53 protein-coding genes and 1 riboswitch (2 of these 54 cut by a window edge) are annotated in these 55,432 nt (G+C 67.9%); of the genes, 19 read left to right on the top strand and 34 right to left on the bottom strand.

Features of this window, described 5'->3' with window-relative positions; genetic code table 11:
* On the top strand, window positions 1–400 hold the 3' portion of the coding sequence (locus ACFVVK_RS01610; RefSeq protein WP_390262474.1) for a primary-amine oxidase. 1,547 nt of this gene lie to the left of the window's left edge; the window shows 400 of its 1,947 coding nt (coding positions 1,548–1,947); the start codon falls outside the window, past its left edge; it ends in the stop codon at window positions 398–400.
* A gap of 12 nt (window positions 401–412) precedes the next feature.
* Window positions 413–853: a hypothetical protein gene (locus ACFVVK_RS01605; RefSeq protein ID WP_390262471.1), complete on the top strand. Its 441-nt coding sequence runs from the start codon at window positions 413–415 to the stop codon at window positions 851–853.
* Between the two features lie 154 nt (window positions 854–1,007).
* Here the strand turns inward: ACFVVK_RS01605 and ACFVVK_RS01600 are convergent, their stop codons facing one another.
* Window positions 1,008–4,469, bottom strand: coding sequence for an SNF2-related protein (locus tag ACFVVK_RS01600; RefSeq protein ID WP_390262468.1), 3,462 nt, complete (start codon window positions 4,467–4,469; stop codon window positions 1,008–1,010).
* A 194-nt stretch (window positions 4,470–4,663) separates the two neighbouring features.
* Here ACFVVK_RS01600 and ACFVVK_RS01595 point away from each other — a divergent pair, with 194 nt between their 5' ends.
* Window positions 4,664–5,563, top strand: a complete 900-nt coding sequence (locus ACFVVK_RS01595) for a hypothetical protein (protein WP_390262465.1) — start codon at window positions 4,664–4,666, stop codon at window positions 5,561–5,563.
* Window positions 5,564–5,643: 80 nt separating this feature from the next.
* Here the strand turns inward: ACFVVK_RS01595 and ACFVVK_RS01590 are convergent, their stop codons facing one another.
* Window positions 5,644–6,201: a hypothetical protein gene (locus ACFVVK_RS01590; RefSeq protein ID WP_390262462.1), complete on the bottom strand. Its 558-nt coding sequence runs from the start codon at window positions 6,199–6,201 to the stop codon at window positions 5,644–5,646.
* Window positions 6,202–6,372: 171 nt separating this feature from the next.
* Between ACFVVK_RS01590 and ACFVVK_RS01585 the strand changes: the two genes are divergently transcribed.
* Both ACFVVK_RS01585 and ACFVVK_RS01580 read left to right on the top strand, forming a co-directional pair.
* On the top strand, window positions 6,373–6,876 hold the full coding sequence (locus ACFVVK_RS01585; protein WP_390262460.1) for a sigma-70 family RNA polymerase sigma factor: 504 nt from the start codon (window positions 6,373–6,375) through the stop codon (window positions 6,874–6,876).
* Entirely contained in the window at window positions 6,873–7,562 is a 690-nt protein-coding gene (locus tag ACFVVK_RS01580; RefSeq protein WP_390262458.1) for a zf-HC2 domain-containing protein, read from the top strand. The genes ACFVVK_RS01585 and ACFVVK_RS01580 overlap by 4 nt, the downstream gene beginning before the upstream one ends.
* 40 nt (window positions 7,563–7,602) lie before the next feature.
* Here the strand turns inward: ACFVVK_RS01580 and ACFVVK_RS01575 are convergent, their stop codons facing one another.
* The 4 genes from ACFVVK_RS01575 to ACFVVK_RS01560 form a co-directional block, all read right to left on the bottom strand.
* Window positions 7,603–8,409: a DUF1206 domain-containing protein gene (locus tag ACFVVK_RS01575; RefSeq protein WP_390262456.1), complete on the bottom strand. Its 807-nt coding sequence runs from the start codon at window positions 8,407–8,409 to the stop codon at window positions 7,603–7,605.
* 105 nt (window positions 8,410–8,514) lie between these two features.
* Complete coding sequence (gene trmB / locus ACFVVK_RS01570; protein ID WP_390262453.1) at window positions 8,515–9,471, bottom strand: tRNA (guanosine(46)-N7)-methyltransferase TrmB; 957 nt, start codon at window positions 9,469–9,471, stop codon at window positions 8,515–8,517.
* A gap of 148 nt (window positions 9,472–9,619) precedes the next feature.
* Complete coding sequence (locus ACFVVK_RS01565) at window positions 9,620–10,909, bottom strand: MFS transporter (protein WP_390262450.1); 1,290 nt, start codon at window positions 10,907–10,909, stop codon at window positions 9,620–9,622.
* Between the two features lie 23 nt (window positions 10,910–10,932).
* Window positions 10,933–12,198: a M20 family metallopeptidase gene (locus ACFVVK_RS01560; protein WP_390262447.1), complete on the bottom strand. Its 1,266-nt coding sequence runs from the start codon at window positions 12,196–12,198 to the stop codon at window positions 10,933–10,935.
* 182 nt (window positions 12,199–12,380) lie between these two features.
* Between ACFVVK_RS01560 and ACFVVK_RS01555 the strand changes: the two genes are divergently transcribed.
* Both ACFVVK_RS01555 and ACFVVK_RS01550 read left to right on the top strand, forming a co-directional pair.
* Window positions 12,381–13,412 (top strand): Lrp/AsnC family transcriptional regulator, encoded by a 1,032-nt coding sequence (locus ACFVVK_RS01555; protein ID WP_390262444.1) that lies wholly within the window; start codon window positions 12,381–12,383, stop codon window positions 13,410–13,412.
* 91 nt (window positions 13,413–13,503) lie between these two features.
* The gene (locus ACFVVK_RS01550) at window positions 13,504–15,045 is read left to right on the top strand and encodes an MFS transporter (protein ID WP_390262441.1); all 1,542 of its coding nucleotides are present in this window, start codon (window positions 13,504–13,506) and stop codon (window positions 15,043–15,045) included.
* Between the two features lie 87 nt (window positions 15,046–15,132).
* Here the strand turns inward: ACFVVK_RS01550 and ACFVVK_RS01545 are convergent, their stop codons facing one another.
* The 4 genes from ACFVVK_RS01545 to ACFVVK_RS01530 form a co-directional block, all read right to left on the bottom strand.
* A complete protein-coding gene (locus ACFVVK_RS01545; RefSeq protein ID WP_390262439.1) occupies window positions 15,133–16,638 on the bottom strand; it encodes an amino acid permease in 1,506 nt (501 codons plus the stop codon).
* Window positions 16,639–17,024: 386 nt separating this feature from the next.
* The gene (locus ACFVVK_RS01540; protein ID WP_390262436.1) at window positions 17,025–17,282 is read right to left on the bottom strand and encodes a hypothetical protein; all 258 of its coding nucleotides are present in this window, start codon (window positions 17,280–17,282) and stop codon (window positions 17,025–17,027) included.
* Between the two features lie 10 nt (window positions 17,283–17,292).
* The gene (locus ACFVVK_RS01535; protein WP_390262433.1) at window positions 17,293–17,997 is read right to left on the bottom strand and encodes an SAM-dependent methyltransferase; all 705 of its coding nucleotides are present in this window, start codon (window positions 17,995–17,997) and stop codon (window positions 17,293–17,295) included.
* On the bottom strand, window positions 17,994–19,016 hold the full coding sequence (locus ACFVVK_RS01530; protein WP_390262430.1) for a class I SAM-dependent methyltransferase: 1,023 nt from the start codon (window positions 19,014–19,016) through the stop codon (window positions 17,994–17,996). Before ACFVVK_RS01530 ends, ACFVVK_RS01535 begins: the two co-directional genes overlap by 4 nt.
* A 234-nt stretch (window positions 19,017–19,250) precedes the next feature.
* On the opposite strand from ACFVVK_RS01530, the gene ACFVVK_RS01525 reads away from it, so the two are divergent.
* Window positions 19,251–19,556, top strand: a complete 306-nt coding sequence (locus ACFVVK_RS01525) for a hypothetical protein (protein ID WP_390262427.1) — start codon at window positions 19,251–19,253, stop codon at window positions 19,554–19,556.
* Window positions 19,557–19,938: 382 nt separating this feature from the next.
* Entirely contained in the window at window positions 19,939–21,831 is a 1,893-nt protein-coding gene (locus ACFVVK_RS01520) for a DEAD/DEAH box helicase (protein WP_390262424.1), read from the top strand.
* Between the two features lie 115 nt (window positions 21,832–21,946).
* Here the strand turns inward: ACFVVK_RS01520 and ACFVVK_RS01515 are convergent, their stop codons facing one another.
* From ACFVVK_RS01515 to ACFVVK_RS01490, 6 genes are all read right to left on the bottom strand, one after another.
* A complete protein-coding gene (locus tag ACFVVK_RS01515; RefSeq protein WP_390262422.1) occupies window positions 21,947–22,597 on the bottom strand; it encodes an MBL fold metallo-hydrolase in 651 nt (216 codons plus the stop codon).
* Window positions 22,598–22,617: 20 nt separating this feature from the next.
* Window positions 22,618–23,640, bottom strand: coding sequence for an aldo/keto reductase (locus tag ACFVVK_RS01510; protein ID WP_390262419.1), 1,023 nt, complete (start codon window positions 23,638–23,640; stop codon window positions 22,618–22,620).
* 132 nt (window positions 23,641–23,772) lie between these two features.
* Window positions 23,773–24,168 carry a DMT family transporter gene (locus ACFVVK_RS01505; protein WP_390262779.1) on the bottom strand — a complete coding sequence of 132 codons (396 nt, stop codon included), beginning with the start codon at window positions 24,166–24,168 and terminating at the stop codon, window positions 23,773–23,775.
* 2 nt (window positions 24,169–24,170) lie between these two features.
* Complete coding sequence (locus tag ACFVVK_RS01500) at window positions 24,171–24,494, bottom strand: DMT family transporter (RefSeq protein ID WP_390262416.1); 324 nt, start codon at window positions 24,492–24,494, stop codon at window positions 24,171–24,173.
* A gap of 9 nt (window positions 24,495–24,503) precedes the next feature.
* A riboswitch (guanidine-III (ykkC-III) riboswitch) is annotated at window positions 24,504–24,570 on the bottom strand.
* Between the two features lie 36 nt (window positions 24,571–24,606).
* Entirely contained in the window at window positions 24,607–25,344 is a 738-nt protein-coding gene (locus ACFVVK_RS01495) for a cache domain-containing protein (protein WP_390262413.1), read from the bottom strand.
* A 51-nt stretch (window positions 25,345–25,395) separates the two neighbouring features.
* On the bottom strand, window positions 25,396–26,136 hold the full coding sequence (locus ACFVVK_RS01490) for a FadR/GntR family transcriptional regulator (RefSeq protein ID WP_390262410.1): 741 nt from the start codon (window positions 26,134–26,136) through the stop codon (window positions 25,396–25,398).
* Between the two features lie 185 nt (window positions 26,137–26,321).
* Between ACFVVK_RS01490 and ACFVVK_RS01485 the strand changes: the two genes are divergently transcribed.
* Genes ACFVVK_RS01485 through ACFVVK_RS01470 form a run of 4 tightly spaced genes read left to right on the top strand, consistent with a single transcriptional unit; the run spans window position 26,322 to window position 30,347 of the window.
* Window positions 26,322–27,395, top strand: coding sequence for an ABC transporter ATP-binding protein (locus tag ACFVVK_RS01485; protein ID WP_390262407.1), 1,074 nt, complete (start codon window positions 26,322–26,324; stop codon window positions 27,393–27,395).
* Window positions 27,396–27,434: 39 nt separating this feature from the next.
* Complete coding sequence (locus ACFVVK_RS01480) at window positions 27,435–28,622, top strand: ABC transporter substrate-binding protein (RefSeq protein WP_390262404.1); 1,188 nt, start codon at window positions 27,435–27,437, stop codon at window positions 28,620–28,622.
* The gene (locus ACFVVK_RS01475; protein WP_390262401.1) at window positions 28,622–29,506 is read left to right on the top strand and encodes an ABC transporter permease; all 885 of its coding nucleotides are present in this window, start codon (window positions 28,622–28,624) and stop codon (window positions 29,504–29,506) included. The genes ACFVVK_RS01480 and ACFVVK_RS01475 overlap by 1 nt, the downstream gene beginning before the upstream one ends.
* 13 nt (window positions 29,507–29,519) lie before the next feature.
* Window positions 29,520–30,347, top strand: a complete 828-nt coding sequence (locus ACFVVK_RS01470; RefSeq protein ID WP_390262399.1) for an ABC transporter permease — start codon at window positions 29,520–29,522, stop codon at window positions 30,345–30,347.
* Here ACFVVK_RS01470 and ACFVVK_RS01465 read toward each other — a convergent pair.
* Window positions 30,344–31,030 (bottom strand): HutD family protein, encoded by a 687-nt coding sequence (locus ACFVVK_RS01465; protein WP_390262396.1) that lies wholly within the window; start codon window positions 31,028–31,030, stop codon window positions 30,344–30,346. The genes ACFVVK_RS01470 and ACFVVK_RS01465 overlap by 4 nt on opposite strands.
* Before the next feature lie 122 nt (window positions 31,031–31,152).
* Between ACFVVK_RS01465 and ACFVVK_RS01460 the strand changes: the two genes are divergently transcribed.
* A complete protein-coding gene (locus tag ACFVVK_RS01460; RefSeq protein WP_390262394.1) occupies window positions 31,153–31,755 on the top strand; it encodes a phosphoribosylanthranilate isomerase in 603 nt (200 codons plus the stop codon).
* Between the two features lie 93 nt (window positions 31,756–31,848).
* Here the strand turns inward: ACFVVK_RS01460 and ACFVVK_RS01455 are convergent, their stop codons facing one another.
* The 8 genes from ACFVVK_RS01455 to ACFVVK_RS01420 all read right to left on the bottom strand — a co-directional run bounded on the left by ACFVVK_RS01455 (window position 31,849) and on the right by ACFVVK_RS01420 (window position 40,231).
* A complete protein-coding gene (locus tag ACFVVK_RS01455) occupies window positions 31,849–32,583 on the bottom strand; it encodes a hypothetical protein (protein WP_390262392.1) in 735 nt (244 codons plus the stop codon).
* A gap of 74 nt (window positions 32,584–32,657) precedes the next feature.
* Window positions 32,658–32,837 carry a hypothetical protein gene (locus ACFVVK_RS01450; RefSeq protein ID WP_390262389.1) on the bottom strand — a complete coding sequence of 60 codons (180 nt, stop codon included), beginning with the start codon at window positions 32,835–32,837 and terminating at the stop codon, window positions 32,658–32,660.
* Window positions 32,834–33,211, bottom strand: coding sequence for a hypothetical protein (locus tag ACFVVK_RS01445; protein ID WP_390262386.1), 378 nt, complete (start codon window positions 33,209–33,211; stop codon window positions 32,834–32,836). The genes ACFVVK_RS01450 and ACFVVK_RS01445 overlap by 4 nt, the downstream gene beginning before the upstream one ends.
* The gene (locus tag ACFVVK_RS01440) at window positions 33,201–35,066 is read right to left on the bottom strand and encodes a hypothetical protein (RefSeq protein WP_390262383.1); all 1,866 of its coding nucleotides are present in this window, start codon (window positions 35,064–35,066) and stop codon (window positions 33,201–33,203) included. Before ACFVVK_RS01440 ends, ACFVVK_RS01445 begins: the two co-directional genes overlap by 11 nt.
* Before the next feature lie 11 nt (window positions 35,067–35,077).
* Window positions 35,078–37,171: a glycosyltransferase gene (locus tag ACFVVK_RS01435; protein ID WP_390262380.1), complete on the bottom strand. Its 2,094-nt coding sequence runs from the start codon at window positions 37,169–37,171 to the stop codon at window positions 35,078–35,080.
* Window positions 37,172–37,182: 11 nt separating this feature from the next.
* On the bottom strand, window positions 37,183–38,283 hold the full coding sequence (locus ACFVVK_RS01430; protein ID WP_390262377.1) for a hypothetical protein: 1,101 nt from the start codon (window positions 38,281–38,283) through the stop codon (window positions 37,183–37,185).
* A 96-nt stretch (window positions 38,284–38,379) separates the two neighbouring features.
* The gene (locus ACFVVK_RS01425) at window positions 38,380–39,378 is read right to left on the bottom strand and encodes a glycosyltransferase family 2 protein (protein ID WP_390262374.1); all 999 of its coding nucleotides are present in this window, start codon (window positions 39,376–39,378) and stop codon (window positions 38,380–38,382) included.
* A 1-nt stretch (window position 39,379) separates the two neighbouring features.
* Complete coding sequence (locus tag ACFVVK_RS01420; protein WP_390262372.1) at window positions 39,380–40,231, bottom strand: glycosyltransferase family 2 protein; 852 nt, start codon at window positions 40,229–40,231, stop codon at window positions 39,380–39,382.
* A 377-nt stretch (window positions 40,232–40,608) separates the two neighbouring features.
* Here ACFVVK_RS01420 and ACFVVK_RS01415 point away from each other — a divergent pair, with 377 nt between their 5' ends.
* Window positions 40,609–41,556: a family 16 glycosylhydrolase gene (locus ACFVVK_RS01415; RefSeq protein ID WP_390262369.1), complete on the top strand. Its 948-nt coding sequence runs from the start codon at window positions 40,609–40,611 to the stop codon at window positions 41,554–41,556.
* A gap of 61 nt (window positions 41,557–41,617) precedes the next feature.
* Here the strand turns inward: ACFVVK_RS01415 and ACFVVK_RS01410 are convergent, their stop codons facing one another.
* Window positions 41,618–42,733, bottom strand: a complete 1,116-nt coding sequence (locus ACFVVK_RS01410) for a metallophosphoesterase (protein WP_390262366.1) — start codon at window positions 42,731–42,733, stop codon at window positions 41,618–41,620.
* 299 nt (window positions 42,734–43,032) lie between these two features.
* On the opposite strand from ACFVVK_RS01410, the gene ACFVVK_RS01405 reads away from it, so the two are divergent.
* From ACFVVK_RS01405 to ACFVVK_RS01395, 3 genes are all read left to right on the top strand, one after another.
* Window positions 43,033–43,584 carry a YceI family protein gene (locus ACFVVK_RS01405; protein WP_390262363.1) on the top strand — a complete coding sequence of 184 codons (552 nt, stop codon included), beginning with the start codon at window positions 43,033–43,035 and terminating at the stop codon, window positions 43,582–43,584.
* Between the two features lie 37 nt (window positions 43,585–43,621).
* Window positions 43,622–44,035 (top strand): YccF domain-containing protein, encoded by a 414-nt coding sequence (locus ACFVVK_RS01400; RefSeq protein ID WP_390262360.1) that lies wholly within the window; start codon window positions 43,622–43,624, stop codon window positions 44,033–44,035.
* A gap of 77 nt (window positions 44,036–44,112) precedes the next feature.
* On the top strand, window positions 44,113–44,586 hold the full coding sequence (locus ACFVVK_RS01395) for an SRPBCC domain-containing protein (RefSeq protein ID WP_390262357.1): 474 nt from the start codon (window positions 44,113–44,115) through the stop codon (window positions 44,584–44,586).
* 28 nt (window positions 44,587–44,614) lie between these two features.
* Here ACFVVK_RS01395 and ACFVVK_RS01390 read toward each other — a convergent pair whose 3' ends face one another.
* The 8 genes from ACFVVK_RS01390 to ACFVVK_RS01355 all read right to left on the bottom strand — a co-directional run bounded on the left by ACFVVK_RS01390 (window position 44,615) and on the right by ACFVVK_RS01355 (window position 53,513).
* Window positions 44,615–45,484 (bottom strand): DUF4031 domain-containing protein, encoded by an 870-nt coding sequence (locus tag ACFVVK_RS01390; RefSeq protein WP_390262354.1) that lies wholly within the window; start codon window positions 45,482–45,484, stop codon window positions 44,615–44,617.
* A gap of 95 nt (window positions 45,485–45,579) precedes the next feature.
* Complete coding sequence (locus tag ACFVVK_RS01385) at window positions 45,580–46,905, bottom strand: FAD-binding oxidoreductase (RefSeq protein ID WP_390262776.1); 1,326 nt, start codon at window positions 46,903–46,905, stop codon at window positions 45,580–45,582.
* A gap of 156 nt (window positions 46,906–47,061) precedes the next feature.
* Window positions 47,062–47,553: a carboxymuconolactone decarboxylase family protein gene (locus ACFVVK_RS01380; protein WP_390262351.1), complete on the bottom strand. Its 492-nt coding sequence runs from the start codon at window positions 47,551–47,553 to the stop codon at window positions 47,062–47,064.
* Window positions 47,554–48,023: 470 nt separating this feature from the next.
* Window positions 48,024–48,893: a glycerate kinase gene (locus ACFVVK_RS01375; protein WP_390262348.1), complete on the bottom strand. Its 870-nt coding sequence runs from the start codon at window positions 48,891–48,893 to the stop codon at window positions 48,024–48,026.
* A 173-nt stretch (window positions 48,894–49,066) separates the two neighbouring features.
* Window positions 49,067–49,999 (bottom strand): 3-keto-5-aminohexanoate cleavage protein, encoded by a 933-nt coding sequence (locus ACFVVK_RS01370; RefSeq protein WP_390262345.1) that lies wholly within the window; start codon window positions 49,997–49,999, stop codon window positions 49,067–49,069.
* Window positions 50,000–50,125: 126 nt separating this feature from the next.
* Entirely contained in the window at window positions 50,126–50,890 is a 765-nt protein-coding gene (locus ACFVVK_RS01365) for an SDR family oxidoreductase (RefSeq protein ID WP_390262342.1), read from the bottom strand.
* A gap of 83 nt (window positions 50,891–50,973) precedes the next feature.
* Window positions 50,974–52,293 (bottom strand): MFS transporter, encoded by a 1,320-nt coding sequence (locus ACFVVK_RS01360; RefSeq protein ID WP_390262339.1) that lies wholly within the window; start codon window positions 52,291–52,293, stop codon window positions 50,974–50,976.
* A 161-nt stretch (window positions 52,294–52,454) separates the two neighbouring features.
* Window positions 52,455–53,513, bottom strand: coding sequence for a LacI family DNA-binding transcriptional regulator (locus tag ACFVVK_RS01355; RefSeq protein ID WP_390262337.1), 1,059 nt, complete (start codon window positions 53,511–53,513; stop codon window positions 52,455–52,457).
* 506 nt (window positions 53,514–54,019) lie between these two features.
* Here ACFVVK_RS01355 and clpB point away from each other — a divergent pair.
* Window positions 54,020–55,432: the 5' portion of an ATP-dependent chaperone ClpB gene (gene clpB, locus ACFVVK_RS01350; protein WP_390262334.1), read on the top strand. 1,245 nt of this gene lie beyond the right edge of the window; 1,413 of the gene's 2,658 nt are visible here — the first part of the coding sequence; its start codon is at window positions 54,020–54,022; its stop codon lies beyond the right edge, outside the window.

Here is a 55,432-nt window from a genome sequence, read left to right as displayed (position 1 = left end):
CCACGCGCAGGGCCAGCCCACGCTGCTGGCAGACCCGGGTTCCTCCATCGCCCGGCGCGCCGCGTTTGCGGCGAAGGACCTGTGGGTGACCCGCTTCGCGGAAGACGAGCGCTACCCCACCGGAGACTTCGTGAACCAGCACGCCGGGGGAGCGGGTTTGCCGGCTTATGTGGCGCAGGACCGGGACCTGGACGGCCAGGACATCGTTCTCTGGCACACCTTCGGCCTGACCCACTTCCCGCGGCCCGAGGACTGGCCCCTTATGCCGGTGGACACGGTCGGGTTCAAGCTGCGGCCGGAGGGCTTCTTTGACCGCAGCCCTGTGCTCGACGTGCCCGCCAACCCGAACAGGCAGGCCGCTGCCTGCCACAGCGACGCCGGCTCCGGCTGCCACAGCTAGCCGGAAGCTGCCATGACGACTGGAATCGCGGGACGGGGCCTTTCACGCGGCCCCGTCCTGCACCCCCGGACCTGCGCCGCCGTGACGGCGGGGTCATGCCTCGCGCACCTCTGGCTCGTCGCCGGAAACCAGCACGGTACGTGGCTGAACATGCTCATGCTCGCCATGGTGGCGGTGTGCCTGCCGTGCGCGGTGCACATCTGGCGCCGGCCCCGGGCGCGGGCCCTCCGCCGGGTTATGGCCTCGGCGCTGGCCATGACCGGGGTGCATGCTGTCCTGCTGCTGGGGGTCTCTGGCGGCCACGGTCACCACGGTGCCGCAACCGTGGCGGCCGTGGCAGCGCCGTCGGATTCCGGCGCCTTGCTGGTGGTCATCGCCGTGGAATTGACGACGGCGCTGCTCGCCGCGACGCTGCTGGCCCGGCTGCGGGCGCAGTTCCGCTTGGCCGGGTGAGTGCCGGCGGCGGTCATGACGCTCCTGCCCACTTGCTTCCGGCCGCACCTCTGCGTACCCGCAGAATCCCGCGGTTCCCGGACGCGGAGGTGGGGGCAGGCGTCGAGTAACTGGGAGGGATCGTCGGCACCGGGGATCGTCGGCACCGGGAGCGTCACTCCGTGAACAGCCCGGCCAGGTCGTCTGCGGTCAGTGCGCCGCCCGTAAGCGCGTCGCCTTCCATGACGTCGGCGAAGAGCTGGGACTTCTTGGCTTTGAGCGCCATGACCTTCTCCTCAATGGTGTCCTTGGCCACAAGCCGGTAGACCATGACGTTGCGGGCCTGGCCGATCCGGTGGGTCCGGTCCACGGCCTGGGCCTCCGAGGCCGGGTTCCACCACGGGTCGAGCAGGAACACGTAGTCCGCCTCGGTCAGGTTCAGGCCGAAGCCGCCGGCCTTGAGGCTGATGAGGAACACCGGTGCCGCGCCGTTCTTGAACTCATTGACGACGTCGGAGCGGTTCCGTGTGCTGCCGTCCAGGTAGCAGAACTCAATGTTTTCCTGGACCAGCCGCTCGCGCACCTTGCCCAGGAACCCGGTGAACTGGCTGAAGATCAGCGCCCGGTGGCCTTCAGCCACCAGGTCCTCGAGCTGTTCGAACAGAACGTCGAGCTTGCTGGAGCGTACCGCCGAGAGCGAGGGATCGATCAGTGAGGGATCCAGGCTGAGCTGCCGGAGCAGGGTCAGTGACTGGAAAATAGTGAACCGGTTCTTGTTGACGTCGTCAATCAGGCCCAGGATCTTTTGGCGCTCCCGCTGCAGATGCGTCTGGTAGACCTTCTGGTGCCGCGGGTTCAGCACGACTTCCAGGATCTGCTCCTGCTTGGGCGGCAGGTCCCGGATGACCTGCTCCTTGGTGCGCCGCATCATGAGCGGCCGGACCCGGCGCCGGAGCTTGTCCAGCTGGGCCTTGTCGCCGTTCTTCTCCACCGGTTTCTGGTAGTACTCCGCGAACCGTTTGGGGCTGGAAAAGAGCCCGGGGGCCACAATCGAGGTCAGCGCCCAGAACTCCATCAGGTTGTTCTCCAGCGGCGTGCCGGTGATCACGAGCTTGAAGGCGGCCGGCAGTTTGCGGGCGCACTGGTAGGCCTTGGACTGGTGGTTCTTCACGAACTGGGCCTCGTCCAGCACCAGGCCGGCCCAGGCCCGGGAGGCGTAGGCCTCGTAATCGATCCGGAACAGGGCGTACGAGGTGATGATGATGTCCGCGCCGGACATCGCCTCGGCCGGGTCCGAGCCGCTCTTGGCGAAGGTTTCGCCGATGGCGCGCGCCGTCAGCCCCGGTGCGAACCGGGCCGCCTCGGCCTCCCAGTTGCCCACCACGCTGGTGGGGGCCACAACGAGGAAGGGGGCCGTTCCGGCGTCGGGCCCTCCGCCTGCGCGGAACCCGGCAGCCGCTTCAGGGGCGGCTCCGGCAGTGAGTCCGACAGCCGCTTCCTTCGCCGCGCACATCAAGGCCAGCGCCTGCACCGTTTTACCCAGCCCCATGTCGTCGGCCAGTACGCCGCCGAGCCCGTGACGGTACAGGAAGCTCAGCCAGTTGAAGCCCTCCAGCTGGTACGGGCGCAGCTCGGCGTTCAGGGTCCCCGGCAGGGGGAGGCCCTGGATGTCGCCTTCCAGGAGGCCGCCGACGGATGCGCGCCAGGCGGAGGCCTGCTCGTCGACGATGCCCAGGTGGGCCAGCTCATCCCACAGTCCCGCCTGGAAGCGGCTGATCTGCAGCGGCGCGTCCTTGTCGCCCGGGTTGTCCTGCAGCGAGCGGGCCTCGTCGATCAGGGACCGGAGCTGGTGCAGCTCCGGCAGGTCCAGCGAGAAGTACGCTCCGCTGGGCAGCAGCATGCGGGTCTGGCCGGCCGCGAGGGCGGAAAACAGCGCGGCGAAGGACACTGGCTGGCCCTCAAGGGTGATGACGATGCCGAGGTCGAACCAGTCGCGGCTGTCGGTGGCCTTCGTGGAGATCGCCACGACAGGGGCTTCTTCGGCTTCGCGGTAGTCCGCGATCTCACCGGAGGTGTCCACCGAGACGTCGGGGAGTTCGCGGAGCCGGGGAAGGACGTCCTCGGTGAAGGCCAGGGTGTCCAGTCCGGCGAGTTCCGCCGTGGCCGCGAGGCGCGGGGTTCCCCAGCCGCCGGTCGCGGATTCGCCCAGGGCCGGCACCGCGTTCCAGGGCTGGCCGACCGACTCCAGGATGCGGGACTCGGCGGGGTCGTCCCGGTAGCCGTGATCGCCCGGATGCCGCCACAGCGGCTGCGCCGTGACGAGATTTCCGGACGTGTAGTGCCATTCCCAATGCAGCCGGACCCGGTGGTCCGCCCCGTAGTTGGCCAGCAGGGACAGGGTGGGGACGGCCAGCGCCGGCAGCTCCACGGACTCGTCCGACGCCGTCACTCGGGCCGCCTGCTTGAGCTTGGGGTAGAAGCCGGTCAGGAAGCGGCCTTCGTCCCGGGCGGGGATGTGCAGTGTGGTCCCGGCGGTGACGAAGGCCAGCAGTTCCTCGCTGAGGCCGTTTTCCAGCGGCGCGAGGGTGATGACGGGGCCGGGCTGAGCCACTCCGGCCGGGCCGACTCCGGGCAGGGCGCCGCCGTCGGACGTCAGGAAGATCCCGTGCGCCGGGCGGCCGATGGTCCCGACCGACGCCGGCTCAACCACTTCGCCTTCGACCGTGATGGTCGGTGCCAGCGCCAGGCCGCCGTCGTCACCGCCGGTGCCGAACCGGGCCAGGTTCAGCCCGACGGCGGCCGGCTCCTCCGTGAGCCGCACCGGCTCCGTGCCCTGGCTGTGGACCAGGGCGAGGCCGATCTTCCGGGCCTGGGCCAGCAGGCTCCACAGGTTCTTGCCGGCGTAGGTGTTGAGCCCCAGCCACATCGCGGTGCCGGAGTGCTGGCGGTTCGCCACGGAGGTGTGCGAGGCGAGGAACTCCTGCATCCACTCCACATGCGCCTCATTGCATTCGCGCCGGTAGTTCAGGTAGCTCAGCGTGCTCCAGGAGACGTCGCCACGGATCCACTTGCCCTTGGCGCCCATGATCACCGGCCGTGCCTTGAGCTGGCGGACGCTGCGGAGCGGGTCGCGGCGGCCGGTGTAGGAAAAGTGCGGGGCGGCTTCCTCGACGTCGAACTGGAGCGCCAGCGGGGTGCCGCCGGTCGGCGGGGCACTGCCCGGGCGGGCGATGAGCGGGCTGAGTGCCTGCTCCCAGTCGGCCAGCTCAGGGGCCGCGCTCTGGCGGGACAACCGCGCGGACTCGGCGGGGGCCAGCAGCTGCAGCCGCGTGGCCGGGTTGTCCTCGGCGGCGAAGAGCAGGGCCGCGACGTGCTTGCAGTCCTTGCGCACCGGGCAGCTGCAGACGCCCACGGTGCAGCTCCAGCCGCCCGATTTCCGGACCAGCTTCGCCGTCGTGGAATAGGGCACGTCCGGGCCGCCACGCACTTTGCCCAGCAGCAGGCCGGTGGCGGCATCGAAGGAGATCCCCGAAACGCGGCTGCCCATGGCGTAGGCGAGCCCGGCCGCCAGGGAGCGGTCGTTGATCGCGGGAGTTTGGATTGCCAGTGCCGCACTCTCGTCCGGATGGGATGGCATGTGCGGGCTACTTTCGGCAGGTGGTCATCTGATCCATCTTACCGAGCCCGCAGGGGCCGGTGGACTTCGCGGGCCCGCCGGAACGTCCGCTCAAACTTCGCCTGCCGTTCAACTGGGGCTCGGTTGCCGGCCGGGAAGAGGGGCCACCGTGGAAGGGTCCGGAGTATCAGCAGCCCCAGCAGTAAGGATTCCGAATGACCAACGGTGCGCCCGCCACCCCGTCTGCCCACAGCTACCCGACCGTGCTGACCGCGGAAAGCCTCAAAGGCGGAAATGACGACGTCGTTGACGCCAACGTCGACGTCGTCAATGCCATGTTCGAGGAGCTGCTAAATGCGGACGAAATCTCACCGACCGCACTGCGCAGCTACTACGTGGATTTCTACCTGACGCAGGCGCTGGCCGGCGGCTTCGCGCAGTATGTGTTCACGGCCCCGGAACGCGAGGAAATCGATCCGTACGTCCGCGAAGGACTGGCAGGCATGGGAGCCGCCGCCCACCTGGACCTCTTCAACCGCACCGTGGCGTCCTTCAGCGCCCTGTCCGACACCGACGTCGACACCTACCTCGACGGCGGCAGCGGCTGGGACGGCGCTGCGGACGATGCGGACGGCGCGGAAGTCTCTGGCGCCGTGCTGCGTCTCGAAGAACTCGACGGCGAGTTCGAGTCGGTCCTCGAAACCGAGGACATCGTGGCGCTGAACGCGGCGTGGCTGCGCGGCCAGGAGGACCTGCTGGTCCTCGCGGACGACGACCTCGACGCCCACATCGCCGGACGGGTGGCCCGGATTCCCGACCTCGACGAGCGCCAGGCGGCCGCAGCGCAGGAAGCCCTGCTGGACGCACCCGAGTTCGAGCAGATCATCCGGGAGTTGTGCGACCTTGCCGGGCACAGCCTGGAACGGATCACCATGGGCGACCCCAATTATGAGCACAACGGCGAAACCACCCTGGCGTGGCACTTCACCACGGAGCACGGGGAGTTCCTCATGGTGGAGGACGGCGACGAGGCATTCATGCTGGACCCCCGGACCAGGGAAATCCTCGCGGCTGTTGAATTCGAGGAAGTTGATTCCGAGGAGATCGACGCTTAGGCGGCCCCGCCGCGCGGCAACGGCACCTCAGTGCGCTGTTGCCCCGCCGGCGGAGCCCGCCGCGACGCCGTGTCTGCGACCTAGTAGCCGCCGCTGCTGCTCGGTGCGGACTTGATCAACTCGCCGGCTGGTGACACGAGGTACCAGACCCCGCCGACGCCCTGGCCCAGGATGTCGCCCGCGGCCTGGTCCTTGGCGTAGTAATAGATCGGCATCCCGTTGATGGTCACCTGCATCTTTCCGTCGGCGGTGGGAATCGTGCCGACCTTGCCGGTGACGCCGCTAACGGTCGGGGTGGCCGTCGTCGAGGTGACCGCTGGCCACGTCGTCAGGCACGCGGCGGTACACGCGCTGGTCCCGGCGTCCTTGGTGTCCTTGGTCCATGCATAAACGCTCAGCCCTTTATCCCCGACCACGATCTCGCCGGCCGAGGATTGGGCCACCGACAACACCGCACCGGACATGGATGCCGACGCCGAAGCGGTCCCGCTGGCCGACTCCGCCGGTGTGGACGCGGCCGCAGAGGACGTGGCCGGCGCGGCCGCCGTCGTCGTCGTTGTGGTGGCGCCGCCGCCACAGCCGGATAGCAGCGCGGCGAGGGCGAAAGCGGACAAGCCAATGCTGAGGTGCTTCTTCATTGCTGCTCCTTGACTTGAGCCGGCCAACTCGGAGGTCCGGCGCTAACGAATATGACGCCACAGCCGGGCGAACGGTTCACTTCACCGGCGGGAAAAGTGCGGGACACTGAACTGTTGGACCAGCCTGTACGTCCTACAAGGTCAGAGCAACAATTCCGGGGAGGTGGCACCATGCCGCTGGACGAAGACGTCGTGGCCGCGATTTACCGCGACCACGGGGCGGCCCTGAAGCGCTTCGTCCTCAGCGCCTCCCGGGGGGACCCGCACCTCGCCGACGACGTCGTCCAGGAGACGGTCCTGCGGGTCTGGCAGCAGGCGCCGCAGATCACGGGCAGCCTGCGCAGCTACCTGTTCCGCACGGCGCGCAATGTCATGATCGACAACTACCGCAAAGCCCAGCGGCGCCCCCAGGAAGCCGGCGGACGTGACGTCCCGGACCAGGCGGACGCTGCAGGGCACATCGACGACCTGCTCAACAAGGTCTTGATGGAGGAGGCGCTGCTCCGACTCAGCGCGGAGCACCGCGAGGTCCTCGTGGCGCTCCACTACCGCCGCCACACCGTCCAGGAGGCATCAGCCCATTTGAAGATCCCCGCCGGCACAGTGAAGTCAAGGGCTTTCTACGCAGTGCGTGCCCTGCGGACAATCCTCGACGAGATGGGGGTGCAGCGGTGAACGGGACTGAACTGCATCAACTCCTGGGCGCGTATCTGCTCGGCGGTCTGGAGCCGGCCGAGGCGGTGGCCTTCGAGCAGCACCTGGCCGTGTGCGCGGACTGCAGCCGGGAGCTCGACGAGCTCGCCAGCATCCCCGCGCTGCTGGACGCGATCCCGGTGCCCGACGCCGTCGCGCTGACCGCGGCTGCAGCGGCCGTCCGGGAACGGGAGCTCGGTCCGCCGCAACCGGCCCCGGTCCCCGTCCCGCGCCGGCTCCTCGACGAGCTCGCCGCCCGGCGCCGGAGAGTGCGACGGCGGTGGACGGCGGCGGTGGGCGCCGCGGCCGCCGCGTGCCTGGGGCTGGGGATCCTGGCCGGACCATGGGTGTTCCAGCCGGCCAAACCGGACGCGAGCTACTCCGTGGCGGCGAGCAGCGGGCTGCAGGTCACCGTGGGCTTCGTGAAGAAAACCTGGGGCACCGAGCTGGCAGTGGACGGCCGGAGCCTGCCAGTCGAAGGGACCCTCTCGCTGTGGGTGAAGGACCGCGACGGCGGCGAGGACCGCGCCTGCGCGTGGTCGGCCACGCCCACGGGCAGGGTCCGGGTTACCGGGGCGACGCCGGTGCAACTGGCCAGGATCGCCAGCGTCGAGATGCGCAACGCGGAGCAGCACACCGTGGCGGTCATCGCCGTGCCGCAGGGTTAACGACTTTGGGGGCGGCACGGCGGCGGCCCCGGCGCCGAAGCTACATCTTCGCGAGCCGGGCCCGCACCACCATGTAAATGCCGTAACAGATCAGGCCGGCGCCCACGGCTGCCAGCAGGTATGGGCCCATGGGCTGCTCCCGCAGGGCCTTCAGGCTGCCGTCGAGCCCGGTTGATTCCTGGGGGTGTGCCGTCACCGTGGCAATGATGATGAGCAAGCCCACCAGCAGCAGGGCAAATCCCTTGGCGACGTACCCCACGACGCCGACGGCAGTCAGCGCGGTGCGCGCCTGCGGCCGGGAAGGCGTGCGGAGGTACTTGAGGAAGGATTTTTTGATCCCGCGGATCCCGTAGACGATCCCCGTGACGGCTATCGCGGCGCCAATGACCACCAGCAGGGCCACGCCGCCCGGCGCCTTCATGAGGCGCACGGTGAAATCGCTGGTTGACTCGCGCTGGTTGGCACCCGCACCGGTGGCCACCGCGGCCAGGGTCAGGGCGAATGCCGTGTACACCACGGCCTGCAGGCCGGCCTTGAGCTTCTTTGCAAGCTTCTTCTTGGTCGGCAGGTGCTCAAAGTCGAAAATCGCGTCACTGGCCTGCCAGATGGCCAGCGCCACGCAGGCGGCAAAGGAAGTCCAGAGCAGCAGCGGCCCGGCTGGCTGCTTGGCGAGTTCCTCCACCGCGCCGCTCACGTCGGCCTGGCCCTTGCCGCCCATGGCGATTCGGATCGCGATCAGCCCGATGAGTAGGTGCAAGAGCCCCGACACGGCGAACCCGGCCCGCGCCACCATTTCGAGCGGCTTCGAATTGGTGACGTTCTCGGCGGCGTTTGCCGCTTCCTTCATTTCCCGTTTGATGATCGTTTCCTTAGTGCTGCCCCAGCATGTCCGTTCCGTAATCGTGCCACGCGAAGCGGCTCAGGAACAGAGGTCCGCGAAACCCCGGGGTGCCTAGAGCCGGCGGTAGCTGAGGTCGAAGATCAGGCGTCCGGCTTCGTGTGCCTTGTTCTCGAAACTCGTGCGAATCCGGCCCTCAAACCGCGGCGCCCAGCCGCCGGTTCCGTCGATGCCTTCGTTGGGTCCGGTGTGTTCGGTGCTGACCGGCGCCCGGCCTTCCTTGACGGGCGCCCCGCCCACGCGGGACTCGACGCCGGATTCCCACACCTGGGTCAGGGGGCTTTCGGTACCGGCACGCTCGCCCTCGTGCAGGTTCTCGAATTCCGCGGAAGCGGCCATGACCTCGCGGACATGGACGGCGTAGTTGGACCAGTCGGTCGCGATCCGGAACGTGCCGCCGGGCTTGATGGCCCGGGCGGCGAGATCTGCAAAGGCTGGCTGGATGAGGCGGCGCTTATGGTGGCGGGACTTGTGCCACGGGTCCGGGAAGAACACCCACAGTTCCGTGACGGAGCCGGCAGGGAGCATCGTTGCGAGGACCTCCGGGGCGTTCGCCTCCACCACCCGGACGTTGCGCAGTTTGCGGCTGTTGATCTTGATCAGCGTGTTGGCCAGGCCCGGGGTGTAGACCTCCACGGCCAGGAAGTCCTTGTCCGGGTTTTCTTCGGCGGCGTGGCACACGGCATCGCCCAGCCCCGAGCCGATCTCCACGATCAACGGAGCCTTCCGGCCGAACTCGGCCTCGGCGTCGAAAACGTAGTCCGGGTGCACGGAGGTGTTGGCGACATGGCGGGGGACCTCGAGCGCCCAGCGCTCGGCGTGCTCCTCCCAGGCAGCCTGGCGGCGGCCCTGCAGGCGTGTGCCGCGGCGGACGAAGCTCACCGGACGGCCTCCGTACGTGCCGAACGAGGCCTGGCTGCCCGGCGTTACGGGGCGCGGCGGGCGGGTCTCGTCGGGGGCGCCGGATTCCGGGGTCGCCGGCGGGCCGGGGGATTCTGGGGATTCACTCATCCCTTCCAGAATAGTTGAGTTTGCGGTTCGGGTCTCCGCGGGCGGATCGGCTCCGAGGGGACGGCTGACCACCCAGGCAACTCGCAGCAGGGGCTGTTCTGAACATCAGAACAGCCCCTGCTGCGAAGTAGGTGGGAAGGTGCGCGGGTTAGTGCGTCAGGTCCTTGCCCTTGGTTTCCGGGATGGTGAAGACGAAGACCGCGGACACGGCGAGGAGAAGCACGGCGTACACGTTGAACAGCTGCGGCATCTGCACGGTGGTTCCCAGCCACTGCTGCAGGTAGGGCGCGGTTCCGCCGAAGAGTGCCACACAGATGGAGTAAGGCACGCCCACGCCCACAGTGCGGATGCTCGTGGGGAACAGCTCGGCGTAGACGGCGGGGACGATCGCCGCGCTCGCGGCGATGAAGATCAGCATGACGGACATGCTGACGGCCAGCTGCCAGGCCGAATCCTTGAGCAGGGCGGTCATCGGAAAGTGCAGGAGGCCTGCGCCGATCGCCCCGGACCACAGCACCTTCTTGCGGCCGATGCGGTCCGCCAGCTTGCCCCAGAAGGGCAGCGCCGCGATGAACACGATGTTGCCGATCACGCCGGCCCACAGGGCCTCGCCGCGGTCAATCTTCAGCGCCGTGGTGGCGTAGCTGGGGGCGACGACACCCCAGATGTAGTAGATCACCGTCAGGCCGACGGTCAGGCCGATCACCTGGAGGGCCTGCTTGCGGTGGCGGACGATCTGCGGCCAGATCGGCGCGCGCTTCTGCGCCGCGGCTTCCCCCTGGAAAACGTCCGTTTCGTGCAGCCGGGACCGCATGATCAGCGCGTAAAGACCCATGGCCGCGCCGATCAGGAACGGGATGCGCCAGCCCCACGCATTCATGGCCTCGGTGCTTAGTGCCATGTTGAGCACCGCGCCCAGGAGTGTTCCGAACAGGATGCCCACGGTGCCGGAGGTGTAGATCAGGGTGGCCCAGAAGCCGCGGTGTTCCTTCGGCGCCATTTCGGACAGGTACGTTTGCGACGACGGCAGCTCGCCGCCGTGCGCCAGGCCCTGGATCAGGCGCGCCACGAGCAGAAGCAGGGAGGCCAGGGCACCCACGGCGGCGAAGGTCGGCGCGACGCCGATCAGCAGGCTGCCCAGCGACGCGAGCCCCACGGCCAGCGTCATGGAAGCCTTGCGGCCGATCCGGTCACCGATCCAGCCAAACAGGAAGCCGCCGAAGGGCCGGGCCACGAAGCCGACGGCGAAAATCGCCAGCGTGGACAGCACCGCGGACGCGGGGTCCGCCTTGCTGAAGAGCTGGCTCGCGATGAAGGGCGTGAACGTCGCGTAGATGGCCCAGTCGTACCATTCGACGGCGTTGCCGATGCCGGTGCCGATGAGGGTCTTGCGGGTAGAGGTCCGGGTTGCCGGCTGTGTGGACGCGGTGATTGTCATGGTCTTCTCCAAGGGAGGGCGGGCTAGGAAAGGGCGGAGGCGGCGGCAGCGGTGGCAGCGCCGGGAGCGGGCGCTGCCGCAAGCGCGGCCAGCCTTGAAACGGCGAGTTCCGCGTACAGCGCGGCGCCGTCGGCCAGCACGCCGTCGTCAAACGTGGCGTACGGGGAGTGATTGAACGCGGAGGCGGCGTGGTCGGCATCCCGGGGGACGGCGCTGAGCCCGATGAACGTGCCGGGGACCTCCGCGAGCACCCGGGAGAAGTCTTCGGAGCCGCTCAGCGGGGTGGCCCAGCGGGAGAGCCGGGACTCGCCGAACAGCTCCGCAATGACAGTCTCCGCGGTGTGCGTCTCGTCCTCGTCCGTGATGGTGAGCGGGTACTCCTGCTGGTAGTCGACGTCGACCTCGAGCCCGTGCGCCGCCGCGATCCCCTTCAGCAGGCGCGGCACGGCGTCCATCATCTTCTGCCGGGATTCCTCGGAGAAGGTCCTGACCGTGGCCTCGATGCGCGCCGTTTCCGGAATGATGTTGCGCTTGGTGCCGGCCTGCAGGACCCCCACGGAGAGGACCACGGGATCGAACATGTTGAACTGGCGGGTGACCATGACCTGCAGGGCGGTGACCATTTCGGCGGCCACCGTCACGGGGTCCTTGGCCGAATGCGGGGCCGAACCATGCCCCCCAGCGCCGAGCACGGTGACCATCAGGCCGTCGGAGGAGCTGAGCATGACGCCGGGCTTGGTGCAGAACGTGCCGTGCGGTTCCAGGGCGGAGAAGACGTGCATGCCGTACGCGGCGTCCACGCGGCGGCCGGCGGCATCCAGCACGCCTTCGCGGATCATGTGGCTGGCGCCGTCGAAGCCTTCCTCGCCCGGCTGGAACATCAGGACGACGTCGCCGGCCAGTTGGTGCCGGCGTTCGGCCAGGAGGGTGGCGGCTCCTGCCAGCATGGACGTGTGGAGGTCGTGGCCGCAGGCGTGCATGGCGCCGTCGATCCGGGATGTGTAGTCCGCCCCTGTTTTCTCCTGCACCGGCAGTCCGTCCATGTCCGCGCGCAGCAACACGGCGGGCCGGTCGGCCGCCCCGGCGCCGGACGCCTGGCCGCGCAGTACGGCGGTGACCGAAGTGGTGTCCCGGCCCAGCGTGATCTCGTAGGGAAGCCCGTCCAGGGCCTTGAGCACCTTCTCCTGGGTGCGGGGCAGCGTCAGGCCGATCTCGGGCTCCCGATGCAGGTCATGGCGGAACCGGGCAAGGTCCGCCTGCATTTCCCGGGCGTCTGCGGTGATCGGCACGTGTTCTCCTCGTTCGTCGAAACTGCTTGGTGGGTGCTTCAGCCAGGTTTGGGTTGGCTGGTGTCCGGAAGGACTTCCTGCGTCTATTCTGAAGTGACATGACTCACATGCATCTGAAGCGCTGAAAAAATGCATGAAAGGGCTGCTAGCGCACGTTTCGTGCATCGAAGGCAAGGAGACTGATGGAGCTCAGCGAGGAGGACCTCGCCCTGATCAACGTCCTGCAGATTGCTCCGCGCCTGAGCTGGGCGGATGCGGCCCAGGTGCTGGGCGTGCACGCCACCACGCTCGCTGCCCGGTGGGAACGGCTGCTGGCCTCTGGCGTCTCCTGGATCACCGCCCATCTGATCGGCGACCCGCATCAGATGTGCCTGGCGTTCGTCGCCGTGGATTGCGAAATGCACCGGCGCGAGGAAGTCACAGCCAGGCTCGCCGAGATGCCCGAAATCGTCACGGTGGAGGAGGCGGCCAGCCACCGGGACCTCATGCTGACCGTCATCACGCCCTCCCTGGACGATTTCAGCATGAAGGTCATCTCGCGGCTGAAGGAGATCGACGGCCTCCTGAAATATCAGACCGCCCTGTGCACGAGGCTGCACGCGAGTGGCGGCTCATGGCGGCTCAACGTGCTGAGCCGGGCGCAGCAGGCTGCCGTGCGGGAATTGGCCGGGACCGAGGCCACCGGCGCTGCCCAGGCCGCCGCCCGGGAGGCGCTGCCGGAAAGCCATCTGGCGCTCCTGCCGTTCCTGGCCAAGGACGGACGGGCCACGGCGGCGGACATCGCCCGCCAGCTGGGCAGGCATCCCGCCACCGTCCAGCGGCAGCTCAACCGCGTGCTTGCCAGCGGCATCCTGTCGTTCCGGTGCGAGGTGGCCCAGAAGTTCTCGGCCTTCCCCGTGACCTGCCAATGGTTTGTCAACGTCCCCGCCGGCCGGCACGACGCGGCCGCCGCCGAGCTGAGGACCATGCGGAATGTGCGGCTCAGCGCCTCCACCACGGGACCCACGAACTTCGTGATCATCATGTGGCTGCAGTCCCTGGCGGACGTCATGAACATCGAGCTGGCACTGCAGCAGAAGGTGCCCGGGATCGAACTCGTGGAAAGCGTGGTCATGCTGAGCACCGTGAAGCGCGTGGGCTGGATGCTGAACGCGGACTCGAGGGCAAGCGGCGCCGTCGTGGTGCCGGCCCAGGGGCTCGAAGCGGACGCCTGAACCGTCCGGGCTCGCCACGGTGCGCGACCGCCGCCTGCTGTGGGATGCTTCCCCCTAGGCTTCAACCACGACGACTGATCAGGCCCCGCCCGTGCCCCATACCGACCCGCCTGCCCGCCCGGAATCCGTCCCGGAACCGGCCGGCATCTTCCACCGCAGCTACCTGCTGGTGACGCTCGGTGCCTGCGCCTTGGTGTTCCTGGCGGCCTTCGAATCCCTGGCCGTGACCACCATCATGCCGCTCGTCAGCAGGGAGCTGGACGGCGCCGGCCTCTATGCGCTGGCCTTTGCCGGCCCGCTCGCCACCGGGGTGATCGGGATGGTGGCCGCGGGGAACTGGTCCGACCGCCGGGGCCCGGTGGGACCGCTCCTGGCTGCAGTAGCCATGTTCGTCCTGGGCCTGCTCATCGCCGGAACTGCCGCGGCCATGCCGGTCCTGGTGTCCGGACGGCTCGTACAGGGACTCGGCGGGGGAGCGCTCACCGTGGCCCTGTATGTCGTGATCGCCAGGGTCTACCCGCCGGTCCTGCACGCGAAGATCTTCGCCGCCTTTTCCGCCGCGTGGGTCATTCCCTCGCTCGTGGGCCCGTTCGCGGCCGGCATGGTGGCGCAACTGGCCAGCTGGCACTGGGTCTTCCTCGGCGTCGTGGGCCTCGTGGTTCCTGCCCTGCTCATGACCGTCCCGGCCCTTCGCGGCCTGCGCGCAACGCCCAGACCAGCCGCCACGGCCCTCCCGGAGGTGCCCCCAGACCCGGCCTCCGACCCGGCCGCCGACCCGGCTCCCCGAGCGCGCGGAACCGCGGGAAGCGCGGGGGACGCCGGCCGCGTCCGGCCGGCGGGCGGGGCGGCCCGGCTGGCGTGGGCCGTGCTGGCCGCCGTCGCGGTGTTGGGACTGAACCTCTCCGCCCAGATCCCGTCCGCCGAAGTCCCGGGGGCCAGCGGAACGCTCGCCGCGGCGGCGGTCGGCGTCGCGCTCGTGGCCGTGCGTCCCCTCACGCCGCGCGGAACCTTGACCGCCCGGCGCGGCCTGCCGAGCGTCATCCTCGTCCGCGGGCTCGTTGCCGCCGCCTTTTTCGGCGCGGAGGTCTATCTGCCGTACCTGCTCGTGGAGCGCTACGACTTCGCCCCCACCCTGGCGGGCCTGACGCTGACGGGTGGGGCCATCGCGTGGGCGGCGGCGTCGGCCATCCAGGGCCGGCTCGGGCCGCGGCTGGGGCACCGAAGGGCGGTACGGATCGGCTCGGCGCTGGTGCTCGGCGCCATCGTCCTTGCCCTGGTGACCACGGTCCTGGCCTGGCCGGCCGGCGTCGCGATCATGGGCTGGATCTTTGCCGGCGGCGGCATGGGGCTGATGTACCCGCGGCTGAGCGTCGTGACCCTGGCACTGTCCACCGAGGAAACGGAAGGCTTCAACAGCTCGGCCATGTCGATCTCCGACTCCCTGGGCGGTGCGCTGGCCCTGGCAGCCACAGCGATCGTCTTCACCGCTGCCACGACGACGGCGGCCTCGTTTGCGGGGGTGTTCGCGCTGACGGCGGCGATCGGCGTCGCCGCCGTCGCCGTGGCACCGCGCGTCGGCTCCGCATCGCGGGGCGCGGCGGCCCAGCAGCCTGCGGACCGGACGCAGCCCTAGCACCTTCCGCAGCCGGACGCTGGCGCGCAGAAGCCCCGGCCGGAAAAACCGGCCGGGGCTTGCGGCGGAGGCGGCAGGGAGGGGGTGTCAGACGCCCGCGCGGGCTTCCTCCTGCGAGCGGGTGGCCTTCCACTCGACAATCCGCGCCTGCTGCAACGGAGTCTGCCGGTTGAAGTACCAGGCGCCGCCGAGCAGCAGGAACCACACCGGGGCCACCACGAGTGCCAGGCGGGTGTCATCGGCCTGGGCCAGCGCCACGAGCATGAAGACGAAGAACGCGAGCACCACGTAGGGCATGAAGGCGGAGCCGGGCATCTTGAAGGCAGACGCGGCGTGCAGGGCCGGCCGGCGGCGGCGGAACGCGATGTAGCTGACCAGGATCATGGACCACACGAACATCGTCAGCACGGAGGCCACGGAGGTGACGATCGTGAAGGCGCCGATCACCGAGTCTCCGGCGTACAGCAGGACAAGGCCGGCCAGCAGGAACATGCAGGAGAAGAGCAGGGCGTTCTGCGGGACCTTGCGGACGCTCAGCTTTCCGAACGCTTTCGGCGCGTTCCCGTCCTGGGCAAGGCCGTACACCATGCGGGACGTGGAGTAGATCCCGGAGTTGGCGCTGGAGGCAGCGGAGGTCAGGACCACGAGGTTGATGACGACGGCGGCGATCCCCAACCCGGCCAGGGTGAACATGCCGATGAACGGGCTGCTGGCCGGATCGATGGTGCGCCACGGGTTGACGGCCATGATGACCACCAGGGCGCCGACATAGAAGAGCAGGACGCGGACCGGAATGGAGTTGATGGCACGCGGAAGGTTCTTTTCCGGGTCCTTGGTCTCCGCGGCGGCGGTGCCGACCAGTTCGATCCCGGCGAAGGCGAAGATGGCGATCTGGAAGCCGAGGATGAAGCCGAACATCCCGTGCGGGAACATGCCGCCGTCGTTCCACATGTTGGCGAGGTTTGCTTCTGCACCGGACGGCGATGTGAAGTGCGTGGCAATCATGATCGCGCCCGTGATGATCAGGGCAACGATGGCGACCACCTTGATGATGGCGAACCAGAATTCCGCTTCACCGAAGGCCTTCACGGTGGGCAGGTTGAGCAGGATTAGGACCACGGGCGTGAGCAGCGCCGGGATCCACAGCGGGGTTCCGGGTGCGAGCTTGTCCACGTACCCGGCGATGGCGACGATGTCCGCGACCCCGGTGACGACCCAGAAGAACCAGTAGGACCAGCCGGTGAAGAATCCGGCCCAGGGGCCCAGCAGGTCGCCGGCGAAGTCGCTGAAGGACTTGTAGGACAGGTTCGAGAGCAGGATTTCGCCCATGGCCCGCATGACGAAGAACAGCATGAAGCCGATGATCATGTAGACGAAGATGACGGAGGGGCCGGCGAGGGAGATGGTCTTGCCGGAGCCCATGAACAGGCCGGTGCCGATGGCCCCGCCGATGGCGAGCAACTGGATGTGGCGGTTGCCGAGGGCGCGGGCCAGATGGGGTTCGCGGTTCCCGGGGCCGGAGTTGGTGCCGGCGGAGACTGCAGTGTCAGGTTCTGAAATGGCCGGAGTGGCCGCGGTGGTGCGTTCAGGCATGAGGCTTCTTCCTTGTCACAGGCGGGCGCAGCGGTCGGGTGTACCGCGATGCCGTCCGCGCAAACCGTCAGGGTGTGACGGAGATAACAATTTTGCGGGCAAATCCAGATTAGGGCCGTTAATTCACGGCCGCTGATACCGGGGCGGGCCACGAACGCGGCCCGCCGGTCGGCAACGTGCCGTTGTGCTCCCGTAGGTCAGGGTGCTCCCGCACGGTGCGGGAGCGGGCTCGGGGACCGCGTCCTGCGCGGGCCCTAAGGGAAAAGCGACGCCAGCCAGCCCGTCCCGTTGGCCCGCCGCCGCCGCGTTTCCGCGAACCTCCCGATCGAGGGAGCGTTCGACAACTGTCGATCATCTTAGCCTCAGTTGTCGTCCCTTGTCTTTTGTCACATATTTTTCTTGATGGTGCCGCGGGCATCGGCTGGGCCCGCTGCCGCTTCGCCGGCGTTGGCCCGGTCGCCGGCGTCGGCGGGGCCATCTCTAAGACCGCCAGGGCCGGCCCCGTCGTCAGTCGGGTCGCCAGCGTCCTGCACGTGCCGGCCGCCGCGCTCGTTGTCTCCGTTGCCCGTCATCTTGCCGGCGCCGTCCGCGCCCGGACCGATGTGATGGATGACGGTGAGGTTGGCCTTGTGGTCGGATCCCATGATGGTCCCTTCAGTGATTGCCGGGTCCTGCGCCATGTCCCCCGGGCCCGCGGGTGGCCAGGCGTGCGGCCCGCAGCACCGCGTCGGTGATGGATGCCTCCTCGCCGTCGGGGCCGGTGACGCTGCGATGGCGGCTGTCGAGCACCTCAAGGCGCCAAACGGGCTCCTCGATCCGGAGCTCGCGGGCCAGATCCTCGGCGGTAAAGAATTTCTCATGATTATGGTGCGCGCCCCATGGTGGCAGGCCCTCAGGGTGGTGGCCGACGATCAGCAGGGTGCCACCGGTGCGCACCGCGGCCGCGGCGAGCTGCAGCGCCTGCTGCCAGGGCATCAGGGTGGAATGCAGAAACTGGGCCGTGACCAAGTCGAACTGCCGGTCCGGGACCCACGTGGCAAGGTCCTGCTGCACCCACTCGATGGTGGTGGCCTGGCCCTGTTCCGCGGCGTGGGCGGCCGCACGTTCAAGCGCGACGGCGGAGACGTCCAGGGCAGTCACGGCCCATCCGCGGGCGGCAAGCCAGATGGCGTCCGCGCCTTCGCCGCAGCCCAGGTCCAAAGCCTCCCCGGGCGGCAGCTGCGCCGCCTCCGCGACCAGCTGCGGGTTTGGCTGCCCGCTCCACATTTTGGTGCGGCTGCTGTACTTTTCATCCCACATTTGGGCCGCGCTACCGGGCTCCTTCTGAGCGCCGGCTTCGTGGTCGTGGCCTTGTGTCATGGTTTCCCCTCGTTATGCTGCTCCGCCGGGTTCGTCACCGCGGGGGGCACGACGGCGGTAACGAACCCGGCGGGCGCGGACCGCCGTCGGGTCTCCCGGCCGAAATTCCTATGCTCCTCGAGGACCAGCCCGAAGGACCCGACAAAGTCGGCCGCGCTTTTCCTCGCCGGGGGAGCGTTGTCGATTCCAAAGGTCAGCGGTTCGCGGACAAACCTGGTCGCCGCCCGGGCGTAGCGCATGTAGGGCGACCGGGAGGTGACGATTTCCTTGGAGAAATAATCGAAGGCAACGGCGCTGCCGGGGGACGCTGCGGCGATCCTGCGCAGCGTCGCCTCGACCGAGCCGCGGTCCAGGTACATGGTCACAGCCTCCCAGATAAAGAGCGCGGGCCGGGCGGGGTCGAAGCCGGCGGCCACAAGCTTCTCCATCCAGTCCTCGATTTCGAAATCGGCGGAGACGTAGGTGGCCAGCCCGGCCGGCAGGCCGGCCTTTTCAAGCATCCTGAGCTTGTAGGCCTGGGTCCGGGGCATGTCGACTTCGAAGCAGCGCACTCCGCCCGCCGGCGGCAGCCTGAACGCCCGGGTGTCGAATCCGGCCCCGAGCACCACGAACTGGTCGACCCCGGAGAGGTGCCGCTGCACGGCGGCATCGTAGAAGCTGGTCCGTGCCGTCGCCTGGTGGACCATTGGGGCCGGGCCCTGGTACGGGTAGCGGTAGATCCTGGGCACGTAGCCGGTCAGCAGGTGGCCCACGAGCGTGGGCGCGGTCTCCAACCGGAACGCTGCCATGGACACGTTTGGCATGACCGCCATGAGCCTGGCCGCCGGGTCATCGGGCCTGGTCTCCAGCCGGTGCTGCATGTAGCGCGTGTAGAGGGAGGCCAGGGCCGTGGCCGAGGCGCCCGTACGCCGGCTGTAGGCCAGCAATCGCGGGACGGCCGCGACGTATCCGGCCACCCCCAGGGGCAGCAGCACCAGCTGGATGAGTCGAAAGAAGCCAGCGGCGGCTGTTCTTGACATCGTGCCCCTTCTTCTCTCGTTGTCCCGCCACCATGGTCCTCCGAGGCGCAGCAGCGGTCAACGAAGGAATTGCACTGCATTGCCCTCGTTTTAACTGGCGTGCTAACTGGCGTGCTTTCAAGCGCTGCCGCGCCAGTGCATCGATACATGGAAATCACGCTCCGGAAACCATTCCGAAACCTGCGCCGTGAATGCTGGGCACAAGGCGTTGAACCACGGGGGAAGGCAACAGTCATGAACGTTGAAGAGGCACGGCACATCCGCAGCTCCAGTGAACTGAACGTGGGGGACCAGATCGAGGCTTGGCATAACGGCAAGCTCTTCCACCGGGGCACGGTCACCCAGACGGTCGCGGCCATGGATCTGTTCTGGATCCTGGATTCCCGGACCGGAACGCGGCGCCTGATCGACGTCGAGGCCCTCGTCATCCTGCGGGCCGCGGAGCCGGGACCGGCCAGGGCGGCGACCCGGGCGCCCGCCCGCACGCCGTCCCAGCCGCCGCACATGCCGCTGTTTCAGGCCCCCAGCCTCTCGGGCTAGGAGTCGCGCCGCCGGGGCCGAAGGGGCGCCGAATCGGGCGGCGCCCCGGTAGATGGTAGAGTGGTCACACTTGATGTGCAGTGATGCCCACTTATATCCGGTCGAGCAGGTTCGGGCGGTCAGCTTTGTCTGGCCGGTTTCGGTCCCTCAGCCGGATGGCCTGCCGGAATCCTTCGGGAAACCGTTCGCAGGCAGTGGGTTATTTTCATGTGTGAGGCACATCCTGCGTCGATGAACGCGTTCCATTTGGTCCCGGCCGTTGCCTGCTGAGGTTTGGCAGCAGCCCGGTTGACCACCTGACTTTTCTTCGGCGAACCCCTGGGCCAACCGGCGCCGGGGGCCGATATCCGTACGGATGCCGCCTGAAAGACCTTTGAACTTTATGACTACTTTTGCTGCCCTCGGCACGCCCAAGGCCCTCGCTGACACCCTCACCGCGCAGGGAATTGTTGAGCCGTTCCCCATCCAGGTCAAGACCCTGCCGGACACCCTCGCCGGACGCGACGTCCTGGGCCGTGGCCGCACCGGCTCCGGCAAGACCATCGCCTTCGCCATCCCGCTGGTGGCCCGGCTCGCCGAGCGCGAGGCCGGCTACTTCCGCAAGCCCGGCCGTCCCATGGGCCTGGTCCTCGCCCCCACCCGCGAGCTTGCCACCCAGATCAACGCGACGATCGAACCGCTGGCCAAGGCCGCGGGCCTGACCACCACCGTCATCTACGGCGGCATCTCGCAGGCCCGTCAGGAAAAGGCCCTGCGCGCCGGCGTCGACATCGTCATCGCCTGCCCGGGCCGCCTGGAGGACCTGATCCGCCAGCGCATCCTGACCCTCGAAGCCGTCGAGATCACCGTCCTGGACGAGGCCGACCACATGGCCGACCTCGGCTTCCTGCCCGTGGTCAAGAAGCTCATGGACATGACCCCCAGCCAGGGCCAGCGGCTGCTCTTCTCCGCCACGTTGGACAACGGCGTGGACAAGATCGTCCAGCGCTACCTGTCCAACCCGCTGACCCACTCCGTGGACGATCCGCAGGCCGCGGTGACCACCATGGAACACCACGTGCTGGTGGTCAACGACCAGACCGTCAAGAAGCAGCTGATCGTCGAGCTCGCATCGGGCGCCGGCCGCCGGGTGCTCTTCATGCGCACCAAGCACCACGCCCGCAAGCTGGCCAAAACCCTCACCGACGCCGGCATCCCCGCCGTCGATCTGCACGGCAACCTTTCCCAGAACGCCCGCGACCGCAACCTGGCCGAGTTCTCCTCCGGCGACGTTCGCGTCCTGGTGGCCACCGACGTCGCGGCCCGCGGCGTCCACGTCGACGACGTCGAACTGGTCATCCACGTCGACCCGCCCACGGAGCACAAGGCGTACCTGCACCGCTCCGGCCGTACGGCCCGCGCCGGTTCCGACGGCACCGTGGTCACGCTGACCCTGCCCGAGCAGCAGTCCGACGTCAAGAAGCTCATGAAGGCGGCCGGCGTCGAGGTCAACTTCGAGCGCGTGACGGCCAATTCCCCGCTCGTGGCCGAGCTCGTCGGTGAAATGGCCGAGAAGATCGATCCGCGCACCCGTGCCGCACTGCTGGCCGCCAAGGCCGCACAGCACGGCGGCGGCACCTCGACCGGCGCGAATGCCGAACGCAAGCGCGCCCGCCGCCAGGCTTCGCCCACTGCCGGTGGCCGCGGCGGCCGGGGCGGACGCGGTCGCGTTTCCGCCGAGGCGCCGCGCACCGATCTGCCGCGCGCCGAGCGCCGAGCCGCCGCCTACGAGGGCAAGGCCGCTGCGCGCAACGCCGCAGACCGCCTCGCCGAGCAGAACCAGGACCGCGCAGACGCCGAGCGCGCCGAACGGCGGAATGCGCGCGGCCGCGGCCGCGCCACCGCCTACGCGCACCACAACGACGTCCCCGCCGCCGGCGGCCGTGCCGCGGCCGGCCGTGGGTCGGACGGTCGCGCCGCCGAGGGGCGTGCCGACGCCAGGGGCGCCTCTGCCCCCCGCACCGGCGCGGCACGGTCCGGCGCACCCCGCGCCGGGGCCTCGACCGGCGGCCAGCGCAACGGCCGTCCGGCCACGGGCCAGCGTGCGGCAGCGGGCGCCAAGTCCGGCGGCGGCAGGACCGGAGCCAATGCGCCGGTCTGGTCCTCCAACACCGGCGGCACCTCGGGCGGTTCCTACGCCGGCGGCGGTAACGGCCGCTCCGGCGACGGCCGCCCGGCCCGCAGCGGCCCCCGCCGCGCTTCCGCCCCGGCCTCGAACGAGCGCCGCGGCCGCTAAGGTTTCGGGTATTCGCTACTCAAAGTAGCTGGCGATACGCATAATGCCGGCCGCCACGGGGATCCCCGCAGCGGCCGGCATTATGCGCAGCGCAAATCACGAAGCGGAGCGAAAGCTACCAGCCCCGGGCGCGCCACTCGTCCAAGTGCGGGCGTTCGGCGCCCAGCGTGGTGGGCTTGCCGTGGCCCGGATGGACCACGGTGTCGTCCGGGTAAACGTCGAACAGCCGCTCGCTCACATCGGTGATCAGCCGGGCAAACCGTTCCGGATCCTTCTGGGTGTTGCCCACGCCGCCAGGAAACAGCGAGTCGCCGGAGAAGATGTGGGCCGGCCCGTCCGGGTCCTGGTACACCAGGGCCACCGAACCCGGCGTATGTCCGCGCAGATGCACCGCGGTCACGTCGAAGCCGTCGAAATTTCCGACGTCCCCGTGATCCAGGAGCACGTCGACCTTCACCGGCAGCTCGGCGGCGTCCTCGGTGCCCGCCGCCGTCTTGGCGCCGGTTGCCTCCACCAGTCCCGGCAGCGCACGGACGTGGTCCCAGTGCTGGTGGGTGGTGGCAATCAGCGACAGCTTCGGCGTCGCGGAGGTATCCGCCGCCGCGTCCGCGAGCAGCCCCTGGATGGCATCCAGATCATCGGCAGCATCGATGAGCAGCTGCGCGCCGGAGGCCTTGGCCGTGAGCAGGTACACGTTGTTGTCCATCTCGCTGACCGAAATCCTGCGGATGGTGATGTCACGGAGCGAGTGAATAAGTGAGTCCATGGGCTTCAGTCTAGGACCCGCTATTCCCGGCCCTGGGAGACCCAGTTGGGGTCTGCGGAACGGGAGCCGACGACGGCGTCCGCGGCGTCGTCGAGCGCCCCGAGTTGCGCAGGGGTCAGATTGAGCGTCAGGGCGCCGAGGTTCTCGTCGATCCGGTCCGCCTTGCGGGTGCCGGGGATGGGGACCACCGGCAGCCCGAGCCGGGCGCCCTGGACGAGGAGCCAGGCCAGCGCCACCTGGGCGGGTGTCGCCGGGTTCCCGGCGGTGGTGAGCTCGGCGGCAACGGCCCGCACGGCGGCCACGACGCCCTGGTTGGCCGCTGCGGCATTCTCGGCGAAGCGCGGAATGTTGCGGCGGAAGTCGTTGCTGCCCAGCGTCGAGACGTCCACGGTGCCGGTCAGGAACCCCCGGCCCAGCGGGGAATATGGCACGAAACCAACGCCCAGGCCGGCCGCGGCCGGAACAACGTTGCGTTCCACGTCCCGGCACCAGATGGACCACTCGCTCTGGACTGCGGCGATCGGATGGACGGTGCTGGCCTCACGCAGCTCCTCGGCCGTCACTTCGGACAGGCCCAGATGCCGCACCTTGCCGGCCTGCACCAGCTCCGCCATGGCCTCCACGGTTTCCACAATCGGAACGCGGAGGTCACGGCGGTGCAGGTAGTACAGGTCGATGGTGTCGGTGCCGAGCCGCTGGAGGCTGCGGTCCACCGCCTGTTTCACGTACGCAGCGTCGCCACGGATATCCGTGTAGCCCGCCGATGGGGTCCCCACGAGGCCGAACTTGGTGGCCAGCTGGACCTCGTCCCGCCGCTCCTTCAGTAGCCGCGCGATCAGCTCCTCGTTGCTGCCGCCGCCGTAGATGTCCGCCGTGTCCAAAAACGTCATGCCGGCGTCGACAGCGTGGTGCAGGGTCTTCAGGGCCTCAGCGGGGTCCACGTCCCCGTAGACCGGGGTCAGGGCCATACCGCCGAATCCCAGGGGGCTGACCGTGAGGCCATCGCCGAGCTGGACTGGTGCTGCATTCTTCGTTGAATTCATAGGGTCTCCATTCGTTGTATTTACCCCCAACCCCGGCCCGCACCGGTGTATTCCAGCGCTCCTCCCCGGTTGCTGCGGGTGGACTGGCCGCAGCCACGGCGTGTCGGGCGGGACTTCCCGTTTCGGCGCGGACTAACTGGGAGGGAGTGCCGGGGACGCCTCGGACTTCCCGGCCGGCAGCAGCTTCAGGCCCGCCGCGCAGCCGACAATCCCGGCGATGAACAGCAGCTTGAGCGGGCTGGCGGGTTCGACGCCGGTTGCTATCGCCCAGCCGACCGTCAGTGCTGCACCGATTCCCACCCAGACGGCGTAGGCGGTGCCGAGCGGGATGCGCTTCACGGCCAGGCCAAGGCCCACCATGCTGAGCGTGGCCGCCACCGCGAATACGAGCGTGGCCGATGGTTGGGTGAGCCCGTCGGACAGGCCCAGGGCTGTGGCCCAGACCGCCTCCAGCACGGCGGAAGCGAGCAGGATCAGCCAAGCGAGGGCCGCGGTTGGACGGGCTTCCCGCCGGTGGTTCGTTGCCATCCTCACGCCGCCAGCTTCAGGCCGACCACACTGGCAGCGATCCCGGCAAGCAGCAGCACCCTGGCCGCCGTCGGGCGTTCCACCCGGGTGATGATCGAGTACGCGGAGGTCAGTACAACGCCCACGCCAACCCAGACGGCGTAGGCGGTGCCGGCCGGGATGGACTGCATGGCGACGGCGAGGCCCCCGGTGCTGGCCAGGACTGAGACGAGGAAGACCAGGCCGGGAAGCAGCCGACGCCGGCCCCTAGCCTGCGCAGCGCGGTGCAGGGCGGCGGCCCAGACCGCCTCCAGCGCTCCGGAAAGGATGAGTATTAGCCACGCCATGACAGCTCCTGTGGCCAGTCTTGTCGCGTGCCGGGTACTGAACCGTCGTCCGGAGGCTCCGGGAAAGGGGCCTTGGAACCAAATTCTAGCGAGCTGCGGGTTGGAGCCTGCCTTAGAGCCCTGAGGTGTCGCTCCAGACGGTGAAGGTGCGTCCCACGGCGTAGTGCCGGCACGGCTCGTTCGGCGCGGTAAGGTCGCCGGCGTCGACGTCGGACGCGGCCGACACGACGGCCCGGCCGTCGGCGTTGACCAGGGTTGCGCGGGCGCCGATCCGCCGCAGGGCAGCCATGGCCCCGCGTTCGATCCGCTGAACCGTGACGTCGATGCCCACGATTCCCACCACTGGGCCGTCCGGGCGTGTGAAAACCGGGTGGGTGAAGGTCAGGACGTACTCGTCGGTGCAGAGGAAGTCCACATAGGGCCCGGTGACGTGCGCCTGTCCTGTCTCCACGGGGATCCGGAACCACTCGGCCTTCACGTAGCGGCTGATGGAGTTGGGGCTGAAGTTGGCCAGGGCGTCCACGGGCTCCAGGTCCGCCCCCTGCCACCAGGCGATGTAGCTGCGCTCGGGTCCGAGCAGGCCGCTGTTTGCGATGAAGCCTGCGCCAGCCGCGTAGCCGCCGGGCAGCTGCACCAGTTCCGCAACCACCGGCCGGATGAGCTTGTCCACGGCTGTTCCCGTGACCTTGCCGGACAGGGCGCCCAGGGCGGCCCCGGTCTCAGCGGCCCACATTGCCAGCCGGTGCTCGATTCCGGCGATGGTGGCGTGGAGGTCTGCGGCCGCGCGCCCGGCAGGATCGGGGTCGACCGGCGCTGCCAGGGGGCCGGCGGCGGAGGTGGTTTCGGACATGATTGCGGCCTTAGCTCGAAGGTACGGGGACGGTGCGGTCAGTGGTGCCGGTCAGTAGCGTTTGGCCTGCTCGGCCAGGAGCCAGTCAGTGGTGGCGGAGATGAGGGCTTTGACCCCCGTTTCAGCGGCCCGGGGCTCGTGCGCCTCAATGGCGGCCGCCACGTCCGCCAGGATCAGGGTGGTGCATGCGCGGTAGTCCGAGTCGGCACAGGGCAGCAGGGTGAGGGTGCCCAGATCGGCCTGCAGCCGGATCAGTTCCCGGGCGAGCCGGGCGGAGCGGGCAATGGCTGCGACTTCGAGCAGGAACTCGGACAGTGCCAAGCGCCAGCTCAGGGAGTCGTCGTCCGCGGCGGGGATGAACGAGCGCAGCGTGGCAATGTCAGCGGCGTCGGACCGCCGGGCGGCAACTCCCGCGCAGGCAGCGGCAATCGCTTCATAGTGCAGCGCCAGGTCCCGGATCTGCAGCCGGCTCAATTCGTGCAACTGCGCCAGGGCCCGTTCCCTGGAGGGCAGCACGTTATCGGCAATGAAGCTTCCGCCGCTGCGGCCGCGGGCTGTCCGGATGATTCCCGAGGCACGCAGCTGGGACAGCGCCTCCCGTGCCGTCACCGCGGACACTCCGAGCGCCGCGGCGAGCTCGGTCTCGTTGGGCAGCCGCTGCCCGCTGGTCAGCAACCCGGTCTCCACTGCCTGCTCGATCCGGCCGCACACCTCGTCCACGAGGCCACGGGATTTGATCGGGGTGAACACGGCCGCCAGGCTCCGGGAGGCGCCCTCAGGCGATAGCAACATCAGGGCCTCCCATCCCTCCGGCGGTATCCGGGCTGATGTCATCCTAAACCGGACTTTGCCGGAGGGTCTATACACAAAACCTATGAAGTAATAGCATTTTGGCCAGCAGCCCGATGTGGCGCGGCTCACATTCTGCTGCGCGGCTTTTTTGGTGCACCACACGGCAACGGAGTAAGGGGCAGCGCATGACCGAAACACTGGCCGCCGGCACCTCGACCGGAACGGAAGAGGTTCCGGCGATCCGCCTGCGCAAGCTCACGAAGGTTTTCGGGGACACTGTCGCGGTTAACGCCGTGGACCTGGATATCCGCCATGGGGAGTTCTTCTCCATGCTCGGCCCGTCCGGATCCGGCAAGACCACGGTCCTGCGGCTGATCGCCGGCTTTGAGCTGCCGACGTCCGGCAGCATCGAGCTCGAGGGCAGGGATGTCACGGCGATGGCGCCCTTCCAGCGGGACGTCAACACCGTCTTCCAGGACTACGCCTTGTTCCCACACATGTCCCTCGTGGACAACGTCGCCTACGGGCTGAGGGTGCGGGGCATGCCCGGGAACCAACGCCGGGAACGGGCCCGGGAGGCCTTGGATCGCGTGCAGCTGGGGAAGTTTGTCGGACGCAAGCCCGCCCAGCTCTCCGGCGGCCAGCGGCAGCGGGTTGCCTTGGCCCGGGCGCTGGTCGTGGAGCCGAAGGTCCTGCTGCTCGACGAGCCGCTCGGTGCCCTGGACCTGAAGCTCCGCCAGCAGATGCAGGTCGAACTCAAGGAACTGCAGCGCTCGCTGGGCATCACCTTCATCTTCGTCACCCACGACCAGGAGGAGGCACTGACCATGAGCGACAGGATCGGCGTCTTCAACAACGGCAGCATCGAACAGATCGGCACCGCGCACGAAATCTACGAGCGCCCCGGCGGCACCTTCGTGGCTAATTTCGTCGGTACCTCCAACATTTTCGACGCCGGCCAGGCCGCTGCAGTCTACGGCCGGGCGGAACCCCTTTGCATCCGTCCCGAGCGGCTGCGCGTTGCCTGGACCGGCGACCCGGAGCACCGTTCGGGCACCAGCTCCTGGCCGGGAACAGTGGCGTCGTTCGTGTATGTCGGGCACGCCACCCAGGTGCGCGTGCAGCTCGACGGCGGGCCCGCCGTCGTCGCCCTCGTGCCGGAAAAGCTTCCCGGCAGCGACGCCGAACTGGTGGACCGGGCCGTCACCGTCAGCTGGGACGACGACGCCGTCGTGTGGCTTCCGGACCACGGCTCCTGACTCCCGCATCTTTTCACCCCACACCGAAAGGCAAGGATTATGGCACCAAGAACAAAGGCGTTCCGCGTGGCCGGGGCGGTCGCCGCGGCGGCGCTGGCGCTGTCCGGCTGTGGAACCAGCGGCGGACCGGGTTCGTCACCGTCGGCGCAGGCGACCAAGACCGAGATCGGCGCAGGTGAAGGCCAGCTCTCCATCCTTGGCTGGCCGGGGTATGTCGAGGACGGTAGCAACGACCCGGCGGTCGACTGGGTGCATCCGTTCGAAAAGGAGACCGGGTGCAAGGTCAGCTTCAAACCGTTCGGCACCTCGGACGAAGCCGTGACCCTCATGCGCACCGGCCAGTACGACGTCATTTCCGCCTCCGGGGACGCGTCGCTGCGCCTGATCGCCGGCCATGATGTGCAGCCGGTCAATATGAGCCTGCTGAAGAACTATCCGGACATCTATCCGTTCCTGAAGGACAAAGCCTGGAACACCGTCAACGGCGTTAACTACGGGATGCCCCACGGCTGGGGCGCCAACCTGCTGATGTACTCCACGGACAAGGTCACCCCGGCGCCCGCCTCCTGGAGCGCGGTGTTTGACGACGCCGCCAAGCACACCGGCAAGGTCACGGCCTACGATTCGCCCATCTACATCGCCGATGCCGCCATGTACCTCATGGCCCATAAGCCGGAGCTGGGCATCAAGAACCCTTATGCCCTCGATAAGGACCAGCTGGCCGCCGCCGTTGACCTGCTCAAGCAGCAGCGCACGCATATCGGCGAGTACTGGAGCGACGTGGTCAAGGAGGTCCAGGCCTTTACGTCCGGGAGCACCGTGGTTGGCACCACCTGGCAGGTGGGGGCCAACATCGCGACGGGCGAGGGCGCCAAGGTTGCAACACTTCTCCCCGAAGAGGGTGCCACCGGCTGGTCGGATACCTGGATGATCGGGTCCAAGACCAAGAATCCGAACTGCGCCTACAAGTGGCTCGACTACATCGCCAGCCCCAAGGCAAACGCCCAGGTGGCGGAGTACTTTGGTGAATCCCCGGCCAACGCCAAATCCTGCGAGCTGACCAAGGATCCCAAACACTGCGAGACGTACCACTCCGGTGATACGGCCTACGCCGAAAAGATCTGGTACTGGACCACCCCGGTGGCCGAGTGCCTCGATGGCCGCAAGGACGTCAAGTGCACCGACTATTCGGAATGGACCAAGGCCTGGACGGAAATCAAGGGCTGATGACGGCTGTACCCCGCGCGAAAGCCAACACCTTCTCGGCCCTGCTTCACCGCTCACCCCGGCTGAGGCTTGCTGCGCTGCTCACCGCGCCGGCGGGCTGGCTGGTGCTGGTCTATATCGCCGCGCTGGCGGCACTGCTGGTCACCGCTTTCTGGACGGTGGACACCTTTACCGGCCAGGTGTCCACGGTCTGGACCACCGAGAACATCGTCACGGTCCTGACCGATCCGGTGTATCAGCGGATCACCCTGCGGACCGTGTGGATTGCTGTCGCGGTCACCGTGATCGACATGATCCTTGCCCTGCCCATCGCGTTCTTCATCGCGAAGGTGGCCGATGCCCGGTGGGAGAAACTGCTTGTCGTGGCCGTGCTGATGCCGCTGTGGGCCAGCTACCTGGTGAAGGCCTACGCCTGGCGGAATGTCCTGGCCGAGGGCGGACTGCTGGAGTGGCTGGGAGCTCCGATCGGTTTGTCCTCGCCGGGCTACGGCGAGACAGCCGTCATCCTGACCCTGTCCTACATCTGGCTGCCGTACATGATCCTGCCGATCTACGCGGGCTTTGACCGGGTTCCCGATTCCCTGCTGGAAGCCTCCGGGGACCTGGGCGCGAAGCCGCTGACCACCATGCGTCTTGTCATGCTTCCGCTGCTGGTCCCCTCCATCATCGCCGGCACCATCTTCACGTTCTCCCTGTCCCTGGGCGACTACATCACCGCCCAGATCGTCGGCGGGACCACCCAGATGCTGGGCACTGTGGTCTACGCGAACGTCGGTGCCGCGAACAACCTGCCCTTTGCCGCAGCGGTATCGCTGGTGCCGATCGCGATCATCATGTTCTACCTCTTCATCGTCCGCCGCACCGGCGCCCTGAATAACCTCTAGTGCGAGGAGCGTCATGAGACTTTCCCGAGGCGCCAAGGCGGTCCTGGGCGCCATTACCGCGCTGGTGCTGTTGTTCATCTACACGCCGCTGCTGCTGGTGGTAGTGAACTCGTTCAACGCGGACCGGACTTTCGGCTGGCCGCCGAAGGGTTTCACGCTGGAGTGGTGGGGGAAGGCCTTTGATTCTCCCGGTGTCCGGGAGGCCATCATCTCCTCCCTCTGGGTGGCGGTGGTGTCGACCACCATCTCGCTGCTGCTGGGGACGCTGCTGGCGCTGTCACTGCAGCGCTACGACTTTTTCGGCCGCGACGCCATCAACCTGCTGGTGATCCTGCCGATCGCGCTGCCCGGGGTGGTCACGGGGATTGCGCTGAACAACATGTTCACCACCATCATGGGCGTCCCGCTGAGCCTGTGGACGGTGGTGATCGCCCACGCGACGTTCTGCATGGTGACCGTGTTCAACAATGCCATCGCGCGGCTCCGGCGAATGAGCGGCGGCCTTGAGGAAGCCTCCGCCGACCTTGGCGCCGGCGTCTTCACCACCTTCAACCTCGTGACCTTCCCGCAGTTGCGCTCCGCCCTGCTGGCCGGCGGCCTGCTGGCCTTCGCGCTGAGCTTCGACGAGATCATCGTCACCACGTTCACCATCGGGGCCGGGGAGACCACGCTGCCGATCTGGATCCTGCAGAACCTGTTCCGCCCGAACCAGGCACCCGTGGTCAACGTCGTGGCCGTCGTGCTGATCGTGGTCTCGATCGTGCCCATTTGGCTCGCGCAGCGGCTCTCGGGGGACTCGGTCCGCGTCAGCCAGGCCCGCGTGAAGGCGGACCGGCGCTAGAGGGTGCCCGGCTCCGCCGGGTCGATGGAGACGACCGCCAGGAAGCCGCGGCCGAGGATTTCCGGCGTCGCCCGGTCAGCGCCGACGACGGCGTCATAACGGTTCAGTTCGACCGGTCCCGGCGCTCCGCCGTCGGCGCCCGGCTCGGCGGCCACTCCGCCGTCGGCGGCCGGCTCGGCGGCCACTCCGCCGTCGGCGGCCGGACCCCCTTCAGTGCCGGGGCTGACTGTCGCCTGGCCCTGCAGCAGGATGCCGAACTGGCCTGCAAACACCGGGTGGGCGCGCTTCTTGGACAGCTCGACAATGGAGGTGTAGCCCTTAAACAAGCCGTTGCGGGTGATGACGTTCAAGTCCCGGATGTCGCCGGTGGGCAATGCTCCGGCCGAGTCCGCGTCACCGGAGAACCGGAACGGGCGGTACTTCTCGAGCGGGTGCTCGGAGCCGTCCACGCTCAGAAGCAACAAGTCGCCGTCGATCACGGTCAGCACGCGGTCCATCCCGGCGAAGGCCGAGAACGCCCCTGCCTTGGTCACCTCGGCTATGCTGACCCGCCAGTCCCACTCAGTGTCGTCCGTGCCGTTCTGCGCGGACGGGGTGCGGGGATGGCGTGCCAGTTCACGGGTCGCCCCGCCGCCGTTGCGCCAGGGTTGTGCTTTGAGCTCGGCATAGCGGATGATCTCCATGCCCTCAGCCTATCGGCCTGCCGGCCGCCGTTCGGGCCGCCATCCGGGCGCTGACGCAAAGTCGGCGGCGGCGGCCCGGCCTTGCTAACGTCAGAGGGAGGAAGCGTCCCGAAGGAGCCCGAATGTTTGTCAAAGTCTGCGGTCTCAGCACCCCGGAGTCGATCCGTTCCGCCGCCGAGGCCGGCGCGGACGCGGTCGGCTTCGTCCTGACCCGCAGCGCGCGGGAGGTCATGCCGGACCAGGTCAGGGGGCTGCTCTCCCACGTCCCGCCGGGGCTGGCCGCGGTGGGAGTGTTCCGGCACGAACCGGCCGCCGACGCCGTCAAGCGTGCCCGGGAGGCGGGCCTGACCTGGATTCAGCTCCACGGGGACCGCTCACCGGCTGACGTCCGGGCGGTGCACGACGCCGGAATGAAGCTGATCCGGGCCGTCACCATGGGCGCCGACCCGGAGGCCTTCGACCACTGGGGTGAGGAACTGCTCTTGATCGACGCCGCCGTCCCCGGCTCCGGTGAAGCCTGGGACTACGGCTCCGTCCGGGCCAAGGCGCTCGCCGGCAGGAAGTGGCTCCTTGCCGGCGGCCTGGAGCCCGCCAATGTGGCACGGGCCGCTGCGGAGGCCCGGGCGTGGGGCGTGGACGTCTCCTCCGGCGTCGAGTCGGCGCGCGGCGTCAAGGACCTCGCCAAAATCACGGACTTCGTCCTCGCCGCCAAGTCAGCGGAATGAGTCCAGGCGCGGCGCACGGACGAAGGCCAGGGGTCGCAGAACCAAAATGGCAATAAGGGCGGCAGGGGAGACTTCCCCTGCCGCCCTTCGCCCTTATGAGCGTTTGATGATGACGTTGTCGATGTATTCGTCGCCCTTTTGCCGGTTGTGCTCGGCGCCGAGCTGAACTTTGCTCAGACTGCTGCCGAGCATGTTGACGCTTGTGCTGCTGTATTTCTGCACGCCGTCGAACCACACCTGGATTGTTGATGAACTGCCGTTGGCTGTCACGCGCATGGACACGTGGTGCCAGGCACTCAACGTGATGCTTGAGGAGATCAGCTTCGTGTAGACGAAGGCGCCGCTCGGCGAGGTCACCCGGAGCCACAGCTGTCCGTTGCTGTTGTAGCGGTAGATGTCGGCGACGCGGGTGGAACCGGAGAAGAACCGGAAATACGGCACGTCATTGCCGGAAACACCGGCCACGGTGATGTTGAACCAGCCGTCTGCGTACGAGGTCTTGGTTCCCGAGGCGAACGCCGGGGAGGAAAGGTTTGCCAGCGAACCGGAATCCGTGGTCACATGCAGCTTGGCTGAATGAGTCCCGGTGCTGGCCCGTGAACTGGACATTGTTGCCGTTCCCGTTCCGGAGACCTGCGGGGTGAGTTCGCAGAAACCGCCCTTTTCGAAACCAGTGGCGACTACGGCGGTGCCTGGAAAGGAGTTCGATGGGCGGGTACCGCAGTCTAGGACCGCGGCGGTAGCTGCCGGGGCGGATCCGAAGACAAGGGAACCGGCTACGAGCAGTCCGAGCGTCCCCACCGTGCTGAGTGCTTTGAGTCTTTTCATTGAAGAAACTTTCCGTGCATGGTTCGACTTGTTCAAGAGGGCTCGTGCCGCGGCACGGAGCGTGCTGGCGTCCATCACACCAGGTGCGCCAGCTGTACCAGCTGTACGACCGCCGAGATGCCGACTACTGCCAGCAGGGCTGCAGTGATGGCCACCAAGGCCCGGGGGAGAGTCTTGTCCGGCTGCAAAGTGCGCAACACATCGCAGCTCACGAGCGCTGATACGGTGGCCAGGCCAACCAGGAAGACGATCATTTCGCACGCACCAGGACATGCTTTGGCTTCTTGAGGTCAAGGGCCAGGAACGCGAGTGTGATGACCGACAGGATGCAGACGCTGACCGGAGGCGACCAGAGCCGTGCGTAGATCATCGCCGTCGCTACGAGGGTGGACATCGCGAGGCTGAAGGCAACTGCAATGGCGATGCTGAGGGGGAGCGCGCCAGTGGCCTGCGCCGAGTGCGGGCGGCTGAAGTGGAGGAGCCGGACCAGTGCTGTTCCAGGACCGGCCAGCATCAACAGGCCCACTACCGCCAGGCGCAGGCCTTCGGGCCCGGCGAACGAGAGCGGTATAGCGGCTAGGGCGACGGCCGCCGTCGCATAGCTTACATAGCTGCGTTCAGTTGCCATTGCTGACTCCTTCGATGTGGAAAATCACGCCGCCGGCGTTTTCAAATACCTTCGTCCAGCCCGGGCTGGTGGCGCATGCGGCGGTGAATCGTTGTAGGTCGTTCGCGGGAGTCGAGCCACGAAGTTCGGCCGCCTCCAGCTGGCTTTCGGTGATGATGAGGTACGCGCCCGCCCTGTGGGCGATCTGGTTGGCCGTGTCGCAGCTGAGCGGCGCGGCGCCGGGAAGGGGCTCGGCAGCGACGAGCGTCCGATAGTCATAATCCGCGTAGTGCTGGAATCTCCACGGTGTGTTGTGAACAGCCTCGATGAGGATGGCGCCGGCAGGCGCAGTCGAATAGAGATGGTTGACGACGGTGATCTCGTCGTCGTTGAAGCTCTCCATGCCGTCATTTCCGTAGCGGGAGACGACCGTCCCCGTGGCTAGCACCGCACCCATCAGCAGCAGGCCAAGGGACCGCCGCAAGCTCAGCCCGGCGGTCTTGTCTGACGTCAGGGGCAGCACCACCAGGCAAACGGCAAACGGCAGGCTGAACAGGTACAGGCGCAGAAGCAGTTCCCCGCCGTACGACTGGAGGGGAATCAGTAGCAGCGGAGCCAGTGCACCGGCCGCGGCCGCGAGCCATGGGGTCTTCCGCCGGTAGCCCGCCCAGGCGCCGACGGCGGCGAGCATCCAGACCAGCGCAACTTCGGCGATGCGGGTATAGACGACGAACATATGGTCATCGCTGCCCGAGACCCTGGTGTTCAGGGCACCAAAACTGTTGGCTCCGATGTCACCGAGCGAGCCCAGCAGCTGTCCGAAGTGCCCCTGCAGGAAGGTCGACGCAGCGAAGAGCAGCCACCCCACGGGCAGGACTACGGCCAGTACCGGCAGGAAGCGCAGCCGGAGACGGCCGGTCAGCAGCATCGCCGCCAGGATTGGGATCAAGGCGAAGGGGCTCAGCTGGTGTGACGCTGTCATGGTCACCAGGATCAGCCCGCAGACCACAACCAGCACTGCTGCATCCGCGCGGGGCGGCTCCAAGACGCCTTGGCGGGGAACAGCCCCGTCGAGCCTGCTGACGATCCTGGCAAGCCACCGGGAGATCCGGCTGCGCTCCGTGGGCCACGCCCATCCGCCAAAGACGCTCAGCAGGCAGGCAACCAGGGTCAGCAGGAGGACGAATGAATAGGCCTGTGGCGCCAGATAGTCCTGTCCGATCCAGCTGGCCAGATAGAACATCCAGACAGCAGCCCAGGCGTGGCGCGGATTTGCCGTCAGTCTCCGTGCCAGGGCCAGCAGCGGTGCCAGCATGAGAATGTTGATTCCCACCGGCGCCCACGTCGCGATGCCCATGAGGTCCCTGGCCCCGGTCGCTCCGGAGAGCATTCCCAGCAGGTCGAAGAACCCGGGCCAGTTGAAGTACGCGTCCACGGTCGGATCCAACTGGCCTGTCTGGGCGATGTTGTCGGCAATGCCCAGGTGACGGAAGCTCGCTTCAAGCCGGGGGAGGCCGTGGATGACGGGATCAGCACCATTGAGGACAACCATCGTTACCAGAAGCTGCCAGGTCAGGAGGGCGGGAACGAGACGGCGGAGGCCCAACGAGGCTACGAATCCCGCCAGGCTGAGCGCGAGGGCAACGAAATAGGCCGGCGGAAGGACGCCAATAAGTCCGGCCCCGCCGATCCGGAGGGGGTCTACTTGCGTCATGCTCCAGACGCCGAGGACGAGGGCGATCGCGGCCGCGGCCGCGAGGGCAGCAACGTGCCACCAGGGTGTCAGGCCGAGGTTGCGGTGGGTGGGCGGCTTGGCGCGGCCGTCCGGTACCCGCGCGGTGTGTTCGGGGAGGCTTGTTGCCGTTTCGTGTGTCATGATTTCTCGATTCAGGTCGGCTGGTGGCGCGCCGCTGAAGGAATCTCGCCTTCGGTGGGGGCGGGTTTCATTCGGGTCAGGATGACCAGACGCCGAGCGGCGATCGACGCGGCCGTGGCCTGGGCAACGGCCCAGAGCACGGAGACGCCGGTGAGGCCGTATTGCTGGGCCACGGCGGCGGCGGGCGCCACGACCAGGATGGCTGCCAGGATGGCGACTACCGTGGATTCGAAAAGCCGCCCTCGGGCCCGGCACAATCCGTAGTAAACCTGCGTCACGCAGCTCAGGAGCAGCGCCGGGACGAGTACGGGAAGAAGGACCCACGCGGACGCATACTGCGATCCGAGGAAGCCCAGGAGCGCGGGCCCTGCAAACATCAGGATCAGCCCGGCGCCAAGAGTCAACAAGAGGCTGGCCCGGAGCGCGGACGAGACCAGGCCCGGCCGCGCCCGGGTTTCCGCGAGGGCTGTTTGCAGGGTAAACCCGGCGGACTGCGGCACGAAGAACACTGCTGACGCCATCATCCACACCACGTACCAGGCGGCAGTGGAGGAGGGGCCGAGGGCGGCGGCAACGATGAGCGGCAGCAGGTAGCCGGGCGCGCGGTCGGCGAGCATGAGGGCATGGTTGGGAAGCCCAGGCTTTAGGAGGCCCAGGGCCGGCCGGAGACGGAGGCCGTGGCGCCAGTCGGGGGATACCTGGGCCCGACTAAGCTGGCGCAGGCCCACGAGGACGCTGGCCAGCGCCCCGGCCGCGACGGCGGCCACAATCACCGCCAGGTCCCGGCTTCCGACCGCAAATGCCGCGGCCAGGAATGCGAGCTGCACGAGGCTTTGCGCCACGCTCCTGGCCAAAGTGCGGTCGGCGCGTTCCTGCGCCACGCCCACATGATCGAGTTGGTAGGCACTGGCGGCCAAGAGCGCCGTGGCAAGGAACAGGACGGTGACCAGGGGGTCGTTCCAGGCCTCGCCCACCCCTGTGCCGAGCAAGCCCGTGATGAGGACCAGCAGGCCCGCGCCGAGCAGGGAGAACGTGGCCACGGTAAGCAGGCTAGTGGCCATCAGTCGGCGGCCGCCGTCGGCTTCGGCGGGAAGAAGCGTCAGCGTGGCGGGCCCGACGCCGAGCATCCCCAGCTGCACGGTCAGGAGCGCGGCAGCAACCACCGCCGAACCGAGACCTATTTGCTCCGGCGGGAGCACGAGGGCAGCGAGCGCCCAGAACAGGAAACCTGTCACCATGGGCGCGATCCTGGCCGCGGCCAGCCAGGCTGCGTTACCGCCGACCGATATGGGCTTGTGGGCAGGCCGCAAGAGTTCGCCGAACATCGCCCGGTAGTTGTAAAGGAAAAAGCCCACCCAATACGGCAGGAAGCGGGGTGCCCGGAGTAGGGACATGCCCATCCCCCGCACGGTGGCCAGCAGGGGCAGCGCGGCCATCCAGCCGGCGCGGCCCGGATGCTTGCGGACGGTTCTGGCCGATCCGGCCCCGTCCTGGAGCCACTGGTCGCGGGCGTAGTCAAACGTGTCCTTGAACCGGTGCCTGACGACCACCGAGTCGGAGACTCCGAGCCGGTACCCCGCCTGCTCCAGACGGATTCTCAACTCCACATCTTCTCCGGAGCGGAAGTCGTCGTCGAAGCCGACAGCGAGGAGCACGTCGCGGCGCATGAGTGTGGCGCTGACGCCGAACCAGTGGCGTACCCGGCTGTGGTTGTGGTGCCAGGCCAATGCAGCACCCCAGTACCCGGGGCCGTCGGCTTCACTGGCCAGCCCGAACTGCAGGCCGTCATAGCCGCCGGACTCGAATTCGGCCAGCAGTCCCCGGAGGCTTTCCGGCGGAAGGACGACGTCGGCGTCGATCAGGGCGACGACCTCACCGGAGGCATTTCGGGCGCCGAGCATCCGTGCCGCCGGCAGGCCGCGGCCCTCGTCGGAGACGACGGTCGCTCCGCATTCGCGGGCGATGGCAGCGCTGTCATCCGTCGAACAGCCGTCGACAACGATCATTTCGTGCGGGTGCTGATCGCGGATGGACTCGAGGCATTCGCCCAGCCAGGCCGCGGCATTGCGTGCAGGAACGACAACCGACACGTTCAGATCGTTCACTTGGGCTCGCCTCACTCATCCAGTTTTGAGCGGACCAGGTTTGCGATGAAGTCAGAGGCCTGGTCCGCGGACCAGGCGGCGGGCAGCCGCAGCAGCCAGCAGGGAACGTCCTCCAGGGCCCGGCGCACCACCGCTGATTTTTGGCCGAAGTGGTCTTCCAAGGGAACAAGGCTGGTGGCGCCGAGGGCCTCGACAAGCCGCCGCGAGACCATGGGCAGTTCCGAATGGAAATTGCCGACGATCCGGGACGTCATCCACTCCGCGCTGCGTGCTTCCAGGCGCGCGTCCGCGCCGTCAAAGCGCTCGAGGAAAATGGCCAGCTGGGTCGGCGCCGCGGACGAGATCCGCTGCGCCCCGAAGACGTGTTCCGGCTGCACCATGCGGTGCTCGGGGGACCAGCGCCGGGTGAAGGCGGCCGTCCTCGGATAGCGGACAATGACCGGATGGACGGCCGTGGCCAGATGCGCCACGGGAGTTGTCAGCCACCCGGGGGCCAGCGGTTTGCGGGCGCCGTGGAACATGTCCGGGTAGATGGCGCGGTGGTGGGGCTTGATGAACATCGGTTTGGCGTAGCCCATGAGCATCCCGCCGGCGCCCATGAAGGCCCAGTCGTCGGCCATGAACCGCACGTCGCCCATGGCGACGAGCTTGGCCACCGTGCTCGTTTTCCCGACGCCGCCCCAGGCCGGCAGGAGAACGCCGGAGCCGCGGAAGTCCACCACCGCGGCATGGATCATCGCCGTGTCCTCCTGGACGCACAAGCGGTCCAGCATCGGGATCACCGAGGTCAGGAGCTCACCGGGGCCTTCGATCCGGTACCCGTCCGGCGTCTCGATAATCTGGACGCGGTCCGTCGGGATGTAGAGCGAGTCCCCCGTGAAACGGTAGGCATCTTCCGCATGCGACTGGCTGGAAATCAGCGATATCCTGCCGCTGATGGTTATCCTCCGTGGCGCGCGGGAACGCCCCAGGAACGGGGCGAGCATATCCCGCAGCTGCGGCTCGCCGGGCGTGCCGGCCTCCACCTCGATCCCCACGATCCCGTGTACGTCGAAGGAGGCTCCGGCAGATGCACTAATCGGCTGTTTCACGTCGCGTTCAGACTGGCTCATCATCCAAGCTTTCTGGGTTTGGGTATCCGCGGTCAGGTGGTTCCGGGTGCAGAAGCTGTGTCGGGCGGCGCGCGGTGGCTGCGGCGCGGGCCCGGCTCACTGGACCTCCCTCCAGGGCTCTTCCGCCGAGGCCGGGTCCGGTTTCTGCGGCACGGGCGCGGCAGGCAAGCGGCGGCCGCGGACATAGCCAGTCGCGGTGGCCGCGAGCACAGCGATGATGGTTGCGGCCCGGCCGAGTCCGGCCCGGTCCTGACCGCCAACCCAGCCGCGGATTCCGGCAAACACCGCCCGGGGCAGGACCTGCCGGACGTAGCGCCGTTCGGGGCCCAGCGCCCGCTTGTGCCCGACCACCCGGCTGACCTGCGCCTTGGAAATTCCTTCGGCCCACGAGCGGGCAAGCATGTAGCGCAACGTGCCCCGCTCAGCCGAAACGTTGTGTTGCACCAGGGCCGCCGGCTCGTAGACCACCCGGGATCCGGGCGCTCCGATGACGGCGCGGATGCACAGTTCGGTCTCCTCGCAGCCGAGCGGGACCGCATCCTGGCGTCCGAGCGAGGTGTTGAAACCGCCGACACGGTCCAGCACATCGGCACGGAAGGACATGTTCGCGCCAATGACGTTGCGGACCTCAGTGGCGACCTTGGGCATCCCCCGGTACGTGCAGCCCACAATCCAGTCGAGCTCTTTGGCGAAATAACCGGGCCTCCCCGCTTCCCACAGCGGTTCCACAAGGCCGCCCACCGCCAGAACGTCGGGATCGTCGTACAGGACCGCGAGCCGCTCGAGCCAGTCGGGCGCGGCCTCGGCGTCGTCGTCCAGAAACGCCACAATCTCGGCCTTGGCGACGGCGGTTCCGGTGTTCCGGGCGCCGGAGAGGCCCTTGGGGCCGGCGTTCTCAACGATTACCGCGTCCGGCACGGTGAAGATCAGCCGCTTGTACAGGTCCACGTTGTAGTCGACGACGACGATCGTCTGCTTGGGCGGAACGGTCTGGGTACGGACCGAATCCAAGGCGCCCATCAGCATGTCCCACCGGTCCTCCGAGTAGGAGCAAATGACCACCGACACCGCCGGCAGGCTGGAGTGCTCTGACATCTTATTCACCTGCCCTTACGCCTAGGACGCTGCTGGGATCGGTCGGAACGTGGGGGAACACGGCGTTGGGGTACTTGTACTTGACTCTTCGCAGCGCCTCGGGACGGGCTCCCGCGGTTGGGGCCTCCCAGCTCAGGCGTTCGCGGGCAAGCGTGCGCAGGACCCGCCAGCCGTCCCGGAAGGTGTGCAGGTTTGACTGGCCGGAGATGCGGGACAGTTCGTGGCTGGGAACCTCGGCGATCCGCAGGCCCGCCCTGGAGGCCCGCACGATCAGTTCCGTTTCGATCTCGAAGCCGTCAGACTCCAGTTCCAGGATGTCAACGCATTCGCGGCGGAGGGCGATGTAGCCGTAGCAAAGGTCGGAATAGTCGCTGTGGAGGACGGCATTGGCAAGCCCGGTGAGCATCCTGTTTCCCCCGCTGCGGAGCCAGGTGAGATCGTCCGAGCCGCCGCCAGTCACGTAGCGGGAGCCTTTGACGAAGTCGTATTCGTGCTGGAGCGGAGTCACCAGCCAGCCGATCTCCTGCGGGTCCATGCTGCCGTCGCCGTCCAGCATGACGATGATGTCGCCGGAGGCCGCGGCAAAGCCGGCCCGCACTGCGTTTCCTTTGCCGGGGCGGGGTTCTGCCACGACCACGACGTCGAGGCGCAAGGCCCGGGCGACATCGACTGTCGCGTCCAGGGAGCGGCCATCGACGATTACCACCTCATCGACATATGAGGGCATGCGCCGCAGTACCCACGGCAGGTTCATTGCCTCGTTCAAGGTGGGAATCACCACGCTGACGGAGGGATTTGCCGGCGGAGGCGTCGTTTGGGGGCGCGCGTTCGGCTTGAGATTAGGGATGGACACTGGCCTCACCACTCAATGACGTATTCTGCTCGCCGAAACTACAGCGCTCCCCGGTCCCTCCAGCCGGAAACTCGACCAACGCTCACGCTGAACAGTTGTCGACAATTTCCTGATTACCCCAGGGTTAAATTCTGGTGACGGCACCTTGCATTAACCTTGGATTAACTTGATGTCACAACTAAAACCGGCGGAAGTCGGTTGATGGGTCGTTGCTGCCGTGCGAAACTGGCCGGATGCGGACACCCGTTCACGGGGGGCACGTGCCGATAAGCGTCCGGTGTCCCCTTTCTTTGCGGTTCGTTCTGGTTCCGGCAGTGGTTCTGGTACTGGTCCTGGCGGGATGCGGCGCGGATGCTGCCCCCCAAGGTGAGCGCCCGATGTTCACGTCCGGTTCGGCGGTGCCGGCCGAACCGCCGACTGCCCCGGCCTCTGCTTCCCAACCCGCCGGTTCCCAGCCGTGGGCGCCGACGTCGAATGCAGATGCCGGTGCCGCGACGCAGCTGGCCCCGGCGCAACCGACCCCGGCCCCGCTCCGCAGGCCAGCGCCCCAGGCGGGAGCCGTCGCGGCACTGACTCCGCCCCGGACCACCGATGTGACCATGACAGGTGATCTGCCCGGCTGGAAGCACGTGTTTGTCGAGGATTTCTCCGCGGGTGATGTCCCGCTCGGCGGGTTCCCCGGCCCGCTCTACAGGGCACGGTGGAGTGCCGGCTACAAGGACGGGACACCGGACACCGCCGGGCAGAAAAACGGTGGAAAGACCGGCTATTACCCGTCCAAAGTTCTCAGCGTCCGCAACGGCACGCTTGACTGGTACCTGCATTCGGAAAACGGCATCGCGATGGGCGCGGCGCCGATGCCCAAGATCCGCAACGCCAGCTCCAACCCGCCGCGGGCCAACAGTCTGCTCTACGGCCGGTACTCGGTCAGATACCGGGCCGACGCGCTGCCCGGGTTCAAGACAGCCTGGCTCTTGTGGCCGGACAGCGGGGTATGGCCACGGGATGGCGAGGTTGATTACCCCGAAGGGGATCTGGCCACGGTAATCTACGGCGCTGTCCATTACGACCGGAACAGCCGGGACGCCTTCGAGAAGCTCGATTCGGACCAGTTCGTGACGTCGTGGCATGTGGCCACGATGGAATGGAGCCCAGGCCGGGTTGAGTTCTTTCTGGACGGCCGTTCGCTGGGGTTCAGCAACAAGGGCCCCACGGTGCCCATGCACCTGATCCTGCAGACCGAGTCCTGCCTCACGGGCTGCCCGGCCCCAACGGCGCAGGGCCACGTCTCCCTTGACTGGATCAGCATCTGGGTGCCGGCCTGAGCCCTTGTGCCCGGCCGGGGCCCTGGGTCGGCCCCGGTCTGACTGCTGGCGCTGCGGGGCCCTATCTGCGGCGGAGGGTGAAGGAATCCGAGAACGTGTAGCCCTCTGCCGGAACGAAGCGGGCGGCCAGTTCCTCCGCCGTGGCCCTGACATCCAGTGTGCCAAAGGCGGGATTCTGGTTCTTGCCGGACGTAGTCGCGAAATAGGGCATCTCCGGGTCCCCGGATTTCACGTTGTAGAGTCCGACGCCGCCAACCCCGACCGTGGCGAACACGGTTCCCGAGCCCTGGACCATGGAGCCGTCGGTATCGGCCAGGCATCCGGCCGTGAAGCTGGCGGGAACCAGTTCCGGGCAGGCCCCGGCCCGGGCCAGCTGGTGGGTCCGCTGGTAGATGTGGTCGTGGCCGGACAGGACGAGGTCCACATTCTTTTCGATCAGCATGTTCGTGAAGTCCTGCCCCGCCTGGCAATCGTAGTTGCCCACGCTCAGGCAGGGGGTGTGCATGCCCACCACCGTCCACGGGATGTTCTGCGCTTTGGCCTCGTCGATGGCGTCCGCGGTCCAGCGCCAGCGTTCGCTGCCCTTTGAATAGTCCAGCGGTTCACCGTCACGGAAGTCGATTCCCGGGGAAACCAGGATGAAGCGGACCACGGGGTTCTGCTCGGGAACATCCACGCGCCACTGGACGCCGTACTCGCCCTGAAGACCGGGCAGCCTGTTGGGCAGGCACTCAACAAATTTCTCTATGTCGCCTTCGCTGCCGTCGCTCTCGTGGTTTCCGGTCACCAGTTGGTACGGAAAGTCGGCGCCGAGCCGGGTGGTGACCATGTCGCAGAACTGCTGTTCAATCCCGGCCTTGTACGTAAGGTCACCGAGCGCGAGGTTCAGGTGCGGGTTGAGCCCGGCCACGACGTCGAGCACCTTTTTGGCGCCCGTACCGACGCCGATGTCCCCTTGGGCGGTGAAATGCACGGCTTCGCCGGGCGGCGGCCCGGACGCCGAAGGGGTGCCCGTGCCCGGGCCGGGGCTCGGTGCGGAACTCGACGACGGCGTGCCAGGGCTGGGGCTCGGGGCGGGTTCCGGCGGCTCGGGCTGGCAACCGGAGAGCAGCAGGCCCACGCCAAGCAAGCAAGCGACCAGACCCGCCTTGCCACGTTTCCCCAGGGACCCGGCCACGATTCCTCACATCACTTGGTTGGACAGGATGGTGCGAAACAGCTCTGAAAAACAGTTCTGACAACGGGGTGGTTGCCCGGCATTTATAGGCCAGAGTAACCGGGGAGCGGAGCGATGGCCAGAGAATGCGTGAGCCGCGGATCGCTGCAGCAGCATCGGAATGCCGGACTACACAATGCCGGGCGTCGTAGGCCGGAGGGACCTAGCCCGGAATGGGGCTTCGTCGTTAACATGCAGGGAGGGGCTAATACCCCGACCGGCCTGGCGGGACAGGCCCGCCCCGCTCAAAGGAGACTGTTGTGACCCTGCCCGAAGGTTTGACCCCTGGAGTGTGGACGCTGGACATGTCCCACAGCGAAATCGGATTCAGCGTCCGCCATGCGGGCATCAGCAAAGTTCGCGGCCGGTTCAACGAAGCCACCGCCGAGGCCAGGGTGCACGATTCCCTCGCGGACGCGAGCCTGCACGCTACTGTCAAGACCGCCAGCTTCGATTCGGGGGACGCCAACCGAGACGGCCACGTCCGCGGCGCCGACTTCTTCGACGTCGAAAAATACCCGGAGATGACGTTCCGCGCGACCGGCATTCGCGGTGACGGGGAAGACTACGTGCTGACCGGCGACCTCACGATCCGGGACGTCACCAAGCCCGTGGAGCTTGAAGTGGAGTACACGGGCGTCGCGGTGGACCCGTTCGGCGCCACCCGGGCCGGCTTCAGCGCCGAGGCCGACATCAGCCGGAAGGCATTCGGTCTGACCTGGAACGCGGCCCTCGAAGCCGGCGGCGTCCTGGTCAGCGACAAGGTCAAAATCAGCGTCGAGGCCGCCATGGTCAAGCAGGCCGACACCTAGACGACCGATTGTCACTCCCAACGGCGAGAATGGACCCATGAAGACACTCCTGAACATCATCTGGCTGGTCTTTGGCGGCCTTTTGCTGGCACTCGGATACTTCGTTGCCGGCGTCATCTGCTGCATGTTGATCGTCACCATTCCTTGGGGGCTGGCCGCGTTCCGCATCGCTTCCTACGCGATGTGGCCATTCGGCCGAATGGTGGTGGACAAGCCCGGCGGAGAAGGCATGTTCGTCTTGCTGGGTAACGTCATTTGGCTGGTCGTGGCAGGCATCTGGATCGCGATCGCGCATGTAGTCACGGCCTTCGCCATGGCCATCACGATCGTCGGCATTCCGCTGGCCATCGCCAATCTGAAGCTCATTCCGGTCTCGCTCATGCCGCTGGGCAAACAGATCGTCCCGAGCCATTCGGCCTACGTAACCACCTACAGTCCCGGCGGTCGCTAGCCCGGGAGGGGCAGTGCGGCCGACGGGGGCCGAGGGGCACCGCCGCCGTCAGTCCAAGGAAACCGAGGGAGAGGATCATGAGCGAACTGGCGTCCGAAGGCTCGGACCTCATGCTGGTTATCGTCCGCGAGTTCAGGGCCCCCATCGGGGTCGTCTGGAACGCGCTGACGGATCCGGACCAGGCTCCCCAGTGGTGGGGCCCGCGGGGCTTTCACGTCCCGCGGGAGAGTATCGAGGCGGACCTCGAGGTCGGCGGCCTGTACCGGGCCTGCATGATTCAGGAGGGTACTGGAGAGGAATTCTGGTGGAGCGGGGTGCGCACCGACGTCGAGCCGCCGCACCTGTTCGTGTTCACCCATGCCTGGGACAAGCCGGACGGCACCCGTGGCTTTGAGACCGAAGTGACCATCCGGCTGGAGGAGGTGGACGGCGGGACGCAGATGACCTTCACCCAGGGCCCCTTCGACTCAGCTGGCAGCCGCGACCGGCACGGCGAAGGGTGGCGTGAGTCGTTCGACCGGCTGGCAAACCACCTCAGCGTTGCCGCCTGAGCGTCACACCCTGCGCGCCCGACAGACTTCACGCCAGTTCGCCGTGCAGGTTCCGGCGCGCGGCCTGCAGCCACAGCGCGCGGCCGCGGTCGGTGTGGAAGAGCGGATCAAGCGCCAGCAGATGGCGGACGACGGCGGCGCGGCCGGCGGCGAAGTCGGCATCGCCAATGTGGGCGAAATCTTCCCTGACGGCGGTCAGGTAGCGGGCGTAGGCCTCCGGGTCCCCGCCCAGGACGGAGAGGTCGGCATCGCTGAGGAGGGCGCCGGCGTGGTCCCCGGGCTCTGGGCGGTGGTCCGCCGTCAGCAGCACCAGGCGCACCACCTCGTTCACCTCGTCGGCCGGGAGGCCGGCCTGCCGGAGTCGGACTTCGGCCAGCTGTGCTGATTCTTCCTCGTCCTGGCCGGCGACGCCGCGGTAGACGGCGTCGTGGAACCAGGCCGCCAGCGCGACGGCGCGGGGCGGATCGGCCGGGTGGCAGAGCACGTCCAGGGCCTCCAGTACGGCCAGCAGGTGGGTGCGGCCGTGGTATTTCCGGTGCTCCTCGCCCCAGCGGTCCAGCAGATCCAGGAAGAGGGCGTCGTGGCCCGGCAGCACCTCGTTCCAGCGGTTCAGCAGCGGGAGCCGGAGGGCCTTGCCCCGCTGGCGGGCCGGAATCCGCAGCCCGCTGGCGATCAGCTTGCGGACCAGGACCCGGCCTTCCACCGGGACGGCCCCGGCCGCCACCAGGGCCGCGTACCGGTCTTCGGCGACGTCATAGTGGTCGCCGTCGAACGCGCGCCCGGGGATGCCGGCGGCCGCGGCGAAGGCGTGCAGCTCCTCCAGCGAGGTGTCCGAGACCAGGTGGGAGAAGCGGGTTCCGTGGGCAGGCCAGAGCGGCGGATCAACGTAGACGGCCATGGGGGAAGTCTAGCGCCGGTGGTTCGGGCCGCCGGCGTTCCATCCCCTGCGGCGCAGCTGGTGGATCAATTCAATCGGGTGCCTGGTGGCTGTGCTCAGGTGGCAGGCAGGATGTTCTGGTTGCCGCGGAAGGTGTTGTCGGGATCAAACTGGCGCTTCACCTGCGCCAGCCGGTTGTAGTTTTCGTCGCCGTAGGCCGCGCGGATCCGGGCCTGTCCTTCGTTGCCTATGAAGTTTAGCCACACGCCTCCGGTCGCGTAGGGGGAGATGTCCTGGCGGAACCGTTTGACCCAGGCTTTCGCGTCCTGCCCGCCTTGCGGAGTGTCGCCCAGGCCGAAGGGGTGGCTCACCCAGTTGGCGCTTCGGTTCAGCAGCGGGGTGGCCGCGGCGGCAGGTCCGCTTACGGCTCCGCCCCAATGGGCTATCAGCTGCTGGGAACTTGGTCCCGGGAGGTTCCGGGCCGATTCGATGATGACGTCCAGGGCGTCGTCGGAGAGTTCGTCGTGATAGTCCGCGCTCCAGTAGTTGTACTTGCCCGGCGGGTCATCGAGGGAGCACTGGAAGTCCGCGTAGTTTGTATCCTCTACCAGGTCCACAACGGGGCCAAGGTCCCTGTAGGCCTTAGCGTGTTCCCTCCCTTCCTCGGCGTCGCCGGCGAACGCGTACACCACGAAGGCTGCCATCTTGCCGACCATGTCCGCGGGGACAACAGGTTCCGCTGGCGCGATCCCGTAGACGAGGGTGGCGGACTCTGCGTCGGGAGCCGCCTCGGCCAGTTTCCGGTAATCGCGGCCGAGTTCTGTGGCCGCGTCTCCCGGCCACATCAGCACTCCGGCATGTACCTTTGGCCCCAGTTGGTGCAGCCCGAAGGTGAACGACGTGGCGACGCCGAAGTTCCCGCCGCCTCCGTGCAGGGCCCAGAACAACTCGGGGTTCTCCTCGGCGCTGGCGGTCACTTGCTCACCGGCCGCCGTGACCAGATCCACGGAGATGAGATCGTCACAGGCGAAGCCGAAGGCCCGCTCCAGCCAGCCGGAGCCGCCCCCGAGCGTGAATCCGGCGAGACCCGTCGTCGAGACCCGCCCGCCGGTGATGGCGAGCCCGTGTTCCTGGGTGGCGCGGTCAAACTCCCCGCAGGTGAGGCCCGCCCCCACCGTTGCGGTGCGGGCCTCGGGGTCCACCCGGGCGGATTTCATCGGGCGGACGTCCACCACCAGGCCGCCCTCGTTGGTGGACATTCCGGCCACCGAATGGCCGCCGGCCCGGACAGCGACATGCAGGCCGTGTGTCCGCGCGTAGGCCAACGCTTCGGCCACGTCGGAAGGGCCGGCGCACTGGGCTATCACGGCCGGATGGCGGTCGATCATCGCGTTGAAGAGTTTTCGGGTTTCGTCGTATTCCGGGTGACCCGGCCTGACCATTTTCACGGCAGTGCTCCCTCGGCGACCGCGGCTCCGCCCCACCCCCACAGCCTACGACTGTGGGCCTTCGGAGGCTACGGCCAGTTGACCCCGCCGGCGGGGGGGGGCGGGGACTGCGGTGGCGGTTGGCGACCGCGGCGCGGGGCTTGGGGCGGGTCAGTCGCGGGCGGCGCGGACCGGGTGTTGGCTAACGATGGAGACCCGGTTGAACGCGTTCATGGTAATCGCAAGCCAGCTGACTGCGGAGAATTCCTCGGCCGTCAGGTGCTTTCGGGCCTGGGCGCCTTCATGGTCGCGGCTGTGAGCGTCGGAGATGGTGGTGATGGCCTCGGCCAGGGTGAGGGCTGCGCGTTCTTTCTCGGAGAACAGGGTGGTGTCGCGCCAAGCGGAGAGGACAGCCAGCCGCTGGGCCGACTCGCCGTTCTTGACGGCGTCGCCCACATGCATATCCAGGCAGTAGGCGCACCCGTTGATCTGCGAAATGCGGACGTTCAGTAGCTCGATCAGGGTCCCGTCCAGGCCCGTCTCGGCGGCGGCTTCCTTGGCTTTCAGGCCCAGCCCGTTGAGCGCACGCCAGGCAGCCGGGTGCTCCTTGTCGAGAAAAACACTCCTGTGCTCGGGATTCTGCGGTGCGGCCGTCTCGTTCATGGACTCCACAATACCGACGAGCTTCCAGACCGCCCGGAGCGTCGTGTGACAAATTTGTCAAACGTGTGACAAGCTGTGGGGGTGGGAGTGATGGGTTCGATGGCCGGCTCCTTGGGGGACCCGGCCATCGAACCGCCCCTCCCGGCCTGGACCTCGAGCCGCTGCTCCCGTTACGGGCGTCGAGCCGCTGAGCGCCGCCAACCGAACTTCCCCGCACTAGCTGCCGGGACATGTCCAGTTTCCCGCCCCAAGCGCGGACATGTCCCGAGGTCAGCCCCGGCAACAGAGGACATGTCCAGTTTTCAGGCCCAGGCGTGGACATGTCCCGAAGTCAGACCTGCCGGCAAGGGACATGTCCAGCCTTCGTGCCCGGGAGTGGGCACAAGGGGATTATGTCCGCTGGTGCGGGCTCGTGGTGGGCATGTCCGGCGGCGGGCTCCTGCGCGGGGGGACATGTCCACCCGTGAGGGTCAGGACAGGGCATGTCCGGCGGCCAGGGAAGCACGCGGAGCAGGGCAAGCCGGGGAAGCACCGGAACCCGCCCAGGAACGGCCCAGTTCCTCGCCGGCCGCGTGCATGGCCTCCGGATTTCCGGCCACGATGATGCCGGCAAAACTGTCGGAGGCCTCGCCAAGGTCCGGATCCACCGAGCCCACCACGGCGTACACCGGCTTGGCGCCGGCACGGGCCAGAATGGCGGCAATGATCTTCCCCTGTTCGGTCTGGGAATCCAGCCGCCCCTCGCCGACCACAACCGCGCTGCTGGCGGCCAGCTGCGCGTCGAAGCCCAGCAGGTCCAGCACATAGTCGGCGCCGGAGACCAGACTGGCGCCGTAACGTGCCCACATGCCGCCGGAGAAGCCACCCGCCGCGCCGGTGCGGTCCACCAGTCGGGGATCGCGGCCGCAGTCGGCAGCAAATCCCGCGGCCTGCAGGTCGAGCCGGCGGGTCAGATCCGCCACCACGGCCGGGCCGGCGCCCTTCTGCGGCGCAAACACCCGTGCGGCGTCGGAAAAGCGCGTCGTGACGTCGCTCAGGATCACCAGCTCCGCCCCACCTAGGCCGCCGCGCTCCTCGATCGCCGCAATGGCGCCGGCACCGCCGTCGGTCGTGGCGGACCCGCCGGCCGCCACCAGCAGCCGGCGGGCACCGAGCCGGACGGCCTCCGCCATGAGCACCCCGGTCCCGTAGGTGCTCGCCGCTACCGGATCCCGGTCCCCGGAGGCCGGCAGGTTGAGCCCGCTGGCGAAGGCCAGTTCGACGACGGCGGTGCCGTCGCCGGTCAGGGCGATGGCGGCGTCGACCGCGTCACCCCACGGACCCACGGTGCGGATCCGCACCGGCCGCGCGTCCAGGCCCCGGGCCAGGGCCTCGAAGGTTCCCTCGCGCCGTCGGCCACGGGCAGTTCGACGGCGGCGCCGCCGGCGGAGCGGATCCCCGAGGCAATGTGTGCCGCGACCTCGGGTGCGGTGAAGGTGCCCTTGACTCCGGGGCGACGAGAAAGCTCATTCGCTCAGAAACCGACCTTGTCGCGGCCCTTGAGCTGCAGCATCTGGCGCGCCTCGTCGGGGGTGGCGACCTCAAAGTTGAGCGCTTCGAGAATGGTGCGGATCCGGGTGACCTGTTCCGCGTTGGACGCGGCGAGCTGTCCCGGCCCGATCCACAGGGAGTCCTCCAGGCCCACCCGGACGTGCGAGCCCATGGCGGCACCGATCGTGGCGAGCGGCATCTGGTTCCTGCCGGCGCCGAGGATGGACCACTCGTAGTCCTCGCCCAGCAAGCGGTCTGCGGTACGGCGCATGTGCATGAGGTCCTCGGGGTGGGCCCCGATGCCGCCGAGCAGGCCGAAGACCGACTGGACGAACAACGGGCCCCGGGCCAGTCCGCGCGCGTGGAAGTGGGCGAGATTGTTCAGGTGCGAGATGTCGTAGCACTCGAACTCGAAGCGGGTGCCGTTCTCGTTGCCGATGCCCAGGATGGTCTCGATGTCCTGGAAGGTGTTCTTGAAGACCAGGTCGCGGCTCTTTTCGAGACCTTCGCGCTCCCACTCGTGGCCGAAATCGCTGAAACGGTCCAGCATGGGGTAGAGGCCGAAGTTCATCGAGCCCATGTTGAGCGAGGCGAGTTCGGGCTTGAAGAGCGCTGCAGGCTGCATGCGCTCTTCGACGCTCATGTGCGGGGAGCCGCCCGTGGTGATGTTGATGACGGCGTCGGTGTTGCGCTTGAGCTTTTCCAGGATCGGGGCAAAGTGCTCCGGGTCCTGCGAGGGCCGGCCGTCCCGCGGATCGCGGGCGTGCATGTGCACGATCGCGGCGCCGGCCTCGGCGGCGCCAATCGCGGCGTCGGCTATCTCATCCGGGGTTACGGGCAGGTGCGGGGACATCGACGGGGTGTGGATGGCGCCGGTGACGGCGCTGGTGATGATGACCTTGCGGGCAACAGCCATGGGAATGTCTCCTTGGTGGGACGGGCTTGGCGGACAGGCTTGGTGGGACTGGCTTCGGGACGGCTTGCCGGCGGCGGCGTGGAGGCTCTGGCGCCGGAACGCGGCCGGGGGGCCGGTCCCCGGGGGTCAGTAAAGCTTTTCGGTGTTGCCGTCGACGGCGAGGGCCTGGCCGTTGACGTTGCGGGCCAGGTCGCTGGCCACGAACGCGGCCATGTTGGCGATGTCCTCGGCCTCGATCAGCCGGCCCAGCGAGGACTGGTTGCGGTAGAGCGCGGACACCTCGTCCGCCGGCCGGTCCAGCATCCGGGCCTTGGCGCCGATGACGGCGTCGATGCGGGGGCCGTTGACGGCGCCGGGGCAGATGGCGTTGACGCGGATGCCGTCCGGGCCGAGTTCGATCGCCAGGGTCTTGGTCAGCCCGACGACGGCCCACTTCGACGCGGAATAGGCGCTGCGGCCGGCCATGCCCAGCCGCCCCGCGGCCGAGGACAGGTTCACGATGGAGGCGCTGGTCCCTTCGCGGAGCAGCGGCAGCGCGTGTTTGATGCAGAAGAACTGGCCATGGATGTTGACGTCGAAGGTCGTCTTCCACGCCCCGGCATCCAGGGTTTCCAGTGGCCCGGTGGGTCCGGCGATCCCGGCGTTGTTGACCAGGACGTCAAGGCCGCCCAGTTCCTCCCGGACAGTGGTCATGAGCGCGCGGACCTGGTCCTCGTCCGAGACGTCGCTGACCGCGGCCAGGAGCCCGTCGACCCGGGCCTTGTCGACGGCGTCGGGGTCAATGTCGGTGACGAAGACGGTGGCGCCGAGTTCCCGGAACCTGTTGGCGATGGCCAGGCCGATGCCGTTGGCCCCGGCGGTGACCAGAACGCGCTTGGCGGTGAAATCCATGAGTAGTTCCTTGCAGTGAGTGGGTTTTCGGGCCGGGTCCGGGCGGCAGCGGCGCGTCCGGACCTGGCGAGGTCGGTTGTGGGTCAGTGGGCCGCTGGGACGGTCGCGGGCTTCTCGGTGCCGCGCTTGAGCAGCAGGGACAGCAGCGCGCCGATGATGCACATGGCCACGATGAACCACAGGCCGGAAAGTTTGGAGCCGGTGGCGTCCTGCATGAAGCCCATGACGTAGGGGCCCAGGAAGCCGCCGCAAAGTCCGACGGTGTTCACGAATGCGATGCCGCCGGCAAGGGCTGCGCCGCTGAGGCGGGTGGCAGGGTAGGTGAAGAGGATGGGCTGCAGGGCGAAGAAATTGAAGGCGGCGAGGCAGAACCCGATCATGCCGAGCAGCGGGCCGCCGACGGCGCCGAGGGCGAAGCCGGCGACGATGCCGGTCATGGTGCCGGTGACCAGCAGCCGGGAACGGCGGCCATCAGTTGCGAAGCGCGGGACCAGCAGGGCCCCCACAGCCGAGAAAATCCACGGGATGGCTGTCAGCAGGCCGATCTGCAGCGGGCCGAGCTTGCCGTACGTGCCGATGATTGAGGGCAGGAAGTAGGACAGCGCGTAGACGGCGATCTGGTGCGTGAAGTAGACGCCGACGACGAGGAGGATCTGCTTGTCTTTCAGGGCATCGCGCAGCCGGTGGTTGCCGGAGGCCTCGGCGCCGGCGGTTTCCTCGGCTGCGATGCGGGCCTCGAGATCGGCGGCTTCCTCAGCGGTGAGGAACGTTGCCTGGCTGGGACGGTCCGGGAGCTTCTTCCACACGACGTAGGCAAGAACGCACGCCGGGAGACCTTCGACCAGGAACATCCACTGCCAGCCGTGCAGGCCGCCAAGCCCGTCCAGGGTCAGGAGCAGGCCACCCAGCGGTGCACCGACGATGTTGGCGATGGAGACGCCGAGCAGGAACATGCCGTTCGCCTTGGCGCGGTCCTTGACCACGAACCACTGGGTCAGGAAGTACATGACGCCCGGGAAGAGCCCGGCCTCGGCGACGCCGAGCAGCATCCGCATGATGTAGAAGGACCATTCGCCCTGGACGAAGGCCATGCCGGCGGAGATGATGCCCCATGTGATCATGATGCGCATGATCCAGAAGCGGGCGCCGACCTTGTGCATGATCAGGTTGGACGGGATCTCGGAGAGTGCGTAGGTCAGGAAGAACAGTCCGGCGCCGATGCCGTACGCGGTGGCTGAGATGCCGAGGTCGATCTCCAGCCTGTCCTTGGCCATGCCGATGTTGGTGCGGTCCAGGAACGCCATGATGTAGGCGCCGATCAGCAGCGGCATGACGCGGCGTAGGATCACGCCGTTGATTTCCTGCGGTGTGCGCATCTTCTTTGGTGCGGTTACAACTGACATGGGTCGTGGTCCTTGGGTAGAGGGGGAAGTCGGAACAGAAAGGGTCTGCGGGATGTGGGCAAACGGGGGCAACGCAGCCGCGAAGCGACGCCCGGCTTTTGTTTCGTCAGGGGTTTGTGGAGCGGAAGGCCCGGCGGCGGCCCGGCGTGCGGTGCCGGGCCTTAGCTGTCCGGCGGCGTGCAGCCACACGTCCGCCCGATATGCAGGCGGTGCCGGCACACTTTCGAGGTGTAGGTGGCGGACGGGGAGTCGATGCGTTTGAGCAGCATGGCGAACGCCTCGTTGGCCATTTCCTGCTGCGGCTGGACAATGCTGGTCAGGTTAATCAGCCCGGAACGGCTGTGGGGCAGGCCGTCGCAGCCGGCGACGGCGACATCGTCCGGGATGCGGAGGCCGCGGGACAGGGCGTATTCCATGACGCCGATGGCAAGTTCGTCGCTGCCGCACACCACTGCCTGGGGCGGAGTGCCCCCGGAGAACAGCCGTTCCGCGGCCAGCCGACCGCCCTCGTTGTTGACTCTCGTGCTGATCTTCCGGTCGCCGCTGATCGTGATGCCTGCCGCGGCGGCGGTGCGGACGAAGGCCTGCTCGCGGGCCAGGGAGGCCGTTGAGAAACGGGGACCAATTACCGTGGCGATCTCAGTGAAGCCATGGCCGAGCATGTGCTGCATCAACGTGGTGGCCGCGGCGTCGTCGTCGATCCCGACGAAGTCCGAGTCGAGGAAGTCCGCCCGGCGGGACAGGCACACGTAGGGAATCCGGGCCGCCCTAAGCGTGCGGAGTGCAGTGGCGTCGTCCCGGAGCGAGGCGGCAAGGATGACGCCGTCCACGTTGCGGTGGGCGAGCGTCGAGGTAACTTGGGCGAGCACCCGCGGATCATCCTGGGTGGTGGCGACGAACACCTCGTAGCCGGACTCCGCCGCGGCCGTGATCACGCCCTGCGCCCAGCGCGGAAACATCGGATTGATGATGTTCGGCAGAATGAGCCCGATGACCCGGGTCCGCTGGGCGTCCGTTGACTGCGAAGGCTTACGCGGCCTGAAGCCGAGCTCGTTCGCCACGTGGATGATGTGGCGGCAGGTCTCCGGTGAGACGCCGCCCTTGCCGTTGAGGACATAGGAGACGGCAGCCGAGGAAACACCCGCGGCCCGGGCCACTGCGGCCGCCGAAACCGGCGGGACGGGGCCTTCCACGGCGACGCTCGTGGCGTGTTCCTTCATGTCAGGCCCTCCTTCGCATCGGTTCGAGTTGCTGTGACCCCAGTTACAGTAAGGAGCCCACTGAGCGTTAAGCAATGTTAAGTGTTTCACGCTGGCTGGGCGGCGCCGATGGTGGGACATGCCCATCCTTGCGTGTCTGTGGGGTGCAGATCCTCGTTTTGCCGTCGATGCGCGTCGGGACATGCTCATTCTTTGGGCCTCGCCCTGGGCATGCTCATCCTCGGCGGCCGGATGGAGGGGACATGTCCAGCTTTTGGCCCCAGGAGTGGACACAACAGGAGTATGTCCACTCCTCGGGCGCGGGGGAGGACATGTCCCAAGTTGTGGCCGGGCCGGGACATGTCCGGGGTTCGGGCCGGCGGTTCGGCGCAGCCCCGGATGCGGGAGGCCGCCGCCCCTAGACAGGCGTTTCGCTGTCGGCAAACATGGAGCCAACGTCCCCCATCTCAAAGTTGAGCGATATAGACTCAACTTTAAAGTCAGGACCATTCCGGAAGGAGCCCTTTTTGGACGCCAAATTCACCACCAAGAGCCAGGAAGCTCTCGCTGCGGCAGCCATGAACGCCTCGACAGCAGGAAACCCGCAGCTCGAGCCCGCCCACCTGCTTAAGGCGCTTATGGACCAGCGGGAGGGCGTCGCCGTCGCGCTGCTCCGGGCCACCGGCGCCGACCCGGACGCCGTCAGCGTCCAGGCCAGCACGGCCATCAAGGCCCTGCCCTCCACTTCCGGCAGTTCCGTGCAGCAGGCGCAGCTGTCCCGCGCCGGGCTGCAGGCGATCCAGAACGCCCAGAACGAGGCCGAGCGGCTCGGGGACAGCTTTGTGTCCACCGAACACCTGCTGCTGGGCCTGGCGGCCGGGAGCGACGGCGTCGGGAAGCTCCTGCGCGAGGCCGGCGCCTCACACGAGGCGCTGCTGGCCGCGCTGCCCGGCGTCCGCGGCGACCGCAAAGTGGACAACGCCGACCCTGAAAACTCCTTCCAGGCGCTCGAAAAGTACGGCACGGACCTCACCGCGGTTGCCCGCTCCGGCAAGCTGGACCCGGTGATCGGCCGCGACGCCGAGATCCGCCGCATCATCCAGGTCCTGAGCCGCCGCACAAAGAACAACCCGGTCATCATCGGCGAGCCCGGTGTCGGCAAGACCGCCGTCGTCGAAGGACTGGCCCAGCGGATCGTGGAAGGTGACGTTCCCGAAAGCCTGCGCGGAAAAACCCTGATCGCGCTCGACCTCGCCTCAATGGTGGCCGGAGCCAAGTACCGCGGCGAATTTGAGGAACGGCTCAAGGCGGTCCTGGAGGAAATCAAGGGCTCCGAAGGGCAGATCGTCACCTTCATTGACGAACTCCACACGGTGGTGGGCGCCGGTGCCTCGGGGGACAGCTCCATGGATGCCGGCAACATGCTCAAGCCCATGCTGGCACGCGGCGAGCTGCGGCTGATCGGTGCCACCACGCTGGATGAGTACCGCGAGAACATCGAAAAGGACCCGGCCCTGGAGCGCCGCTTCCAGCAGGTCTTCGTGGGCGAGCCCAGCGTGGAGGACACCATCGGCATCCTGCGCGGGCTCAAGGAACGCTACGAGGCCCACCACAAGGTCTCCATCGCCGACTCCGCCCTTGTCGCGGCCGCAACCCTCTCCAACCGGTACATCTCCGGCCGGCAGCTGCCGGACAAGGCGATCGACCTCGTGGACGAGGCGGCATCACGGCTGCGCATGGAAATCGACTCCGCCCCGGAGGAAATCGACCAGCTGCGCCGCCAGGTGGACCGGCTGACCATGGAGGAACTCGCCCTGGCGGGCGAGACCGACCCCGCCTCCGTGGAGCGGCTGGCGGCCCTGCGCGCGGACATGGCGGACAAGAAGGAAGAGCTCGCGGGCCTGAACGCCCGCTGGGAGGCCGAGAAGGCGGGCCTGAAC

This window comes from Arthrobacter sp. NPDC058192 (assembly GCF_042883665.1).
Lineage (GTDB): Bacteria > Actinomycetota > Actinomycetes > Actinomycetales > Micrococcaceae > Arthrobacter.
Note: the sequence above shows the minus strand (reverse complement) of the source record. Positions and strands in the feature narration are given on the sequence as shown.

Bases quoted from the DNA above. Each gene is read 5' to 3' on its own strand.
- ACFVVK_RS01605 (WP_390262471.1), top strand. From the start codon at position 413: ATGACGACTGGAATCGCGGGACGGGGCCTTTCACGCGGCCCCGTCCTG.
- ACFVVK_RS01600 (WP_390262468.1), bottom strand. From the start codon at position 4,469: ATGCCATCCCATCCGGACGAGAGTGCGGCACTGGCAATCCAAACTCCC.
- ACFVVK_RS01595 (WP_390262465.1), top strand. From the start codon at position 4,664: ATGACCAACGGTGCGCCCGCCACCCCGTCTGCCCACAGCTACCCGACC.
- ACFVVK_RS01590 (WP_390262462.1), bottom strand. From the start codon at position 6,201: ATGAAGAAGCACCTCAGCATTGGCTTGTCCGCTTTCGCCCTCGCCGCG.
- ACFVVK_RS01585 (WP_390262460.1), top strand. From the start codon at position 6,373: ATGCCGCTGGACGAAGACGTCGTGGCCGCGATTTACCGCGACCACGGG.
- ACFVVK_RS01575 (WP_390262456.1), bottom strand. From the start codon at position 8,409: ATGAAGGAAGCGGCAAACGCCGCCGAGAACGTCACCAATTCGAAGCCG.
- trmB (WP_390262453.1), bottom strand. From the start codon at position 9,471: ATGAGTGAATCCCCAGAATCCCCCGGCCCGCCGGCGACCCCGGAATCC.
- ACFVVK_RS01565 (WP_390262450.1), bottom strand. From the start codon at position 10,909: ATGACAATCACCGCGTCCACACAGCCGGCAACCCGGACCTCTACCCGC.
- ACFVVK_RS01555 (WP_390262444.1), top strand. From the start codon at position 12,381: ATGGAGCTCAGCGAGGAGGACCTCGCCCTGATCAACGTCCTGCAGATT.
- ACFVVK_RS01545 (WP_390262439.1), bottom strand. From the start codon at position 16,638: ATGCCTGAACGCACCACCGCGGCCACTCCGGCCATTTCAGAACCTGAC.
- ACFVVK_RS01540 (WP_390262436.1), bottom strand. From the start codon at position 17,282: ATGGGATCCGACCACAAGGCCAACCTCACCGTCATCCATCACATCGGT.
- ACFVVK_RS01535 (WP_390262433.1), bottom strand. From the start codon at position 17,997: ATGACACAAGGCCACGACCACGAAGCCGGCGCTCAGAAGGAGCCCGGT.
- ACFVVK_RS01530 (WP_390262430.1), bottom strand. From the start codon at position 19,016: ATGTCAAGAACAGCCGCCGCTGGCTTCTTTCGACTCATCCAGCTGGTG.
- ACFVVK_RS01525 (WP_390262427.1), top strand. From the start codon at position 19,251: ATGAACGTTGAAGAGGCACGGCACATCCGCAGCTCCAGTGAACTGAAC.
- ACFVVK_RS01520 (WP_390262424.1), top strand. From the start codon at position 19,939: ATGACTACTTTTGCTGCCCTCGGCACGCCCAAGGCCCTCGCTGACACC.
- ACFVVK_RS01515 (WP_390262422.1), bottom strand. From the start codon at position 22,597: ATGGACTCACTTATTCACTCGCTCCGTGACATCACCATCCGCAGGATT.
- ACFVVK_RS01510 (WP_390262419.1), bottom strand. From the start codon at position 23,640: ATGAATTCAACGAAGAATGCAGCACCAGTCCAGCTCGGCGATGGCCTC.
- ACFVVK_RS01505 (WP_390262779.1), bottom strand. From the start codon at position 24,168: ATGGCAACGAACCACCGGCGGGAAGCCCGTCCAACCGCGGCCCTCGCT.
- ACFVVK_RS01500 (WP_390262416.1), bottom strand. From the start codon at position 24,494: ATGGCGTGGCTAATACTCATCCTTTCCGGAGCGCTGGAGGCGGTCTGG.
- ACFVVK_RS01495 (WP_390262413.1), bottom strand. From the start codon at position 25,344: ATGTCCGAAACCACCTCCGCCGCCGGCCCCCTGGCAGCGCCGGTCGAC.
- ACFVVK_RS01490 (WP_390262410.1), bottom strand. From the start codon at position 26,136: ATGTTGCTATCGCCTGAGGGCGCCTCCCGGAGCCTGGCGGCCGTGTTC.
- ACFVVK_RS01485 (WP_390262407.1), top strand. From the start codon at position 26,322: ATGACCGAAACACTGGCCGCCGGCACCTCGACCGGAACGGAAGAGGTT.
- ACFVVK_RS01480 (WP_390262404.1), top strand. From the start codon at position 27,435: ATGGCACCAAGAACAAAGGCGTTCCGCGTGGCCGGGGCGGTCGCCGCG.
- ACFVVK_RS01475 (WP_390262401.1), top strand. From the start codon at position 28,622: ATGACGGCTGTACCCCGCGCGAAAGCCAACACCTTCTCGGCCCTGCTT.
- ACFVVK_RS01470 (WP_390262399.1), top strand. From the start codon at position 29,520: ATGAGACTTTCCCGAGGCGCCAAGGCGGTCCTGGGCGCCATTACCGCG.
- ACFVVK_RS01465 (WP_390262396.1), bottom strand. From the start codon at position 31,030: ATGGAGATCATCCGCTATGCCGAGCTCAAAGCACAACCCTGGCGCAAC.
- ACFVVK_RS01460 (WP_390262394.1), top strand. From the start codon at position 31,153: ATGTTTGTCAAAGTCTGCGGTCTCAGCACCCCGGAGTCGATCCGTTCC.
- ACFVVK_RS01455 (WP_390262392.1), bottom strand. From the start codon at position 32,583: ATGAAAAGACTCAAAGCACTCAGCACGGTGGGGACGCTCGGACTGCTC.
- ACFVVK_RS01450 (WP_390262389.1), bottom strand. From the start codon at position 32,837: ATGATCGTCTTCCTGGTTGGCCTGGCCACCGTATCAGCGCTCGTGAGC.
- ACFVVK_RS01445 (WP_390262386.1), bottom strand. From the start codon at position 33,211: ATGGCAACTGAACGCAGCTATGTAAGCTATGCGACGGCGGCCGTCGCC.
- ACFVVK_RS01440 (WP_390262383.1), bottom strand. From the start codon at position 35,066: ATGACACACGAAACGGCAACAAGCCTCCCCGAACACACCGCGCGGGTA.
- ACFVVK_RS01430 (WP_390262377.1), bottom strand. From the start codon at position 38,283: ATGAGCCAGTCTGAACGCGACGTGAAACAGCCGATTAGTGCATCTGCC.
- ACFVVK_RS01425 (WP_390262374.1), bottom strand. From the start codon at position 39,378: ATGTCAGAGCACTCCAGCCTGCCGGCGGTGTCGGTGGTCATTTGCTCC.
- ACFVVK_RS01415 (WP_390262369.1), top strand. From the start codon at position 40,609: ATGTTCACGTCCGGTTCGGCGGTGCCGGCCGAACCGCCGACTGCCCCG.
- ACFVVK_RS01400 (WP_390262360.1), top strand. From the start codon at position 43,622: ATGAAGACACTCCTGAACATCATCTGGCTGGTCTTTGGCGGCCTTTTG.
- ACFVVK_RS01395 (WP_390262357.1), top strand. From the start codon at position 44,113: ATGAGCGAACTGGCGTCCGAAGGCTCGGACCTCATGCTGGTTATCGTC.
- ACFVVK_RS01390 (WP_390262354.1), bottom strand. From the start codon at position 45,484: ATGGCCGTCTACGTTGATCCGCCGCTCTGGCCTGCCCACGGAACCCGC.
- ACFVVK_RS01385 (WP_390262776.1), bottom strand. From the start codon at position 46,905: ATGGTCAGGCCGGGTCACCCGGAATACGACGAAACCCGAAAACTCTTC.
- ACFVVK_RS01380 (WP_390262351.1), bottom strand. From the start codon at position 47,553: ATGAACGAGACGGCCGCACCGCAGAATCCCGAGCACAGGAGTGTTTTT.
- ACFVVK_RS01370 (WP_390262345.1), bottom strand. From the start codon at position 49,999: ATGGCTGTTGCCCGCAAGGTCATCATCACCAGCGCCGTCACCGGCGCC.
- ACFVVK_RS01365 (WP_390262342.1), bottom strand. From the start codon at position 50,890: ATGGATTTCACCGCCAAGCGCGTTCTGGTCACCGCCGGGGCCAACGGC.
- ACFVVK_RS01360 (WP_390262339.1), bottom strand. From the start codon at position 52,293: ATGTCAGTTGTAACCGCACCAAAGAAGATGCGCACACCGCAGGAAATC.
- ACFVVK_RS01355 (WP_390262337.1), bottom strand. From the start codon at position 53,513: ATGAAGGAACACGCCACGAGCGTCGCCGTGGAAGGCCCCGTCCCGCCG.